Consider the following 46,466-nt stretch of genomic DNA (forward strand, 5'->3'; position numbering starts at 1 on the left):
CCCGCGGTAGCGGGTGGAAGCGGTCACGGCTGCGCCTACCCCGTTTCCGGCTCCATGCACATCGCAGAGGCATCGGGTCCCCGATTCCCTGAAGTCCGCTCGCAGAACGGGTCCGTCCCCGAGGGTTGCCCCGGGGCCACGGGGTAGGCGCAGTCCAGTAGGGAATCCTGTCGGGCCGAGCGGTCCGGCCACGGATGAAGGGCAGGCCAGACCATGGCGAAGCAGCCGAAGCGAAACGGACAGGACGCGACCAGCAGGCACTCCGGGCCCCAGCACGGATGGTCACCGGACGTCGACGAGACGCGCCAGCAGAAGAATCCGAGCGCCGAGCGTTCCTTCCACCCCGACGAGCACGCGCCGGCGCCCGGGCCCGGTCGCAAGGTCTCCCGCGAGGAGACGAAGGGCTCCGGAGCGGACGTGGGCAAGAGCGAGGGCCGCCGGGGAGAGGATCAGGCCGCAGGTGGCGCGGAGGGCATGCACGACCTCGGACGCAAGGGTGCCTCCGGACGTCCCAGCGGGACGCGGGACGCCTCGGCCGTCACCGGGATCGACCCCCAGGACCCTCCCCGTTCGCGGAAGGGCCGCTGAGTCCGTCCCCCGTCCCGTGCACCCCGGCCGCTCCGGGGAGTCGGTACGGACCACCGGGCGCCCGCGCCCGGTGGCTGCGGCGCCCGGAGGTCCCGGAGCCGCCGCGTCCGGGGGACGACGGCCGGAAGAGGGGTAGGCGCACGGCATGAACACACACACGCGCGACGCGTTCGACAGGTCGGCGGAGCCGTGGCCGGGCCACTCGCCGGGGCATCCGTCGGCCCTCGACAAGGCCTCGGCCCGCTGGCTCGCAGCCGTGACGGGCATCGAGGCGTCGAGCGCCTTGGACCCGGCCGTCCGCGTGCTCCGGCGGGCCGTCCGGGCGCTGCCCCTCGGCCGCGCCCGCGGCCTGCTGCGCGGAGAGCCGCTGGGCCACCCCGCCCATCCCCTGCTGGTGGAGGTGCCGATGGGCTGCTGGCTGTCGGCCGGGGTGGCCGACGCCGTGCCCGGAGGGCAGCGGGCGGCCACCGTCCTCACGGCCGTCGGGCTGGCCGGCGTCGCCCCGGCGGCGGTCTCCGGCTGGGTGGACTGGGCCGATCTGCCGCCGCGGCAGGCGCGCGTGGGTCTCACCCACGTCGTGGCGAACCTCGCCGCCGTCAGCTGCTACAGCGCCTCGCTCGTCGCCCGGCTGCGGGGCCGCCCGGTCAAGGGCCGGCTGTGGTCGCTGGCCGGGATGACGGCGGTCGCGGCGAGCGGTGCCCTGGGCGGACACATCGCGTACCGCAGGTACCAGGAGGCCGACGGCGCGGGCGCGGCTGCCGTCACCGGCGGGAAGGCGGTGCGCACGGGTGTCACCCCGGACGCGCGCCCGCCGGGCCCCGACGGCGCACGAGGAACGTACGGATCGCACACATGACCAGGCCCAGGCGGGGCAGTCGTACGGATCCAGGATGCCGACAGCGTAGGACGGGGGAGTGGGGATGACTCTCCATCTGCGACAGCACCGCGATCTGTACGGGACCACGGCAGCCGCAGCCGCACGTGACCTGACCCGTCACTTCTTCGACGACGCCTCCCGCGTCGGCCGTTCGGTGGCGCCGGAGGTCAGGGACACCACGTTGCTCCTCGTCAGCGAACTCGTCACCAACGCCATCCGCCACACGGCGGACGGCTGCGCACTGGACCTCGAACTGGAACCCGACGGGATCGGCATCGACGTCACGGACTCCAGCAGCATCGAGCCGCAGCGCCGGCCGCCCGATCTCCAGGGCGGCGGAGGATGGGGCTGGGCCCTGGTCAACCAACTCGGCCGCGACGTCCGGATCCGGCACCTGCCGAGCGGAAAGACCATCCACACCCGGGTCCCGCTGCCTCCCGCGATCTGACGGCGGCCCCCGCACGGCGGTGCCGACGGCGTACCCGCGTGCATCCGTGCGGCGCGGCAGAACCGAAGACGCGGACAGGAGCCGGACTTACGGAACCGAACCCGGGCCGGGAACCGAACCCGGGCCGGGAACCGAACTCGGCCGGACGTGAACCCCGGGCGGGAAGCCGACCTGTACCGGAAGGCCGGTCCGGGAGAGCGGCCACGCCGGAGGGAGTCCCATGAACGCGTCGCCGGGCCGACGGCCCCCCGTCCTCGTGGTCGGTGCCGGACTGGCCGGGCTGGCCTGCGCCGCGGACCTGACGGCAGCAGGCGTGCCGGTGTCCCTCCTCGAAGCCGGTGACGAGGTCGGCGGCCGCATGCGGACGGACGTCCGGGACGGCTTCCGCCTCGACCGCGGCTTCCAGGTCCTCAACACCTCCTATCCGCAGCTGAAGCGCCGTCTGCGCCTGCGCGGACTGGGCCTGCGGCCGTTCACCCCGGGCGCGCTGGTGCACACGGCCGCGGGGCGCGTGCGGTACGGCGACCCCACCCGGCGCCCCGCCGACGCCCTCAGGCTCCTGACCGGCGGCCACCTCTCCCCGTCGGCCGCACTCTCGCTCGGGGCGCTCACGGCCCGGGACCTGCTGCTGCCCGCCTCCCTGCTCCGGCGGATGCCCGACACCAGCACGCGCTCCGCACTGCGCTCCTGGGGGCTGCCCGAGCAACTGGTGGAGGAGTTCCTGAGGCCCTTCCTCTCCGGGGTCTTCCTCGAAGACGGCCTGGAGACCTCCAGCCGGGTCTTCCACCTGGTCTGGCGCAGCTTCCTGCGCGGATCCCTCACCTTGCCCGCCGAAGGCATCGGGGCCGTACCCCGTCGCCTCGCGGAAGGGCTCCCGGCCGGCTGCCTGGAACTCGGCACCGCCGTCACCGCGCTCGTCGACGGCGGGGTGCTGCTGGCCGACGGGTCCCGGCGCGAGGCGGCGGCGGTCGTGGTGGCCACCGATCCGGGGGCGGCGGCCCGCCTCCTCCCGGGGCGCCCGGCGGCCCCCACCCGTACGGTGACCACCTACCACCATGCCTGCCCCCGCCCGCCCCTCCGGGAGCCGACCCTCCTCCTCGACGCCGCGGGACGGTTCCTGAACACGTGCGTACTGACGGAAGTGGCGCCGACCTACGCCTCCGACGGACGGTCCCTCATCTCCACCTCGGTTCTCGGGGAGGACTCCCCGGAGCGGCTCCGGACGCTGCTGGACGCCCTCTCGGAGGTGTACGGGACCGACGCGGGCGCGTGGGAGCCGGTGGCCTCGCTCACCGTGCGCGGCGCGCTGCCCGCCATGCCCGCCCCCTGGCCCCTGACCCGGGAGACCCGCATCGCCGACGGCGTCCACCTCTGCGGCGACCACCGGGCCACGGGCTCCGTGCAGGGCGCGCTGGCCTCCGGTGCCCGGGCCGCCCGCGAGGTCCTGCACGGGCTTCGGCCGGGCGACGGTCCCGTAGGTACACCGGGCGTGCCTGCCGGGACGGGGAACAGCCCGTCCACGTGACCACGGGACGGCCCTCGCACCCCCGCCGAGCGCGCCGGGGCGCGGCACGGCACGCCGGCCTGCCCGTCCGGTGCGGGCCCCTCCGCTCATCCCGGCCGTCGCCCCGCTCCGGGAACGGGGCGCGGGCGCATGGCCCACCGGATCCCTCCGGTGAGCGCCCGCCCCGCCGGGCGTACGCACAGCCGCTCCACCAGCGGTGGGCAGGGCAGCCCGAGCAGCTCCCGGGCCCACGGCGGCAGCAGCGCGACGGCGTTCGCCGCCAGTACGGCGTAGGGGCCTCGCACGGCCAGCGGCAACGGGGGCCGCAACAGCAGGAAGCGCGCGGCGTCCCGGGCCTCCCGCGTGACGCGCAGCTCGCTCCGGTACGCGTCCAGCCGCGCCGCCAGTGCCGCGAGGTCACGCGGCGGCTCCGGGACCCCGAGGGCGGCGGCCACCCGGGCGGCGTCGGCGAGGTAGCCGTCGCAGCCGGGACCGTCCAGCGGGGCGGAGCCGAATCGCTGGTGGGCGCGGAGGAACGAGTCGACCTCGGCCACGTGCACCCAGCCCAGCAGGTGCGGGTCCCCGGCCCGGTACGCAGCCCCCTCGGCGGTGAGCCCGGACACCTGCTCGTGGACGGCGCGCACCCGCGCGACCGCCCGCTCGGCGTCCTCGGCCGTGCCGTACGTGGTGACGGCGAGGAACGTGCTCGTGCGCTGCAGCCGCCCCCACGGGTCGCCGCGGTAGCCGGAATGAGCGGCCACGGCGGCCATGGCCAAGGGGTGCAGCGACTGGAGCAGCAGCGCGCTCAGGCCGCCGATGAACATCGAGGCGTCCCCGTGGACCTGACGGATCGGCCGCTCGGGACCGAACCAGCGGGGGCCGGGCGTGTCGTGGATGCGGGCACGGTTCTCGGGCCCCGACGGTCCGGCGACACGGCTGAACAGACCGCGGCCGATGTGCTCCCGCAGCCGGTCGAGGGCGGGCGCCCGTTCCTCCATGGCTCCATTGTCGCCGACCCCGGGCCGGGGGCCCGTGCCGCCCGGGCCGGGGCTGCCGCCCGGCCGGCGTGGGGGTGCGCACCGCCCGGACTCACCGCACCATGACCGTGTACCGGATACGAGTACCTGAACCCGTATCCGCACGCGTACCTGCACCCGCACCCGTATCTGCGGCGAAGGAGAGGGCCATGACCTCGGCTTCCGCGCCCCACACGGCGTCCTCGGCCTCCGGAGAGGCCGCCGGGTGCCGCCTGCTGCTGGTGCGGCACGCCAAGGCCGTGCCGAAGGACGTGGCCCCGGACTTCGACCGCGGACTGAGCGAGCGCGGACGGCGTGACGCGCCCGAGACGGGACGCTGGCTGGCGGAGTCGGGCTTCACGCCCCGCCTGGCCCTGTGCTCCCCGGCCCTCAGGACGCGGGAGACCTGGCAGCTGATGGCTCCCGCCGTGGCGTACCCCCCGCCCGCCGTGTACGACGACAGGCTCTACAACGCCTTCCCCAACACCCTGGTCGCCGTCCTGACGGAGCGGGGAGCGGGGCTCGACTGCGTGCTGCTGGTCGGCCACAACACCGGCATCCACGAGCTCGCCTCGGCCCTGTGCGGCAGCGGCCCGCCGCAACTGCTGGACCGGCTGAGGGCGGGACTCCCCACGTCGGGCGTCGTGGCGGTGGACCTGCCGGGCGGGTGGGACGGGCTGACACCCGGCGAAGGGCGCCTGACGGACTTCTGGTCGCCGTCCCGCTGACGGCGGACCTCAGCAGGCACGCACCGGCTGGTGGTTGTGGACGAAGCGGGCCGAGACCCAGCCGTGGGAGCCCTGCAGGCGGTACCAGAGCGGATTGCCGTCGACCCACCCGCCGCGCTGCTGGCAGTTCAGGAGCACGCGCTGGCCCGGGCGGAGCACCTTCACGGTGCCGGAGTACACCGTCGGACGCTGGCGCACGTTGAGGGGCGCGTCCGAGACCACTTCACCCACCGGGTGGGCGGCCCGCGGCGCGGACACGGCAGCGTGCTGCTGCGCGGCCCACCCCGTCGCGGCCACCGGGCCCAGCGCCAGGCCCGTCGCCATCGTGCACACCAGTACGAACCTGTTCATCTCGGCACCGTTCTCCCGCGCGTCACACCGTACGGGCGCGCACGGCCGAGGTCCCACGGACCACGGCGCTCGGTGAGCACCCGCCACGACTATCCGCGCGGTGTGCGGGGCGTCCGGAGCGGACACGCCGGTCGATCCACCGGATGGCCGAACCGGGCGGGCCGGGTACGGGACCGCCGTGCGGGCCCGCGGAACGTGCGGCGGGCGGGGATGCGTGCCTCAGATCCCCGGCTCCGGCCGTGAGGCGCAGGCGATGCACTCCGCGTCGATCTGATCGGCGAGCTGGGTGAGCGCCTCGGTCATCGCCAGGACCGTCCCGGGATCGGCCTCCGGAGTGCCGAGGTCCGCCGCGGACGCCCAGTCGGCAGCCACGCTGCGCAGGAGCCCGGTGACCTGTTCGGCGGGGATGAGCAGCCCGCCCTCCTCGCTGGGGATCAACGGTATGGGGAACGAGTGCATGGCCGCCCTTCCTCTTGCGGGTGCGCACGCGAGGGGCGCCCCTCCTGGGACACCAGCGCGCGCGGCTTCGCTGCCTGGTCGTCGCTGTACAGGTCCAGGTGCGTCCGGTCGCCTGCCGTGACGGGGGTCAGGGCACGCTGCAACGAGATGCCGACGTGCTCGCCGCGCAGGACCCGCGCCTCGGTGCCGGCGCAGCTGATCGCCGTACTGCCGAGTCGGATGCCCACGTCCCCTCTTCCCCGGGCGCCGGGGAGAATCCACGCACCCTGGAGTTCTCGTGCGTGCGGCGCCACGCCGGGCGCGCTCATTCCCGGTCGTCCCCGCCGGAGCCGGTTGCGGAATCCTCGGAGCCGGGCGTGATGACGTGCATCGCCGCCTCCTCGGCGCCGGCCGCACCCCCGTCGATGCCCAGGTCCCGGGCGGTCAGGCCCGTGGTGTCGGGGTGCGCCCCTTCGCCCGGGGCCACGAGCCGTCCGGCACGGGCGCCGCCGGCCTCGGCGTCGACCGGCTCGCCCTCCCCGCCCGGCAGGTCCCCGATCCCGTCGCCCTCGACCTCCCCCACCTCGGGAACCTCCTGCGAAAGCCTCGCGCCGAGCCCTTCGCCCTCGCGCTGCTCCGCAGCCGTCGTCCCGTGCTTGGTGACGCCCAGGGGCTTCTCGGGTGGCGAGTACCCCTCGTCCATCATGTCGTCGTAGGTGCGCTCGTCGACGGCGTTCTGGAGGTCCGGTGAAGCTCCGTCGGACCCCTCGTCCGTGCCGTCCGGCTGGTACGCGTCGTTCGCCAGCGGGGTGTCGTCGCTCATGGTGTGCTCCTTGTGCCGTGGACCGTCCCGTGCCCCCGGAGGGGACGGTGCACGGCCCGCCCGGCGCCCGGGAAGGCATCGGGTCGCAGCCTCGTCGGTGGGCCGAGTGGCGCCTCCTCGGATGCGGAGCCCGGCCGGGCGTACGAGTCTGGGACGCATGGTCGTCCCTCGTGTCATCGTCTACCCGCCGGATCCCGAAGACCACTCCCGGATGGTCCGCTACGACGGCGTCATCCTCGGTCGCGCCTTCAAGGTGAGCGACCTGAGGGAGTTCATCCGCGCGGCGGGCGGGGACCCGGACGACTTCGACCTCACCGATCCCACCCTCTTCGACTGGCGCGGCGGCGGGCCGCAGACCTGGGCCGAGTCGCCGCCGTAGGCCCGCCCGCACCGGCTCGGGTCACGCTCCGGACCGGCTCGGATCACGCTCGCGCACCGGCGGCAAGGAGCCGGACGGCCCGCACCGCAGGGCCGGTGGTCCCCGGTTCCCGGGCACAAGGACCCGGCAGCCGGTGCGGCGGGTGTGCGGGCCGCGGGAGGGGGCAGGCGCAGGCACGCAGTACGCACATGGACGGACGACGGAAGGACGGCATCGTGCCTGGCTCTGCCGCAGGGATCGACGCAGTCAACGCCACCCCCGGCTCCCTCGGGCCGGTCGACAGCGGAACGGGCAGCTCCGGGGCCGGGGTGCCCACCGGTGAGAACCCGCTGCCGGTGATCACCCAGGCGCACCAGGTGACGCCCGCCGACGCGCGGGAGCTGTCGACGCTGTTCTTCGCGCGGCTGCGCGAGCTGCCGGAGGGGTCGGCCGGGCACCAGTACGCCCGCAACACCCTCATCGAGCTGAACATGGCGCTGGTCCGCTTCGCCGCGCGGGGATTCCGCAGCCGCACCGGCTCCGCGTCCGGCGCGGGTGCCGAGATGGAGGACGTGCTCCAGGCCGGCACGATCGGTCTGATCAAGGCCATCGACCGGTTCGACCCGGACCGCGGGGTCGAGTTCTCCACGCTCGCCCTCCCCTACATCACCGGTGAGATCAAGCGTCACTTCCGCGACACCACCTGGGCCGTCCGTGTCCCCCGCCGTCTCCAGGAACTGCGCATCGAACTGGCCAAGGCCCGCGACGACCTCTCCGCCACCCTCGGCCGCGCGCCCACCGTCAAGGAGACCGCACAGCACCTGCGCCTCGCCGAGGAGGTCGTCATCGAAGGACTCGTGGCGGCGAACGGCTACTCCACCGAAACCCTCGACGCCCCGCTCCAGGCGGAGGAACGGCCCGGGCCGGGGAACCGCACCCACGCGCTGAGCGAGGTCACGGGGGAGACCGACCGTGCCATGGAACTCTTCGAGGACCTGCACGCGCTCGGCCCGCTGCTGAAGCAGCTGCCCGCCCGGGACCGCACGATCCTGTACCTCCGCTTCGGCCAGGAACTGACCCAGGCCCAGATAGGGGCAGAACTCGGCATCAGCCAGATGCAGGTGTCACGGATCCTGACGCGCATCCTGACCGGACTGCGGGCCGGCATGCTGGCCGCGTAGTCCCCGGAGCCGCCCGCGGGCAGCCGACGCTTGCCACCCGAGCCGGTGAGGACCATGACACCCCTGATTCCGCAGGATCCCGACACGCTCAAGCAGATGATCACGCGCGAGGTGACGGCCCTGCGCACCGCCGCACGCCGGGACGCAGGGGTACGCCTGGACGACGACGGTCCCGCGGCCGGCCCGTCGTCGGGCGACGGAACGGACGCCTGCGCATGCGGCGCCGGTGACGGGCCCGGGCACGCGTGCACGGACGCCGCGGAGGTCCACGACCCGTGGGCGTGCGTCTGTGCGACCCTGCCGGCCATCCCCGTCTCGGCCGCGCTGCTGGTACCCGTACGGGACGCGGACGGCCTCACCGTGGACTTCACGGTCAGGGCCGGCAACCACGTCCGCTCGGCCCAGTGGCTCGACGCCCCCGACCGGCACATCGGACGCCGGCTGCTGGACGTCCAGCCCGGGGCGGCGGCCGGCGGGCTGATCGACGCCCTCGCCGGCGTACTGAGCAGCGGCCGCGCCCTGCGGGCACACGCCGTGGACTACACCGAACAGCGCAGCGACGGACTGCACCGCACCCAGCTGCTGTACGAGGCGGCGTCCTGCGGCGACAAGGTACTGGCCACGTGGCGGCCCGCCCGCAACCGCATGGAGCTGCTGTCGCTGGACGCCCAGTACATCGCCTCCATGGGCTGGGGCACCTGGGACCTGCTGTCCGGAGGCACCACCTGGTCCGAAGGGCTGCACGCCATCTTCCGCACCGACACGGGGCGGCCGCTGTCGCTGGTGGAGCTGTGCGACGACGTGCTCCTCGACGACGTCCCCCGTTTCTCCCGGCTGCTCACCGCGCTACTCGACGGGGAGGAACCGCCCGGCGCCGAGATCCGCTTCAGCGTGCTCGGCGAGATCCGCACCCTCCACCTGGTGGGCCACCCCGTCATCGCCAGGGACGGGATCCCCTGGGCACTGCACCTCATCGCCCGCGACCTGACCGCCCAGGTGCGCAGCCGCCAGAAGCTCGCGGCGACCCGGCGCCAGACGGAGCAGCTGCGCGAGGAGGCGGCGGCCGAACGCCGGGTGGCCACGGCGCTGCGCGAGGCCCTGCTGCCCACGCACTCGGCGGAACTGGCCCAGCTCGGACTCTCCGTGGAGGCCGCCTACCTGCCCGCGGAATCGGAGGCCGTCGGCGGTGACTGGTACAAGTGCCGCCTGCTCCCGGACGGGCGGATCCTCCTCGCCATCGGAGACGCCTGCGGCCACGGCCTGAGCGCCGTCGCCCGCATGGCGCAGCAACGACACGCCCTGGCGGGCCTCGCACACGCGCCGGGCACCGACGCCGGGCAGCTCACCACCTGGCTCAACGAACTCCTGTGCGGCGACCCGGCTGCCGAGACGGCCACCGGGATCATCGGCCACATCGACGACGAGCGCACCTTCCGGTGGGCCTGCGCGGGCCATCCGGCGCCGCTCCTGCTGCGCGAGGGACAGGTGTCGGCGCTCGACACCGCCCACCGGGGGCCCTTGTTCGGCCTGCTGCCCGGCCACGCGTACGGGACCAGCGCGACCCCCCTCCTCCCGGACGACCTCCTGCTGCTGTACACCGACGGCATGGTCGAGCGGCGCGGGGAGGACATCACCCAGGGCATCGACGCCCTCCGTACGGTGCTCCTGTCCTGCGCGGGGCTCTCCGCGCGGGAGGCCCTGGACCACATCATGGCCGAGTACACGCCGGAGGAGCACGAGGACGACACCTGCCTGCTGGCGATCCGGCTCGGCTGAACGAGCCGGACGGACGCATGATCGGGCCGCGAACCCGTTTTCTTCCGGAAGTCACGGGTAGGCGGTGTTTCGTCCAAGAACTACGTCGTCACTCGCTGACGACCCCGTGGAATGGAGACGTTGTGTCCGTCGTCAAGAACGCCCTCCCGGAAGCCGACCTCAAGGTCGTCGGTGAAGCGCTGCAGGGCGCTCTGGTGGACCTGGTGGACCTGTCGCTCGTCGCCAAGCAGGTCCACTGGAACGTGGTGGGCCCGCGCTTCCGCTCCGTCCACCTCCAGCTCGACGAGGTCGTCACCTCGGCCCGCACCCACTCCGACGTGGTCGCCGAGCGCGCCGCGGCCCTGGGCATCACCCCGGACGGCCGGGCGCGGACTGTCGCGTCGGCCGGCGCGATCACCGGCGTGCCGGAGGGATGGATCAAGGACACGGATGCCGTCCGCATCCTCGTCGACGCCCTGAGCACCGTCATCGCCCGCATGCGCGAGCGGATCCAGGCCACGGGTGACCCCGACCCGGTCACCGAGGACATCCTGATCGGCCTGACCGGCGAATTCGAGAAGCACCACTGGATGTTCGCGGCCGAGAACGCCTGAGCTGGTGCCCCGGCCGGCGGGGCGTCAGGTCAGCGCGTGGCGACGAAGCCCCGCGCGGGCTTCCGCACGCGGCCCCCGGCGACCTCGGCGAGGACCTGAGCCGGGATGTCCTGGCGGGCATCGGGCGCGGGCCGGTCGTACATGCGCCCGCGCCGCCCTCAGGGCCGCCGAGCGGAAGGCGCCTGGCCCCGCACCCGACCCGCACCTGGGCGAGGGCTCGGACGGGTCGTCGAGCTGCCACCGCCCGGTCGGCTCGCTCATCGGGGTACCTCGCTCAGCCGCTCCGCGCCCGCCGGATGAGGAGTCGGCCGACCCGAGCCGACTTCGACCTCGCGCACCGGAATGACGCCATCGTGGCCGCGCACCAGGCGCTCCCCCTGGACTGAGCCTGACGCACCACAGCGCCCCCCTCCTGCCCGAGGGTCGGAGGGGGGCGCTGCGGTGCGTCAGGTGGTGCGGGTGAGCGTGCGCCCCGTCTCGACGGCTTGAGGGCGGTGGCCGTACCTGCCCGCGGTCAGTGGGACGGGCCGCCCGTGCGGGCGTGGACCAGTTGTTCGGCCTCTTCCGAGAGCTTCGCCCTGCGGTCCGGGCCGCCGCTTCGTTCGAGTTCCATGCGCAGGGCCAGCTCGGTGCGCAGGACCGTCGACCGCGGTACGGATACGCGCTGGCCCGGCATCTCCGTGAACGGCTGGAGCTCCGCCGCGGCGCAGTGCGCCTCCTGGGACGAGCCGCGACGCAGGGAGAGGAAGACGCGTCCGAGCCAGAGGGCCGGGATCTTCACCATGAAATCAGTCATTACCGGGCAACGACGAACACGCCTCCCGGTGTCGGCGTCCCGCTGCTCCCGTACTCCCCGGGAGCTCCTCACGTACGGGGCATCCGCATCCGCAGGGTTTCGTAGACCGGTGGGCCGCCCATCCGGTCGGCCGTCAGCGTCGCGGCGAAGCACGCGGTGAGCAGGGGGACGAGCAGGGACGCGGCGCCCGTCATCTCGACGATGAGGACGAGCCCGGTGACCGGTGCCCGGACGACGGCTGCGAACAGCGCCGCCGTGCCGACGATCGCGAAGGACACGGCGCCCGGACTCCCGCCCGGGAGCACCGGTGATGCCAGACCGTGGACGAGGGCCCCCCACACCGCCCCGAGCGCGAGCAGCGGGGCGAAGAGCCCGCCCGGCGTGCCCGCCGCGTAACTGAGCGGCCCCGCCACGAACCGCACCGCGAGATAGGCCGCGAGGACGGGGACGACGGGCGGGCCGTCGAGCAGCAGACGCCCGGTCAGCTGGTCCCCGCCGCCGGCCAGCAGCGGGTCGATGCCGAGCAGCAGTCCCACGACCGCCCCGATCACCCCGGCCCGGGCCACGGGGCCGATCCGTTCGACACGGTCGCAGAACTCCAGCAGCCCCAGCAGGACACGGTTGTACGCGACGCCCAGGACTCCCGTCGCGGCGCCGAGGAGCAGGAAGACGGGCAGGAGGGCGATCGACGGTACGGGTACCTCCGGAACCCGGAAGTCGGGCCCGCGGCCGAGCAGGAGCTGGGCGATGCCGACGGCCGTGGCGGTGCCGATCAGGGTGGTGAGGACCAGCCGCGTCCGGACCGTCCGGGCCACTTCCTCGCAGACGAACAGGATTCCGGCGAGCGGGGCGGTGAAGGCCACGGCCAGGCCGGCTCCGCCGAGCGAGGTGTGCAGCAGGGTGACGTCACCGTCGCCCATCCGGGAGCGGCGTCCCGCAGCCGCCCCGATCGCCGCGCCCATGTGGACCGTCGGACCCTCCCGCCCGAGCAGCAGCCCCGACCCCATGGCGATCAGACCGCCCGCGAACTTGGCCGGCAGGATCCACAGCGACCGCGGAGCCCGCTCGCCGCGCCACACGGCCTCGACGTCCTGGATCCCGCTGCCCGCCGCCAGCGGCACCCGCTGGGCGATCGCGCACGCCACCGCCGCGCCCGTCGCCGTCAGGGCCACCGGGATCAGCCAGTCGGGGCCGCCCGTTTCCGCCGAGTGCGCCAGGAGCGAGCCGCGCAGTTCCTCGGCCCGGGCCAGGCACCACCGGAACCCGCCGCCGACCAGCCCGACGAGACCTCCTGCGACCGCCGCCACGACGTAGACGGCCGCCCCGCCGCGGCGAGCACCGGGCATGCGCAGACCTCCGCTGGACCGTGTACCGGGTCGGTCAGAGCCTGACGCGGCCCGGGGCCGCCGCGCCCCACCCCGTCCCCGGCCACGCCGCAACTGTCCCCGACTGGGTCAACGGCTCGCAGGAGCGGCCCGTCGGCCCATGGCTGAGCGCGGCACGTGCCGGGGGGCGCTCCAGCGGGCATAAGTCTTCTACGGCCATCACGTCCTGAGGCCTTTGGATTGAAGGGATCTCCATGTCCATACCTGGAAACCGTTCCCCATCCGCCCCTCCTGTCGCGGTTCAGGCCGATCTGCCCCGGCCGGCCTCCCGGGCGGCATCGCAGGCGGTGGGGACGGTGATGGCCGCGACCCCCTGCTCGGCCCGTGACGCCGAACGGATCCTCGCCGCGGCCGCGGCACTCGCCGGCGTCACCACCGGGGAACTCGAAGCCGCGATGACCGCCGCGGCCGGGGGCACACCCCTGCCCGCACCCATCGAGCGGGCCCTGCGCCACGCGGTCGAGGCGGCCCGGACGCCCGCCCCGCCCACCCTCCGGCGCATCGGCCTCACGCCCAGCCGGGCCCGGACCGAGGAAGTGCTGACGCGCCTGCGCGCATGCCGGGCCCGCCTCGCGGCCGCGCCCGCAGACCCCGACGCCCTGCGGGACATGGACGACGCGTCCTACACCCTGTGCGTGCTCATGGGCCGCCCCAGCACCCACGAGGCCGTGCTGGCGGCGGAAGCGCACCTCGCCGTCCCGGACCGGCCGCAGGCCTCCCGGGCGCTCTGATCCGCGGGTCAGGTCCGCCTGACCCGCGCGGAACGCCGGCGCGTGCGGCAGCGCCGGCCGCCCGGCCCTGGACCCCCTGCCGCGGTTTCCGTCGCCCGTGAGAGTGGTCCGGCTGCACGCCGTCCCGGTGCGCGCTCGCCCGCGTGGCAGCCTCGGACGCCCTTGATCCGTATCGAAGGAGGACGAGCCGTGTCCGAGGACCTCGTGAGGGACAGCATCCGGAGGCTGGAAGAGGTGGTGGCGTCGACGGACCTGCCGGAGCACACCAGAGAACTGCTGCGCGTGGCCCTCCGGCAGGCCCAGACCGCCGAGGCGGCCGGGCAGGACCAGGAAGCCCTGACCATCGCAGGGCAGGCACTGCAGACGGCCCAGGACGCCGCCGCCGACAGCTGAGCCCTCCGGTCCGCTCAGGCGGGCGGCGTGGCGGCGGTGCGCAGCAGGAGCACGGCGATGTCGTCCGTGTAGTGGGCGGTGGGCCGGGCCTCGCGCAGGAGGGCGTCGATGAGCTGGTCCAGGCCCCGCCCGCCGTACTCGGACAGGAGGTGGGCCAGGCCGTCGGCGGTCGCCTCGGCGTCGGTGCCGGGGCTCTCGACGAGGCCGTCGGTGTACAGGGCGAGGGTCGTCCCGCCGCCGAAGGGCAGGACGGTGACGGGGTACGAGAGGTCGGGGGAGACCCCGAGCAAGGGGCCGGGGTCGAGGGTCACGGCCGCGGGCGGCCGGTCGCGGTGGTGCAGGAGCGGTGGCGGGTGGCCCGCGCTGGCCAGGAACGCCTGCTGGCCGGCGAGGTCGATGTGCGCGTAGAGACAGGAGACGATGAGGTCGGTCTCCAGATCGGCCAGGACGTGGTTGGTACGGGCGAGCACCTGGTCGGGCGGGGCGCCGGCGGTGGCGTGGATGGCGGTGCGGACCTGGCCCATCAGCGCGGCGGCGGCGACGTTGTGGCCCTGGACGTCACCGATGACGGCCGCGGCGGTGGTGGCGTCGATGCGGATGACGTCGTAGAAGTCGCCGCCGATGTCCATGCCGTGGCTGGCGGGCAGGTAGCGCGCGGCGGTCTCCAGGCCCGGCAGGACCGGCAGGCTGCGCGGCAGGAGGGCCTGCTGGAGGCCGTGGGCGAGCTCGCGCGTGGCGTCGTACAGGCGGGCGCGGTCCAGGGCCTGGGCGATCAGCCCCGCCAGGGAGGTGAGGACGGCGCGTTCATCGGCGCTGAAGTCGCGGGGCCGGTCGTACGAGAGGATGCAGCATCCGACGGGGCGGCCCGAGATGACCAGCGGGAGGAAGGCCCAGGCTGCCTTGCCGCTGATCTGGGGGGCCCGGGGATAGCGGCGGGCCAACTCGTCGGGGCTGGCGAAGAAGGACGGGGTGCCCTCGGCGAGCGCCGCTCCGGCGGGCGTGAGGTCGGTGTCCAGCGGCAGTCCGTCGAGGCGGTCGATCGTCTCCTGGTCGTAGCCGTGATGTCCGGTGATCCTCAGACGGCCGGCATCCGCGGCGGAAAGGACCAGACCGTCGGCGCCGAAGGCGGGCAGGATCTGGTCGGCGACGAGCTCGACCACGTCGCGGACGCCGACGGTCTCGGTCAGGGCGGCCGCCAGGTGCACCAGCTGGTACAGCCGTCCGGCCTGGGCGGTTCCCGCGGGGGAGTGGCGCGCGGACCGCGGAGTCCGCCCCGTACGGGGTCGGCCGTGACCGGGGGCCGGGGAGCGGGTGATGCGCATGCTGATGCCGCTGGCGTCCGGGTAGAGCTGGAAGCGCAGCCACGTGTCCGGGGGGCGCAGGGCAGTGAACGCGACCGGATCACGGCTGATGACGGCGGTGCGGTAGTGGTCCTCGACGACCGCGTCGTCGAGCCATGGCAGGGACTGCCACGGGCGGGTCCCCTGCAGCCGGCCGGCATCGAGCCCGAGGAGCGACGCCGCCGCGGAGCTCAGGTAGGTGATCCGGCCCTCCAGGTCCAGGCCGAGGGCACCTTCGGGCAGGCGTTCCACATAGTCCGTGGCGGCCTCGGCGGAGGCGCCGTGCGCACGGGCGGCCGCGCCGGCGGGGAGGAGACGAGGCTGCTCGGGCAGGGCGGGCACGGCAGCGCTCTCGTCCAGGACGTGGGCGACGCGCCGGGCGGCGGAGCTGATGTGGCCCCGCTCGCGGGCGGTGGCCTCGGCGGGGTGACTCGCGGGCCACATCAGTAGCAGCGCCCCCCAGCAGCGGGAACCGCCCCGCAGCGGAGCCGCCGCGAGCGCGAACCGGTAGGGCAGGCTCGCGGCGGCACGCGGATAGACACAGGCCATGTCGTCATGGGATCCCACCCACACCAGACGGTCCTCGCGGACCGCGTCGCTCACCGGCACCGACGTGCTCAGCGGTACCCGCCGCCACGGCCACGCCACCTCCACCGGCACCCCGGACAGCACCACGAGGCCCAGCACCTGCGAGGCCTCGTCCAGCAGGTAGACGGCTCCGGCTGAGGCCCCCGTGCGGCGCACGGTGCCGGCCAGCACCTCGTCCAGCGGCCCGGCGCCGCCGGGCCCGTCACCGCGCCCGGCCACCACGCGTCACGATCCGGTGGCAGGAGCGCCGGCCACGAGCCACCCCCCCGGCAACGACCGGCGGGTACACGGGAGCACGCCGCCCGCCGTTCGCCGCTGTGCGGGGCGGGCGAGCGGGGGCGGTCCGCTGCCCCGCACGACACCCGTCGGTCATACTCGAACAATACGCCCGATACCCGACGTCCATGCGCCGACCGGATGCATGCGCCGACCGGATACCCGGGCGGCCGGCTGCGCGGCCGCATGCGCGGCGGGTCGGTCGCGGGGCGCACCGGGGGTCCGTATCGCCGTCCGCGCAGAGGGCCGAGCGCCATGTCGCGGCATCCCGGCCTGTCCGTCCGGGACTCCGCGGGTCCGGGAACGCCCGGTTCGCTCCGGGACTCCGCCGCTCCGGCACCCGGCCGCAGCGGCACCGCGCCACTCCGGCACCCGGCCGCGTGGGTCCGCCGACGGTGCCGCACGGCCGACTTGCCGTCCTTCGCGGTGATTTCGAGGTGTGGTACGGGGGTGCCGGCGGCAGGGCGGACCTGGCGGAGCCAGGCCGATGCGGAGCCTTCGCGCGTCGTCCGCCACGGGTGACGCGCCGTTCAGCGGCGGCGGGCGCAGGTCCAGGCGCCCATGCCCTGGATCGCTGCCAGCCGCCTGGCCGTGGCGATCTGCTGCGACTTCGTCGCCAGGTCGGCGCGCCGTGCGTAGCGCAGGCCACCCGCGGCCTTCCAGCTCGACTGCGTGAACTGCAGTCCGCCGTAATGCCCGTTACCCGTATTGGCGCGCCAGTTGCCCCCCGATTCGCATCTGGCGATGGCGTCCCAGTCGACGCGGGGTCTGGAAGAGACGGTAGCCGCGTAGCTGTTGGGAATGCCGAGCAGAACTGCCTGACACAGGAACACGGCACAGACCAGTGACCTGACGGTGCTTCGGGTTCGTTGGCTGTCCACGGAACGAGACATCAGACCTCCTCCTTGCTGTCCGGCAGACCGAGTCCCCTCCCGGAGAGGCCGGCCCGCCGACGACTGTCGGGCTGTGTACGCAGCACAGCACGCCGCGCGCCGCCTCCGGCACTTCTCGACGGCTGCAGGAGGCGACGCCACCCGTTCGGCTGTCTCTTCGGGTGAAGGGGCGGCGGGGCTCCTTGCATTCCCTGGATCGCGCCCCCGGGCGCTCCGACCCCACCGCCGTCCCCGAACTCCCGGGGCGCACGGAGCGTTGACGAAGTCGTCATCTGAGAGAAATCCGAGTCGCTGCACGCGCACAGCAGATGCGCAACTCCCTCCCGGACGCAGCGAACGGCACGGCGGCCAGGACGCCACCATCGCCCCCTACGTCAACGGGAGTTCCACCCGGAGGCCCACCCTGTCCTCCCGGCGCAGCTGGCTGTACGGCAGTACGGACAGTCCGGAGGGTCTGATTGACACCCCCGGCGGGGACGCCCGTCGGCTACAGGGCCGGCACGTACCGCTCACGGCGCGAGGAGGCTGCCGGACACCCGACCGGGGTGCCCGGACAGCCTCCCGGGTCAGTCGCCGTCCTCCCCGCCGGGGTGGACCGCCGCCACGAGCGTGGCCAGCATGTCCCCCGCGGTGCCGTCGTGGTCACTGCCCGCGCTGCCGCTGCCGCTCTGGACGTTGGCGGCGCGGTCGACCTCGACGACGGAGTCCGCGTGCGAGTTGTCGATGACCGTGATCAGGCTGCCGCCGGCGGCGGCAGCGGGGGCGGCGCCACCGCCCAGCAGGGTCACCGCGAGATACGCGGCGGTCCGGATCCGCCCCCGGGTCACACGCCCACGCTCTCGCGCGCTGCCGGCAGGTTGTGGTGGCGCGCGATGTTCTTCGCGAGCAGCCTCGTCGACTCGCCGATACCGATGCCGTCGGCCCCGTCCGTAGCGGGAAGCCGTCCGTCGGCGAGCTGCAGTTCGGTGAGGGCCGTGTCCATCGCCTGGTGGGCGGCGAACAGGCAGGGCGTGCTGTAGATGGCGACGTCGATGCCGAGGTCGGACAGTTCGCTGAGCGAGAGCCGCGGCGACTTGCCCCCGGCGATCTGGTTGAACAGCAGCGGCTTGCTCCCGACCACCTCGCGGATCCGCCGGATCCACTCCACGCTGCGGACCCCGTCGACGAGGACGACATCGGCGTCCGTGCCCGCCAGGGCCTCGGCCCGCCGGAGGATGTCGTCCTCCTCGGTCGCGTCCGTGCGGGCGACGACGACGAGGTCCTTGCGGGTCGCCAGCACCATGTCCAGCTTCTCCAGGTACTCGTCGAGCGGGAGCACCAACTTGCCGTCGGCGTGCCCGCAGCGACGCGGACGCTTCTGGTCCTCCAGGATGACGCCGGACGCCCCGATCCGTTCGAGCCCTTCGACGACGTGGCAGGCCACCTCCGGGTCGACGTAGCCGTCGTCGATGTCGACGAGCAGGTGGTGGCGGGGGAACGCGCCGCGCAGCCGCTGTACGAAGGCCATCATGTCGGGCCAGGCGATGAACCCGATGTCGGGCAGCCCGTAGTGGGAGGCGGCGAACCCGAAGCCGGAGACGAACATCCCGTCGTAGTGTCCGGCGGTGACGGAAGCCGAGTACATGTCGTACACGCCGATGAGGGGGGTCGTACCCGGCTCGGCGATCTGTTTCCGCAACTTGTTCCCGTAGGTCATCGTCAGGCTCCTCCGAAGGCTGCGTGTGGCACAGGGACAGGGCAGGGGCCGCCGCGACACGGCAACTCTTTACCCAAAACAGATCCTTTCGGGAGTTTCCCTAGAAGTACGCACTACGAAGGCTTTACTCACCCCAACGGCGCAGCCCGTTCACCACAGAAACGTCACTGGTCCGCGCGCTCGGCCGAGCGGTCGCGGCCGCTCGCAGGCCCCGGTCCCGCGGCCCTCCGTCAGGGGCCCTCGACCGCAGGGCCTTCCATCCGGCGGCGTTCGTCCTTGCTCCAGGCGCGCGTGTCGCGCGGCTCGACGTACGGCTCCTCGTCCTTGGGCATCCCGCCCGCGATCGCGCGCTGGCGGGACAGCTCCGCGTCGAACTCCAGCCCGAGGAGGACGGCGAGGTTGGTGATCCACAGCCACACCAGGAAGACGATCACACCCGCGACCGTGCCGTACGTCTTGTTGTAGGAGGCGAAGTTGGCGACGTAGAACGCGAATCCCGCCGAGGCCGCCAGCCAGATCGCCAGCGCCAGGAAGCTGCCGGGCGTCACCCACTTGAAGCCGCGGCCCTTGGCGTTCGGCGCGGCCCAGTACAGGAGCGCGATCATGATCGTGACGAGGAGGACCAGTACCGGCCATTTCGCGATCGACCACACCGTCAGTGCACTGTCGCCGATGCCCACGGCGTTGCCCACTGCCCGCGCCAGGCCTCCGGTGAACACGACGATCAGCGCGCTGGCGCAGGCGAGGAGCATCAGGGTCACGGTGAGTGCCACGCGGAGCGGGAGCACCTTCCACACCGGCCGGCCCTCCGGCACGTCGTAGACGGCGTTCGAGGCGCGGATGAAGGCGGCGATGTAACCGGAGGCGGACCAGAGCGCCACGATCAGACCGACGACGGCCAGCAGCGAACCGACGCCACCGCGGCCCTGCAACTGCTCCACCGCGTCTCGGATCAGGTCCCGGGCGGAGCCGGGGGCCAGCTTCTGCAGGCTGTCCAGGACCTGCCGGGTCGCGGACTCGCCGGCGACGCCCAGCAGGGACACGAGGACCAGAAGGGCGGGGAACAGCGCCAGCACTCCGTAGTAGGTCAGGGCGGCGGCCCGGTCGGCCAGCTCGTCGTTCGTGAACTCCTTGACCGTCCCGCGGAACACGGCCCGCCACGAACGTTTCCCGAGCGCGCTGGGCTGGTCGGGCGCCCGCTCCTCGACCTCCTCGCCGGGGCCCGCGGCGCGGCGCCCACCGGCGTCCGGACGTTCCTGTTCGCCGCTGCGGCCTCGCTTCGGGATGCGTGTCATACCCAGCAGGTGTCCAGATCGGCGCCACTCATGTCCGTACGCCCGTGCCCGGGCGCGGAGCGCGGGGCGCGGCTGCTACGCGGCCTGGCTCAGGGCGGCGCGTCCGGGGTTCGCGGCCGGGGCGGGCGCCTGGTCCAGCCAGGAGAGCAGGCTGCCGTCCGGGTTCAGCACGATGTGCAGGCCGTTGTCCTCCCCGGCCGCGGGCCGGCCGGCGGTGTCGAGGGTGCCGAGCTTCGTGCCGCCGGGCCGCGGGCCGCCGTAGACGTCCGCCTGGTAGCGGTCGGCGCCGAGCCGGTAGACCCGGGCCGTGGAACCGTCGGCCAGCTGCTCGACGCGGACCAGTACGCGCTTGTCCGCGGGCTCCGGCCGGGGCCGGGCGCGCTCCACCCAGGACGAGACCTGCCCCTGGGAGGTCAGCTGGACGTTCAGGCCGTCCAGGTTCGTCGCCGAGGCGCTGCCGTCCTGCGCCGTGAGTACGGCTGTCTTGCGGCCGTTGAAGAGGATGTCGGCCCGGTAGGCGTGCGGGCCGGTCCTCACCACCTTCGCGGTGTGACCGGGCACGGCCAGCTGCACGGTCCCGACGGGGACGGGCTGTGCCCCGGGGAGGGCGGTGGCCGTGACGGCACCGGCGGCGGCCGGGCCTGCGGGGGTGGCGAGCGCGCCGGAGGCGGCGCCGAGGGACAGCGCGGCGGTCGCGGTCGCGACGACCAGGCTCGTACGCAGGGTGCGGGGGGAGATGCGCATGGTGAACAGGGCCCCATCGGGTCGGCTTCGGGGGAGCGGCCGCTCCGTCGCGGCACCCTCGCAAACCTACGCATCGATGATTAAAAGGACCCATAGGGAATGTAACGGTGTCCCGGCGGTCTGCCGCAGCCATGCCGGGCAGCCGGTCGGGCAGCCGGTCGGTCGGTCGGTCGGTCGGTCGGTCGGCCGGTCGGTCGGCCGGTCGGCCGGGCGTCGCGCCGGCGCCGGACCGCCAGCCGTCCCGGGGCGGTCACTCCGTACGCCCGCCCCCACCCGTCCGTGCGCGCCGCGGCGCCGGCATCAGCAGCAGCCACAGCGGGACCGCGGCAAGGGAGAGCACGCCGAGCCAGAACGTCACGCCGGCGAAGCCGTGGGCGAGGCGCGCGGCCGTGGCCGGTGGAGGGCCTCGCGGAGCATCGCCCCGGCCGCCTGCTCGGCGGGGAGCGCCGCCCCCGACAGCAGCCGGTCCGCCGCTGTCCTGCCGGGCGCCGCCGCCGGTGCGTACGGACGCCGACGGCGGCAGGGACGGGCCCCGGCCGGTGCGGACACCGGCCGGCGTGCGCGTCAACGCCGGTCCATGCGGTCCCGGTTCGGGCGGAGCAGCGGAGGCCGGGCGCGTGTCCGAGGACTTGGGGTGGTCATGCCTGCTACACCGGTCTCCACCCGGCCCGTCCGTCCGGGACGTCCCCGAGGGAGGGCCATGACCAGTACGTATCCCGAGCATCCGGGCCCGGCGGAGCACCCGGCGCAACCGGAGGAGGACCCCGCCGCCGCGACGGAGGCGGCCGACGCACAGCCGGACGCGGACGCACAGCCGGACGCGGACGCCGGCCGTGCGGCGGGAATCCTGATGGCCCTGCTCCCCTGCAGCATCCAGACCGCGCAGCAGATCCTCGTCCTGACGGCCCGTCTCGCCGGGGTCGGGGACGCCGAAGCCGCCCGGGCGGCCTCGGCCCTGCGCGGCGACCTGGCACCCGCACCGGTCGCCGTCGAAGAGGCGCTGCGGACCGCGATCGAAGGGGCCCTGGCCGCACAGCTGCCCACCAGCCCCGCCCTCCTGCCCGACCCCCACACCCTGCGCCACCACCTCGCGCGCTTCCGCGATCTGCGCAGACGGCTCTTCACCGCCCCCGGCGACCCCGGTCTGCGGGCCCGCTTCGAAGACGCCGGCTACACCCTGTGCGTGCTGCTCGGACAGCGTGCGGTCCACCACGCCCTGGCCGCCGCCGACCACCTCGTCGCCACCTACCGGTTCGCCGGAATGCGCCCGGCCGCCGTCCCGGAGGCCTGACGGCCGCGGGGCCGCGCTCCGCCGCCGGGGTCCTCACCCGATCGGCGGAGCACCGTCCGGCGGTCCCCCGCGCCACGCGGCCGCACCTCCGACCTGCTCACCGGCTGCTTCGGATGCGGATCGGCGGGCGTCGGATGATCCTGACAGTGCCGGAAACCCGACCCGAAGGAGAGCAGTCATGTCCATGATGGACAAGCTCAGGCAGATGCTGAAGGGCCACGAGGACAAGGCAGGCCAGGGCATCGACAAGACCGGCGACTACGTCGACGGGCGGACCCAGGGCAAGTACCAGTCCCAGGTCGACACGGGGCAGCAGAAGATGAAGGACCAGCTGGGCCGGGAGGACCGCCCGCCGCAGACCTGACACCGGCAGGCGCGGGAGCAGTCGGACGTCCGCACGACCCCTGAGGTGGCCATGCACAGCACGCCGCGCACGACGACAGCGCCCGCCGCCGGCAGTTCCTCCGTCCGCCTCCAGGACGGGACCGAGATCGCGTGGGTGGGCTTCGGTACGGGCCCGCTCGTCCGCGAGGGCCACCTCTCGGGATACAGCACCCGCCTCCTGGGCCTGACGCCCGGCCTGGCCGCCGAACAGGCGGCCAGGCTGCTGCGCCCCTACCGGGCCTCGGCGGCCGCCGTTCCCGCGCTGGTGCTGCAGGGCGCCACCCCGGCGACCCGCCTCTTCGAAGGGGACGTCAGTGATCTGGCGGCCGGCCGGCCGCCCTACGACTGCGCCACCTACCTGGAGACGCGCGCCGTGTTCACGGCACGCCGGGGCGACCTGGTCGTGGGAAGGACCGGGCCCTGGCGGGAGGCCGCCGAGGTGTTCGGCATCGACACGGTGGACCTTGGAGACCTGGAGCACTACTACCTCTGCCAGGCCCTCCTCGCCGCGGCCGACCGCCACCGGGACGAGGACACCCGCAGTCCGACGGGCCGGCTCGTCGCCTGGCTGCGCTCGCATCCCCATGCGGTGGCACGGCCCTACGCGCTCGACCAGGAGACGCAGATCTTCCTGCTCTGGCTCCTGCGCCGGGCGGGGCTGAGCAGCTTGCGGGTCGAGGCCAACAACCCTGTGGTGTCGACACGGTGGAACAGCAAACGGCACATCCACCCCTTCGTCGGGGACGCCGGGGCGCTGTCCCCCTCCGGTCTCGACCCGGATCAACTGCTGGCGGCCGAACAGCGCCTCAGCGAGGCCTACCGGCGCCTGCGGCTGGTGATGCCGGTACTGCCCGGATACACCCTCGCGCGGAGCAGCGGGGAGCCCGGACGCTTCGCCGACGACGCGGTCCGCGCGGCGGACCTGCTCCGCGACCGCTACCGGATCCGGAGCGCCTTCCTCAAGCCGAGCGAGGCCGGCGACGGCGCCCGCATCGTCGGTCCCCTGGACCTGCGCGACACCGCCACGCTCCGCGCCGCCGCGGCGGACGCCCACCAGTACGGGGACGACTACCTGCTGGAGGCAGCCGTCGACTACCTCACCCTCCGCTCCAACGGCACCGACCACCCCGTAGGGCCCTCCGGCCACATCCGAGGTGGAGCAGTGGCCCCCGGCCTCACGCTGCAGATCCTCAACGGCTGCGCATGGGAAGGCAACGCCTACCTCGACGCCGCGGAATGGGAGAGCTGCGGTCTCCCACGCCCCTTGTACGACACGATGCGCCGGGCCATGACCGCACTGCATGCCGCGTTCCTCGGCGAAGCCAGCATCATGGACGCCAGTTACGGCGGCCTGGTGACGGGAGGGTCGACTTCGCCGTCGGCCGGATCGGCGGCGTGTTCCACGACCGGGTCGTCGCCGCGGCGATCGACTTCAACCTCTCCTCGAACGGCGCCGAATACCTGCGCACCTTCCACGAGAAGGCGGGGACGGGCCGCGGCGGCGAACCGTACGCCGCCACCCGCCTGTTCAGGCCCACCGCCACCGCGACGCTCCAGACCACCCGCGCGGCCGTGCTCGCGGCGCTTCCCGGGGGAGCGGTGGCCGATCTGGTGGCCTGCGTGCCCGACCGGTGGGGCATGGTGGCCGCCACCGGCACCGGGGTGCGCCACGCCATGACGCAGACCGAGCGACTCATCGGTGTCCTCGGCGACGCCGACCTGGCCCACCCGCTCCCGTAACGGACCCCCGCAGGCGCTGTGCCGGCCGTCCGGCAGGAGCGCCGCCGGGACCCCCGTCGTCGCCGCGCCCACCGATCCGCTCGCCGCACCGGGCTCCCATAGGCCGGCTGTCGACATGTGTCGGCTACCGACCTATCGGAAGCGCGTGAACGATCAAGCTCTGCGTGAACCGACCCTGCCCAACCCCACCGCGATCGCCGACGCCCCACGGCACGGATACGCGATCGCCCAAGAGGTCGAGAAGAGTCCCGAAGGCCGCATGAAGAGGCGCACCGGAACCCTCTACGGGGCCCTGGAGCGCCTCCTCGAACAGGAACTCATCGCCGTCCACGAGGAGGAAGTGGTCGACGGGCGCCGTCGGCGCAGCTACGCCCCCGCACCCCGCGGCCGCGAGGTCCTCGCAGCCGAGGCGGCCAGGACCGCCCGCACCGCCCAGGAGGCCACGCGTCCCCTGGACCTCGGTGCGAAGGGCGACGCCGGCCGCACCCGCGTCCTTCGCCGCGGCCGCCCTGCCCGGCCTCCACGGCGGGACGGGGACCGCAGGCCCTCCCCGGCTTCGGCGAGACCGACCGAACGGTCTCGGCTTCACCTCCTCGCGGTGACCCACCTCGTCGCACTGCTGGGCGCCGCCCTCGCGCTCACGGGCCGCTGGGCAGCCGGCACCTGGGCCGCACTGGCGGCGGTCACGGCGGGCATCCTGGCGGGCGCCGCCCGCCCGGCCGCCTTCGACCTCGGATCCGCGGCCCTCTTCACCGGACTGCCGCTCCTCCCGGCCCTGGTGATGCTGCTCTGTCCGTCCGACCTCCGCCCGACGCCGCGCATCCGTACGACGGCCGGGGTGACCGCCGTCGTCACGTGGACGAGGGTCCTGACCGCAGCGCTCGTGCTGCGCCCCCTGCCGTACCCGCTCGGCGGACTGCGGTTCGCCCTGCCGGTCGCCGGCGGCCCGCTCCTCGCCGGACGGCAGGCGTTCAGCCGCCTGGACACGGCGCCCGGAGTCCTCGTCGCCGGCCTGCCGCTCCTCGTCCTCGGGCCGCTCAGCGGGGCACTGGACGCCCTCGCCCTCCTTGCGCTGACCGTCTTCGTCCTCATCTCCGCGGTGGCGGTGGGCATCCGCCGCCGACGCACCCGGCAAGATCCGAAGGAGACGGCCTGGACGGCACCTCCCCACCCCGCCTCCCCGGTGCGGCCGGTCCGTGGTGCGTGGTGCGTGGTGCGCGGTCCGGGGGCGCCGTCGCGGTCACGGGCCGTGGCTGCCCGCGCGCACCATGCACCCGGAACCAGCCCATCCGGATCTTGCCGCCGCCGTGCGTTTGACCGCCCCGGCCGGGCAGTTGGGGAGGTGGGCCGGTGGGTAGGGGGTCCGCGCGGAGCAGCGAGGCGTACGGGGTTCGGCCACGCGCCCCCGCGCGCCTCCCGCAGGGACGTTCCGGCCAGGCGGTAGCTGGGCACCCGCTTGGTGCTGATCGATCGCCACCTGCCCGAGGAGAACCACGATGACCAAAGTCCTCGTCCTGCACAGCACGAGCCTCGTCCGCTCGGCGCTGGCGGCCCTGTTGAGATCGGAAGGGGACTTCGAGGTCACCTCCGCAGGCTGGCGGACCGCCGCTCGCCAGGCGGAGTTCTTACGACCGGACGTGGCGGTGGTCGACATCGACTGTCCCGGGGCGTCGGCCCTGCTCGCCCCGAGCGGCCGGGCGGGCCGCCTCGCCCTCACCCCGTCCACCCCGCTGCTGGTCCTCGCCCGGTCGGGTACCCCCGGCCCGCTGCGCCGGGCCTTCCAGGCGCAGGCCCTGGGGTACGTGGACAAGGACGGCTCGCCGGGCCGGCTCGTCCGGGCCATCCGCAAGCTCGCGGCGGGGGAGCGCTTCGTCGACGCCTCGCTGGCCTCGGCCCTCATGGAGGCCGAACCCATGCCGCTGAGCCCGCGGGAACTGAGCGTGCTGGCCCGCGCCGCCGAGGGGGACTCGATCGCCGAGATCGCCCATGCCCTGCACCTCGCCAGCGGAACCGTACGGAACTACATGGCCGCGGCGACCCGCAAGACCGGCGCCCGCAACCGGATCGACGCCATCCGGATATCCCGGCGGGCCGGCTGGGTCTGAGCCGCCCGGGCCCCGCGCCGCCGACCCGGCCCCTCGCCCGTCCCCTCCCGCCTCCTCAGGCATCCACGCCCCACATCCCCACGAGATCCCGGTACAGGGCCGACCGTGCCGGGAGTTCCGCATGCGAGCCGCACACCGCCCGGGTTCCGTCGAGCACGAGGACCCGGTCGGCCCGGATCGCGGAGGAGACCCGGTGGGCCACCACGACGAGCGTGCCCGGCCGGGCGGCCAGCGCCCGTTCGGCGCGTGCCTCGGCGTGCGGGTCGAGGTGGCAGGTGGCTTCGTCGAGCAGGAGCAGCGGCGCCGGCGAGAGGTGGGCGGCCGTGAGGGCCAGCAACTGCCGTTCGCCCTGCGAGAGCCGGGCCGGGTCGACGGGTGCGTCCAGGCCGCCCAGCCGGGCCACGAGCCCGGCCGCGCCGAGGGCTTCGGCGGCGGCACCCGCCCGGGCCGCGCTCACCGGCCCGGGACACAGGTGGGTCAGGTTCTCCCGGACCGTGCCGGTGAAGACGTAGGCCTGCTGGGGCAGCAGGGTCCGGCGCACGTCGGGGCCCCCGCCGGAGCCTCCGCCGGGGGAGCGCCGGGCCGGGGCCCCGGCCAGCAGGACCGTGCCCCGGTCGGGCGGCAGCTGACCGGCGAGCAGGGCGAGGAGGGTGGACTTGCCGATGCCGCTGGGGCCCACCACGGCCAGGTGCTCGCCGGGCTGGAGCACCAGGTCGAGGCCGTCGATCACCGGGTGCGCGCGAGCGCCGTACGCGAAGCGGACCTGCCGCAGCTCGACGGCGGCCCCGGCCTTCACCGCGGTTCCGGCCGAGGCACCCGTCTCGGCCGCGGTCCCGGTCCCGCAGGCCGGCGGCGAGGGCGCCCGGAGCCGGTCGGCGGCTTCCGGGGCGGTCGTCCCCGGATCCGTGAAGCGGTCCAGTACCACCATCAGCCGGGTACCCGCCGAACCCACCGCCGTCATCAGGGCGTCGAGGGCCGGAAGCAGCGACTGGACGAGGTAGGTGAGCGCACCGGCCAGGGCACCCGCGCTGACCCCCCTGCCGAGCAGCCAGGGCGTCCCGGCGAGCAGGGCGACGACCGGGAGGCGTCCCGCCACGCCCAGCGTCAGCGTGCGCAGGGCGGCCCACCGTGCGAGGCGCCGCGTCAACCGCTCCTGCCGGGCCACGAGCTCCTCCAGCGGAGCCCCGGCAGCGGCCCCGCCGCCGCAGGCGACCACGTCACGCAGCCCCGCCGCGAGCGCGCCCGTACGCGCGGACAGCGCCTCGTCGGTGTCGAGGACCCGCCGCTGCACACGGGCCATCGGACGCAGCGTCGCCAGGAAGCCCGCCGTGCCCAGCACCAGCGGGGGCACCACGAGCAGCAGCATGACGGGCGCCAGCGCGGCCAGCCCGGCCAGCGCGCCCACCGCGGTGAAGACGAAGGACCGGGCGACCAGCACCAGGCCCGCGAAGGAGTCGCGCGCCATCTCCGTCTGCTGAGCGAGCCGGGAGACCGCACCGAGGTCACCGGCGCGCCCCGGCTCGGCGACCGCCCGCCGCACGGCCTGACGCACGGCCCGCCTGACCAGGCCGTCGCGCAGCGGCTCGACCATGTCCGCGAGGCCGCCGAACACCCCGCGCAGCGCGAACGCGCCGAGCAGTGACCCGACCGCGGCCACGGCGAGCCAGCCGGTGCCGGCCGTGGTCCGCCCGGCGAGGAAGCCGTCGTCGAGGGCGCGGGCCACCGCGTACCCGCCGAGGAAGGTGTGCGCGGACTCCAGCAGGGACCACAGGGTGAGCCGGCCGAGCGTACGGGCGCGGGAGCGCAGGAACCGGCGGCCGTCGGGAGCGAGCCGTCGCCAGGTGCCGTACTCGCTCACCGGACCACCTCCCGGGGGGCCGGCCCGCCACCAGCAGGCCCTCCGCCGTGCGATCCGACCTGGCCTCCGGCCGCCCCTTCGGCCTCGGGTGCGGACCCCGTCGCGGGCTCCTCCCCGCCACCGGCCGCGAACACCGCCCGGTAGCCGGGGTCCCGCCACAGCTCCGTGTGCGTCCCCGCGGCTCGGATCCGCCCCGCGTCCAGCCATACGACGAGGTCCGCGCGGGCCGCCGAGGAGATCCGGTGGGCGACGACGAGACGGGTGGCCCGCACCTCGCGGGCCAGGGCCCGTTCGACTTCGCGCGCGGTGACCGTGTCCAGGCTGGAGGTGGCGTCGTCCAGCAGCAGCAGCCGCCCCGCGTGGCAGAACGCCCGTGCGAGGCCGAGGCGTTGCAGCTCGCCGCCGGACAGCGGCGCGTCGGCGAGAGCCGTGGCGTAGGCCTCGGGCAGCCGCCGTACGAACGGTTCCGCCCCCGCCGCCCGCGCCGCACCCCGCACGGCCTCCGGGCCGGGCTCCGGGCCCGCCCCGAAGGCGATGGCCGCGCCGACGCTCTCCCCGAAGAGCGCGGGCCGGTCGAAGGCGTGGCCGACCTCCTGGCGCAGTACGCCGGCGGACAGCTCCTCCAGCGGCACCCCGTCGAGCCGTACGGTGCCCGCGTCGCACGCGGTGAGCCGCCCGGCCACGGCGGCCAGCAGCGTCTTGCCGGACCCCGAGCGGCCCACGACGGCGACGGTGGCTCCTCCGGGGACGTCCAAGTCGATGTCGTGCAGGACGACGCGGCCCGCCCGCACCACACGGACCCCGCGCAGCTCCAGCCGCCCCCGCCCGCCCTCCGGCAACCCGCGCTCCCCTTGCGCCAGTTCGGGCAGGACGAGGAGGGCGGCCACCCGGCGGGCCGCGGCCCTGCCGCGGACGACCGCGGCCAGCCGCCCGGTCACGGCGCCGACCCCGGCGGCCAGCCCCGCGTACCGGACCGCGGCGAGCAGCCCGCCCACCCCGAGGGCACCGTCCGCGAGCCGCATGCCGGCCACGCCGAGCACCACGTACAGCAGCAGGGGCATCAGGGCACCGGTGCGGGCCGTCGCGGATCCGTAGACCCGCCACATCTTCCTTCCCTCACGGCCCAGTTCGGGCAGTCCGGCCAGGATCCGGGACACCTCGCGCTGCTCGGTGCCGGCGGCGGCGACGGTTCGGGCACCGGCCAGGGTCTCGACGAGGCGCCCGGCCATGGCGAGCTGCACCTGCTGGTAGCGGCCGACGCTGGCGCCGGAGTCGCGGGCGAAGGCCCGAAGCAGTACAACCAGCAGCGGGAGTCCGGCGAGGAACGCCAGAGCGGTCCACACGTCGATGAGGAAGAGCGCGACGAGTCCGCCCACTGGCGGCAGGAGGGCAGCGGTCGCGCCGGCCACGGCACCCGGCACGGTACCGGCCTCGGTGGCGTGCGCGGTCAGCCGGGCGGACACCTCGCCGGGCGCGTGGCGGGCCGCGTGGTGCGGTGCCGTGCGCAGCAGCCGGGCGATCCCGAGCCTGCGCAGCCAGGCGGTCGAGCGGGCGTCGACGCTTCCGGTGAGCCGCGCGGCGGCGGCGTCCAGGAGCACCTCGGCGGTGATCACCAGGGCGCACCACAGGATCCAGACGCTGCCGCCGGGATCCCGGCGCAGCAGCAGGTCCAGGGTGTGGCCGAGGACGGCCGGCTCGGCCAGTGCCGCGGCCGCGGCAGCCACCGAGCAGCCGAACACGGCCGCGGTGCGGCCGGGGCTGTGGCGCGCGGCCGCCTTCAGCGCCCGGTCGGCGGCGCGTGCGGCCGCGGCCTCGTCGGCCGCGGCGTCGGACGGGCTCATGTGCGGCGGCTCCAGGGAGTGGGAACGGGCCCGGGCGACGAACGCCCGGGCCCGGCAGCGACCCGGTCAGTTACAGGTCGTGATGCTCAGGCTGCTGTCACCGCACAGGAGCAGGCTCGCGCGGCTGCCGCCGCCGGTGAGGTGCGCGGCCTCGGTGGTCTCTTCCTTCACGGTGTCCATCGACTGCAGGTCAAGAAGGGTCATGACTGATTCCTCTTCACTGGTGGTGTTCCGATGGGTCACGGCCCCCGGTGGGGGACCGGCTCTGGGGCCGCCGCGGTGGACCGCAGCGGCGGAAGGAACGGCAGGTGCGCGCGCCCGCCGGGCGCGGCGCTGCCGAGGGCGAGGAGCGCGCCGGCCGTGCCCGTGGACAGGTCCATGGACAGGCGCATCAACTGCTCGCCGGGGAAGGCCAGACGGCCTCGGTACGGGACGGCGTGCCGGGCCAGGGCGTCGATCTGGCGGTCGATGTCCTCGGCGCGGGTGCCGGGACCCGGGGTGGTGGTCCGGGCCAGGTGCAGGACCATTCCGGCGGCGCCGCGGAACAGCCCCGGCTGCGCGTAGAAGGTCGCCTGGGCGGCGCGCACGATCTGGGCCCGCGCCTTCTCGAAGCGTTCCTCCGCCGCGTGCTCCAGCCAGTCGTCCAGCACCATGCCGATGCCGACGCTGCCGGCTCCGAGGTAGGGCATCGTGCGCCACCCCTCGTCGACCTGGAGGGTTCCGAAGGCACTGGTCACGCAGCGGTCCAGGTCGCGGTGCAGCGCCAGGCCCGCGCGCGTCAGCAACTCCTCGTCGCCGGTGCGCTCGTACAGCCGCAGGTACAGCAGCGCGGGTCCGCTGCTGCCGTGGAGCAGCCCCGCCCGTTCGAGGGCGGGCGTCGCCCGGGACACCAGGTCGGCGCAGCGCAGTGCCGCGGCGTGCAGTCCGCTCTCGCCGGTGGCCGCGCCCAGGGCGTCCAGGGCCAGGCCGATGCCGGCGAGTCCGCTGTGCAGGTCGGGGCCGGCGGACTGCCAGGGCTGCTGCAGGAGTTGTTCGGCGAGGGCCAGGGCGCGGTCGCGGTGGCCGAGCCGTTCCAGGGTCCAGGCGAGTCCGGCGAGGCCGTCGTAGAAGCCGAGCGGGGTGCCGGAGACCGGTTCCTTCGTACGGGCCAGCAGCCATTCCTCGGCTTCCGGCCATGGTTCGGCTCCGGTCTCGGCGAGCGCGTACAGGACGCCGGCGGCTCCGTACCCGAAGGCGGTCCCGCCGCCCGCGGTGGCGAACTGGGCGATGTCGCCGGGGAAGATCCGGTCGTCGCGGTCGGGTGTCGCGGCGGCGTGCAGGGCGGCCGTCATCGAGTCGCGGGCGGCCTCCCAGTCCCCCGGCTCGACCGGCAGGTACGGGCCGGACGGGGCCGCGATCCTCCCGGTGGGAGCGCCCGCCGTGGGGCCGGCGAGGATCTCCTCGACCGCCTCGTCGAGGAACCGGCGCGGTACGGGGAACTGCGCGGCGGCTATGTCCGCGAGGTGGCACGCCTTCGCCCGGTCCATGATCAGCAGGCTGGTCAGGGGCAGGAAGAGGGCCAGGCGCAGGCAGGCCAGCGCGTACCGGTCGACGGAGGCGCCGTGCCGGTCGGCCGGGGCGACGAACGCCGGGTTGGCGACCGTCTGCCGCAGCCCGTCGCCGACGCGCGAGGCGGCCTCGAAGTCGAGCAGCGCGACCGAGGGTTCGCCGGTCCGCTCGTCCTCCGCGACCATGATGTTGAAGAGGTGCAGGTCGTTGAAGACGACGCCGCGCGCGTGCACCGCCTCCACCGCCTCGGTCACCCGCCGGTGCACCGTCAGCGCCCACTCGGTGTAGGAGGCGAGCTCGGCCGGATCGGGGTCCGCCTCGATCAGCGGGTGCCGGCGGGCGAAGTAGGTGTTGAGGGGCTTGCCTTCGAGGTACTGCATGACGAGGAAGTGGTGGTCCCCGACGGTGAAGGCGCCGTGCACCGAGGGCACGCAGTCCAGTCCGGCGAGCTGCTCCAGCGCCTCCCGCTCGCGGTGCAGCCGGGTCACGGCGTCCGCGCCGTCGGCGGCGAGCCCGGCGAACGGACGGCCCTCCTTGAGGATCACCGCCTCGCCGGTACGGGTGTCCCTGCCCGCATACACGCCGCCGCCGTTGGAGAAGTGCAGGGCGCGCTCGACGGTGTAGGGGATCCCTTCGAGGGTGACGGCCGCGCGCCGCTCCAGATGGGGCCGGAGGAACTCCGGCACCTCGACCCACTCGGGCAGGTGGAACGCCGGGCCGCGCACGTCCGGCACCAGCCGGCCGTCCGGGGTCTCGACGGCCGGGACCAGCTCGCCCCGCTCGTCGTAGCAGTGCCGCAGGGTGAAGCTGCCGTAGCGCAGGTGGACCGGACCGTCGTTCCAGCGCAGGTCGCTGAGGACGTAGGGGCCGGGCTCCCCGGCCAGCAGGGCGTCGAGGTCCCCGGCGATCCGCCCGCACCGCTCCTCGTCCGCCGGGTAGACGGTGATGAACTTCCCGCTCGCCGCACGGTCCGCGTACTTGGCGTTGCGCAGGTGCAGCAGGTAGCGGCCGGGGACGAACTTGAAGGCGATCCGCCGCTCCACGCAGTAGTCGTACACCCGCTGCAGGACGGACTCGGCGTTGTCGAGGCAGGCCGATATGTGGATCTTCCAGCCCTGCGCGGGCAGTTCGGCGTCGACCGGCCGCAGTGCGAGCCAGTCACCGCTGCGGTGCGAGCGCCAGCCCGCCGGTACGGGGGCGAGAGCCGACGGGTACTCGACCTCGGCGCGCCGGTACGGCGCGTCGTAGAACCAGCGGTCGGCGTCGCAGAAGGCTGCGTACCCCTTGTTCACGCCTGCTCCCTCGGTCGGTGGCGTGCTCAACGGTGTCACCCGGACCGTGCGCCGCGACAGTCACGACTGTCACCGACGTGGTGTGCAATCCGCACACGGCCCCGAGGGCCGCTGTGGTGCACTGGGGACGACGATCAGCCGCTGACTGGGGGACAACCATGCGCATAGGCGTCTATCTCGCACATCCGCGGCCGGGGAGTTTCAACCACGCCGTGTTCGAGGCCGTGGTGGGGGAGCTGCGCGCCCGCGGGTGCCAGGTACGGGCGCACGACCTGTGCGCCGAGGGGTTCGCACCGCACCTGTCGGCCGACGAGACGGGGACGGTCGGCTCGGCGGCACCGGCCGTCGACGCGCAGGTCGCGCTGCACCGGACCGAGGTGGCGGCCCTGGACGCCCTCGTGTTCGTCCACCCGAACTGGTGGGGCATGCCGCCGGCAGTCCTCACCGGCTGGCTGCAGCGCGTCCTCGTACCCGGAGTCGCCTACAAGCTGGGTACCGCGGACGGAGAGCCCGTAGGGCTCCTCAAGGCCGGCAAGGCGCTCGTCCTGAACACGTCCGACACTCCTGCCGAGCGGGAGGAGTCCGAGTTCGGCGATCCGCTGCAGCGCATCTGGTCGGCCTGCGTCCTGCCGTACGTGGGAGTGGCCGACGTACGCCGGGTCGTCTTCCGCACCGTCACCGACTCCGCCGACGAGGAACGCGCGGAGTGGCTCGACGAGGCTCGCCGGCAGGCCGCCTCGCTGCTCGCCTGAACCGTGACGCACGCGGCCGGGGGGCACGTCCGCGCGCATCGGGCCGTACGCCGCCCCGCCGGGTCGCCGAGGGGCGCGAGGGTGCGAATAGGGTGACCCCATGTCTGTGACCTTGAGTTCGAGGAAGTCCGCCGCCGCGCTGCGCACTTCGGCGCGTGTCTCCGCCGAGTTGCTGCTGGTCCTGGTGATGACAGGGGTGGCCCTGTGGCTCCTGGGGCGGATGTGGTCGGTCGTCTGGCCGCTGATAGTGGGGCTGCTCCTCACCACGCTGACCTGGCCCCTGGCGTCCCGCCTGCGTCGGTGGGGCTGGCGGCCCGCACTGGCCGCGGCGACGGTGACCGTGCTCTTCCTCCTGGTCGCCGCGGGCATCGTGGCACTGATCGCCGTCCCGGTGGCATCCCAGTCCGGTGAGCTGGTCGACGGCGTGGTCGAAGGCATCCAGAAACTGCGCGGCTGGGCCGCCGGGCCGCCGCTGAACATCGGCGACGACCAGATCAGCGGCGCCTTCGACGCCGCCGTCGCCCGCCTCCAGAACAGCGTCGGCAGCACGGTCAGCACCGTCGCCACCGGCGTCAGCACCGTGTTCAACGGTCTGATCACCGCCGTCCTGGCGCTCTTCCTGATGTTCTTCTTCCTCAAGGACGGACCGCGGTTCCTGCCGTGGATCACCCGCCAGCTCCCCGGCCGGCTCGCCACCGACGTCCCCGTCGTCGCCGCACGCAGCTGGGACACCCTCGGCTCGTTCGTCCGCTCCCAGGCCTTCGTCGGCCTGCTCGACGCCGTCTTCATCGGCCTCGGCCTGTGGATCGTGGGCGTCCCCCTCGTCCTCCCGCTGGCCGTGCTCACCTTCGTCTCCGCGTTCGTGCCGATCGTGGGAGCCCTGTTCGCCGGATTCATCGCCGTGCTCATCGCGCTGGTGTCGAACGGCCTGACCGACGCGCTGATCGTGCTCGCCATCATCGTCGGGGTGCAGCAGCTCGAAGGAAACGTCTTCCAGCCCATGATCCAGAGCCGCGGCCTGGGCCTCCACGCGGCGGTGGTCCTGCTGGCCGTGACGCTGGGCGGCAGCCTGGCCGGGGTCGTCGGCAGCCTCCTCGCGGTCCCGGTGGCCGCGCTGATCGGAGTGGTCTGGAACTACCTGCGCGAGCAGCTCAGCGAGCCGTCGCAGGAGCCGGGAGCGCCCGAGCCGCAGCCCGGCGGCGTCCCCTCGTAACGCCTCCGTCCCGGCGATGACCGCCCGCGGCGGCGGGGTCATCGTCAACGTCGCCTCGGAGCGCGGTGTGGTGGGGGACGCGGGCGTGGCGGCGTACTTCGCCTCGAAGGGGGCGGCCATCCAGCTGACGAAGGCCACGGCCGTCGACCACGCGAAGGCGGGCATCTGCAGCAACGCCCTCTGTCCCGGGCCGGTCGACACCCAGCTCCTCGACGAGGTCTTCCGCGCCGCACCCGACCCCGGGGCCATGCGGCGCGACGTGGAGGCCCGCACGCTCCTGGGCCGCCTGGGCCGCCTGGGACGAGATCGCGGCCGCGGCCGTTTTCCTCGCCTCGGACATGTCCTCGCACATGACCGGGGCCTCCCTCGTCGTCGACGGTGGCTGGACGACCCGCTGAGGATCCCGGGGCCGCACGACCGCCCCGGCCGGGCGGGCTGGTCTACCGTGCTGCCATGGAACAGCGCATCACCCTGGTCACCCTGGGCGTCTCCGATCTCGCCCGCGCCAAGGAGTTCTACGAGGCCCTGGGCTGGCGGGGCCAGGAGGTCGCGGAGACGGTCTTCTTCCAGGCCGGAGGGCTGGGACTGGTCCTGTGGGACCGGGACGCGCTGGCGGTGGACTGCGGCCTGAGCCCCGGCCCCGCGAGCGGGTTCGCAGGGATCGCCCTGGCCCACAACGTCCGGTCCGAAGCCGAGGTGGACGCACTCCTCGACCGCGTACGGAGGGCCGGCGGCACCGTCACCAAGCCCGCGGCCGTCCATGCGATCGGCTTCTACTCCAGCGCCTTCACCGATCCCGACGGCCACGCCTGGGAGGTCGCGTACAACCCGGGATTCCCCCTGTCGGAGGACGGTTCGCTCACCCTGCCCGATTTCGGCGCCGCCCAGGACTGACCGGGGCGGAGCCGTCGCCTCCGAGCCCGGGCCGAGCCGGATGCGGAGGTGCCTGATCGGGGGAATCCGGGGCAGGCGAGGAGCCAGACGGAAGGAGGTTCCGGATGCCCGGAATCGGTACGTGGCTCGGCCGCGTCAAAGAGGGCGCCGCCGCGCTCGGGGAGCGCCGCGCACAGGCGGTGGCACGCCGCGACACCGAGGCGGCAGCCGAGCGGCTGCGCGCGGCCGAGGCCCGCCGGGCCCGTCCCCGCAACCCGGACCCCGGGCTGATGGTGCCCTGGGGCGTACGGGTGGCCGCCGAGGCGGGCTGGCGGTTCCTGGTCCTCGCCGCGGCCCTGTGGGTCGTGATGCGGGTGATCGGGTCCGTACGGCTCGTCGTCCTCGCCTTCGCCGCCTCGCTGCTGATCACCGCGCTGCTGGAGCCGACGGTCTCCCGGCTGCACCGCGCCGGCCTGTCCCGGGGCCTCGCCACCGCCTTCACCGCGATCTGCGGGTTCCTCGTGCTCGGTCTGGTCGGCTGGTTCGTCGTCTGGCAGGTGCTCGACAACGTCGGCAACCTGTCGGGCCGCCTCCAGGAGGGCATCGAGGAACTGAAACGGTGGCTCCTCGAAAGCCCCTTCCACGTGACCGAGCAGCAGATCAACGACGTCGCCGAGAGCCTCAGCAACGCCATCGGCACCAGTACCAGCGAAATCACCTCGACCGGTCTCCAAGGGGTGACCGTCCTCGTCGAGGTGCTCACCGGGATGCTCCTGGCGATGTTCTCCACGCTGTTCCTGCTGTACGACGGCAAGCGCATCTGGCAGTGGACGCTCAAGCTGGTGCCGGCCGGCGCTCGGCCGGACGTGGCGGACGCCGGCCCGCCGGCCTGGCAGACGCTCACCGCGTACGTCCGCGGCACGCTGATCGTCGCCTTCATCGACGCCCTGTTCATCGGACTGGGCATCTACTTCCTCGGCGTGCCGCTGGCCGTCCCCATCGGCGTGGTGATCTTCCTGGCGTCGTTCGTGCCCCTCGTCGGCGCCGTCGCGTCCGGGGCCCTCGCGGTGGTCGTCGCACTGGTCACCCAGGGCGTGTTCACCGCGCTGATGGCCCTGCTGGTGGTGCTCGTCGTCCAGCAGATCGAGGGCCACGTACTGCAGCCGTTCATCCTGGGGCGGGCCGTGCGCGTCCACCCCCTGGCCGTCGTGCTGTCCGTCGCCACCGGCGGAGTCGTGGCCGGCATCGGCGGAGCGGTCGTCGCCGTTCCTCTGGTCGCCGTGGCCAATACGGTGGTCGGGCACCTGCGCGCCCACGCCGGAGACGAGGACGAGGCGGTGGAGCCCGCACCTCCCGCGGCCGGGGCCGCCCCGGCAGACGGGCCCGCGGCACCGGGCCAGGATCCCGGCTAGGGACACCTGCCGCCCCGCCGTCCGCGACGGGGCGGCAGCTCAGCCGGCCCATGACCGGACCCACGGCCTCAGAGGTTGTCCCACAGCCTCCTCCAGAAGTTGTCGCGGACGTCGCGCAGCCAGTGCCTGGTGTTGCAATGGAGCTTGCGCACGATCGGGAACGGCTGCGGGACGGGGCGCCCGCACCACTGGCACGGCTTCGTGCCCGGCGGAGCCGGGCTCGGGCGACTGGTCATCGGGTCTCCTCCCCCTCGGCGATCCGCCCCGCGCCAGGGTCCCTCCGGGCGGCTTCTCGCTCATGACCCCAGTGCAACAGACCCGCGGGAGGGGCACACCGGCCGGGGTACTCAGACCACCCGGTGCCTCCTACTCATCCCGGCATCACTCCTTGAGGGCCGCGATCAGGTCCCCCGTGTCCGTGATCAGCGCCGCCTGGACCGCGGGGACGTCCATGGCGACGGGGTAGCCGGTCGGCCCGGATTTGCTGTGTTCCACCTGGACCGTGAACACCGCACCGCCGTCCAGCACCTTGAGCGCGATCATCTGCCCGGTGACGGACACGGACATCACGGCCCGCTCACCGAGGCCCGGCACCGCTTCCGTGCGCGCGGGCCCCAGCGAGGCGACGGCGAGGACCGGCGGCACGTCGAACTCGGCCGCGGGGTCCGTCTTCTTGTGCAGGGCGACGTGCGCGCGCACGAGGTACTCCGGCGAATCCCCGCCGTCCGCCATGACGCATACGGCCGCATCCACCGCGGGGTGGCCCTCTTCGTGGTTCACCGGCCTGCTCTTGCGCAGGTCCCCCGTGATCCGGTCGAGTGCCTGTGTCCTGAAGTCCTCGCAGAGGTTCTTGCTGGCCCGGTACGAGAGTGCCGGCCCGGCCTGCCGGTCCCCGACCGCGTGCAGGCCCCCCGCCCACACCGCCGAAGCCGCCACGGCACCGCCCAGCGCCCACAGCCACGGCCGCGAACGGCCCGCCACCTGCTCGCGCGGGGCGAGCTCCTGCGCAGTCCCCGCCGAAGGCGAAGCCCCCCATTCCCCGTCGAGCTCAGGCTCGGTGATCAATTCCGCCCCCCAGTGGTCCTGTCCGGCCGGCGCGGCCTCGTCGGAAGCCCGCACCCGTTCGTGATTATCGCAGCCGTGACCGTCCCGGACCGGACACGGGTGGCACGCACCGGCCGGCTCACGGTGCGACGGCGAGGAGTGCGAGAACCGGCCCGAAGGCGCCGCCGAGTTGGTAGCACAGGTTGACCAGCCCGATGGCCGCCGGCCGCCGGGCGGTCGTCGTGGAATCGGCGGCCATCACCCCCAGCGCCGCGTTGCCCAGCGTGGCCGCGGCGGTCGCCGCCGCCGTCACGAGGAGCAGCGGCGGGGCCCCGGAAGCGAGGACGGCGGCGAGGGGCGCGGCGGCACCGAGGACCAGTGCGACGGTCAGGGTGGTGCGGCGGCCCGTCCTGGCCGACAGGGAGGCCATGGTCCACGACGTCGCGGCGCCGGCGAGCAGGGCGGCCATCTGAAGGATCCCGATCCGGTCCGTGCTCCAGTCGGTCCTGTCGGCGAGCAGGCGCGGGACGGCGAACAGCATCGCGAAGTACGAGGTCGCCAGTGCCCCCGCGAGGGGGGCAGCGATCAGGAACGCCGGGGTGCGCAGCAGGTGCGCCGGGAGGAACCCCTCCGGACGGGTGCGCACATGGGCCACGAGGGCCGCGATCCCGATTCCGGCAGCGGTCGCGGCGAGGCCCGGGTGGTGGGGGAGCACGACGAGCGCGGTGACCACGAAGGTGAGCAGGAGCGCGCCCCGGGCGTCGAACGGGGTTCCGTCGGCGTCGCTGTGGGCCGGGAGGCGGCGGGCGACGACGGGTACGGCGATCAGGCTCAGCAGAGTGGCCAGCAGGGCCGCCCGCCAGGACAGCGTGTCACTGAGCAGCGACCCGGCGAGCGGGCCGACGGCGCCGAAGACTCCGAAGCCGGCCGAGATGGCCCCCATGCGGCGGACCGACCCCGCGAGGTTCATCGCGACCGCCACCAGGCCTGCGCCTCCCAGGGCCTGCGCGGCGCGCCCGACGATCAGCAGCGGCAGCCAGGGAGCCAGGGCGAGGGTGGCGGACCCGGCGACGAGCAGGGCCGTGGAGGCGCGGAGTGCGACGCGCAGGCCCCGGCGGCGCACCAGCGCGGCCGTGAGCGGGGTGCCGACCGCGACGGCCCAGGCGAAGACGGTGACGAGGAGCGACGCGGTCGTGGGGGAGACGCCGAGGCTGCGCCCGATGTCGGGGAGGATCAGCACCGGCCCGTTGGCGGAGGCCGCGAGCGGAGCCGCGAGCAGGACGAGCCAGGGGGCGGCGACGCCCGCTCCGGGGGCGGCCTTCGGGCCTGCCGGGGGTGCGGGTGACGTGGCGTCGGGGAGGGGGTTACGGGTGGTCATGACGGTCTCCGTGCCTGGGGCGGGATGTTCGGGCTGGCATGGGCGGGGCCCGCGCACGCGGCGGACCGGGCCGTGGCCGGTCAGCGCTGCGCGCGGTCCTGGCCGAAGAGGGCACGCGTCCGTCCGAACAGGAAGGCCGAAGGTCTCCGCCCGGCGTCGTCCCCGCACTCGTACCGGACTCCCGTATCGCGGACGGAGGCTGAGAGCACGCCGAAGCACCACCTGAGCTCGTTGGTCGAACAGTCATCAGACGAACACCAATGTATGCAGCACCCATCTGAGGTTCCATCAGCTGCCCGGAATCCGTCACCTCGGAGGCGGGCGACGGCAGTCAGCGCCGTGAGGCCAAGGGGCTGGTGGACTCCGTGACCGTCCACCCGTAGTCGGTTCCGGCGGTGACGGGGATGCGCCTCGACGAAGGGACAGGTCCGGCGCGTACGACAGCCTGCCTTCGCCGCCGACCGGCAGCAGGCATCGGTGGAGAGCCCGGACCGCTCCGCCGTCGCAGGGATGTCCGACGCCGTCGAGGAGGTACGGAGCGGAGGGTCGGACCGGAGGTTCGGACGCGCGACAAAACGAAAGGCAAGGAGGTAACCCACTCCTTGCCACTCTCAACTTATAGCGCACCGGGGGGCTTGTGGCAAGACCCGGGTCATGCCACACAATCGGCGGCCGAAGCCACAACCTGGGAAGAGGGATCCTTGTGACGGACGTGATCATCGCCGGCGGTGGACCGACGGGATTGATGCTGGCCGCCGAGTTGCGGCTGCACGGTGTGCAGGTGGCCGTGCTGGAGAAGCTGACCGAACCGAGCGGGCAGTCCCGCGGGCAGGGCCTGCACGTACGCAGCGTCGAGCTGATGGATCAGCGAGGCCTGCTCGACCGGTTCCTCGCGGTCAGCGAGCAGTTCCGTGTCGGAGGTCTCTTCGGCGGCATCGTCAAGCCGTGGCCGGACCTGCTGGACACCGCGCCCCCGTACGGCCTCGCCACCCCGCAGCCGGTCACCGAACGGCTGCTGAACGAGCGTGCCCTCGAGCTGGGTGCCGAGATCCGGCGCGGCTGCGAAGTGGTCGGGCTGAGCCAGGACGCGGACGGGGTGACGGTGGACCTCGCGGACGGTACGCAACTGCGCTCGCGCTACCTCGTCGGGTGCGACGGCGGACGCAGCACGGTGCGCAAGCTGATCGGCGTCGGTTTCCCGGGTGAGCCCGCCACGGTCGAGACGCTGCTGGGCGAAATGGAGGTGACCGCGGATCCGCAGACGATCGCCGCCGTCGTCGAGGAGGTCCGCAAGACCGAGCTGCGGTTCGGAGTCGCTCCCGGCGAGTCCGGGGTGTGCCGCGTCATCGTGCCCGCCGACGGCGTGGCCGAGGACCGTACGACCCCACCGACCCTCGAGGAGTTCACCCAGCAGCTGAGGGCCTACGCGGGCACCGACTTCGGCGCGCACTCGCCGCGCTGGCTGTCCCGGTTCGGCGACGCCACCCGGCAGGCCGAGCGCTACCGCGTCGGCCGGGTGCTGCTGGCCGGGGACGCGGCGCACATCCACCCGCCGACCGGCGGGCAGGGGCTGAACCTCGGCGTGCAGGACGCGTTCAACCTCGGCTGGAAACTGGCCGCCGCGGTCGACGGCTGGGCACCGGAGGGGCTGCTGGACAGTTACCACGCCGAACGGCATCCGGTGGGCGCCGCCGTACTGGCCAACACCCGCGCGCAGATCACGCTGCTGGGGGCCGGTGCGGGTGCGACCGCGCTGCGGGAGCTGTTCTCGAAGCTGATGGACTTCGAGGAGGTGAACCGGTACGTGACCGGGATGATCACCGCGGTCGGGGTCCGCTACGACTTCGGCGAGGGCCACGACCTGCTCGGCCGGCGGCTGCGGGACGTGCAGCTGAAGCGGGGCCGCCTCTACGAGCTGATGCACGGCGGCCGCGGACTGCTGCTCGACCAGACCGGCCGGCTCTCCGCCGAGGGCTGGACGGACCGGGTCGACCACGTCGTCGACGTCAGCGAGGAATTCGACGTACCCGCCGTACTCCTGCGCCCGGACGGGCACGTGGCCTGGGCCGGCGAGGACCAGCAGGACCTGCTCACCCACCTGACCAAGTGGTTCGGCACGGCCGTCAGCTGACGGCGGCCCCGAAGGTCACGGGCGGGCGGCGGGACCGCCGACCGGTCACCGCTGGCGCTGCGAAGCCATGTGAGGCTCACGCGCCCGAACCCGCACGACAGGGGCGTCCGGACGGCTGCCCCGCCGGTGTCGGCCTCAGCCCTGTCTGCGAGGGAACAACGGCTTCGGAGTCGCTGGAACGGGCACCTCGTGGCCCAGGGTGCTCGGTGTCCAGGTCGCCGAAGACGAAGGCCCCGCCGTGCAGCACATGACGGCGCCTCGGGCCTCCCGCGGGCGCGGGCCTGCCGGCGATCACATCGGCGTCTGCCCTTCCGGTGTACGGGTCGCGCCGGACCGGTCCGCCCGGGCCGGGGAAGGGCCCACCTCCAGACGGGGCCAGTCCGCGAGGTCCCGCAGCAACTGCCGGTCGTGCGTGGCGACCACGACGGCGGCGCTCGTGGCACGGATCGCGTCGGTCAGCTCGTCGACCAGCACCGACGACAGGTGGTTGGTCGGCTCGTCGAGCAGGATCAGCCCGGGCCGCCCGGCCAGCGCCAGCGCCAGGTCGAGGCGCCGCCGCTGGCCCTGCGACATCCGGCCGACCGGCGTGCACAGCGCCTCCGGGTCCAGCAGCCCGAGCGCCACGAGAGGGACGGCGTCGGCGTCGCGAAGGGTCCCGCGGGCCACCAGCCGTCCCACGTGGCGGGCGTACACCTCGTGGGCGGTGAGCCCGGGGTCCTGTTCGGCGGTCTCCTGGGTGACCCGGACGACCCGTGCGCCCCGTGCGGTGCGGACGTGCCCGGCCGTGGGCTCGAGCGAACCGGCCAGCACCGCGAGCAGCGTGGACTTGCCGGCACCGTTCGGTCCGGTGACGAGCAGCCGGTCGCCGCCGTCAAGGGTGAGGTCGACCGGGCCGGCCAGCCGCCCGTCGACGGCGACGCCGTGCGCCCCCAGCTGCGGCGTACCCGGCCGGACACCGAGGTCCGGCCACCGCAGCGCGGGCGGCGGTTCCGGCACGTCGAGGAGGTGTGCCGCCAGCGCCTCCCGCTGCCGGTTGAAGGCCTGGACGACACCCGGCGCACGGGACTGGCGCTGGTGCTTCGCGGTCCCCTTGTCGGGCCGCCAGCCGGTGGAGAGCCGGTCCCGGGCCTTCGACACCGCGTCCTGCAGCCGCCGGTGCTCGGCCTGCTGTTCCTCGTGGTCCTGCTCCCAGTGCTCACGTTCGCGGCGCCGGCCCTCCTGCCAGGCGTCGTAGCCGCCGGAGTACAGGCGCGCCTTCCCGTCGCGGGTCGGGTCGAGGTCGAGGAACCGGTCCGCGACGTCGCGCAGCAGCGCCCGGTCGTGGCTGATGACGGCGAGGCCGCCGTCGTGTTCGCGCAGCCTGCGGGTCAGGAAGTCCAGCCCGCCGGCGTCGAGGTGGTTGGTCGGCTCGTCGAGCAGCAGGACTTCGTGCCGCGCGCCGAGCAGGCACGCCAGCCGGACGCGGTAGCGCTGCCCGACCGACAAGGTCGCCAGCGGACGGTCGCGGTCGGTGCACGCACCGAGGGACTCCAGGGCGACGTCGACACGGCGTTCGGCGTCCCACGCGTCGAGCCAGGTGGCGGCGTCCAGTGCGGCGGCGTACCGGTCGGCGGCGGCCGGATCGCCCTCGGCCATGGCGAGGGTCGCCTCGTCCAGCGCGGCGAGGGCGGCGAGCGAGGCGGCCAGTGCCTGCGCAGTCAGCGTGCCGACGGTCTCACCGTCGCGTGCGGACAGCTCCTGGCGGGCCAGGCCGATGGTGCCGGCCGGGTGCACGGTGCCCTCGTCGGGCGTGATCAGCCCGGCGAGGACGTGCAGCAGCGTCGTCTTGCCACGGCCGTTCTCGCCGACGACGGCGATGCGTGACCGGGTTGAGACGGTGACCGAGACGTCGTTCAGGATGCGCCGGGACCCGCGGGTGACGCTCACGCCTTCGGCGCGGACGTGTGCGCTGTCGCCCGCTGCGACGGGCAGGGACACGGCACGGGGGGTCGGGGTGGGGTTCAAGGGAAGCTCCGCAGCTCGCAGGGGAGCCGGGCAGCGGAAGGTGGCCGCCCGGCGGGACCGGGACGGCGAGCGCAGATTCAGCAAGGAGAGGGCGCCGCCGTCAGCGGGCGGTGCGCAGCCTCTGGGACCAGATACCTCGTGCCATGACGGCCATGGTAGCAACGGGTCCGCCCCTGTTCCTCCGGATTACGGCGGCTCCCCGTGGGCCCCCTCGGCCCTCCGACCTGCGAGGATCCGGTGCGTCCGGTGCGTCCGGTGCGTCCGTTCGGCCGGCGGCCCTGGACCCGGCTACGGGGGTGCCGGGGCCCCGGCTCCGCGCGAGCTCATGTACCCCGGGTACCCCGGGCCTTCCGGCTGCTCTCCTGCCGATGGAGGTCATCGCCAGGGGCGCCGTGTCCTCCGTTCCGGTCCTGCCGGACCCGACTCCCGCGTCGGTCCGGGGATCCGGCCCCGGCGTGGTGATGATGGGGTGGGCACATCCCGGGCGAGGGGCGCCGGGGGCTGCTCCGGTGAGTCGCTCCTCGCTCCTCGCTCCTCGCCACTCGCTCCTCGTTTCCCGTTCCCGCCGCTCCGCCGGAAGGTTTCCGCATGAGGCACACGGCCCGTTCCGCCGGGCAGCTGTTCGGTGTCGTGTCCCTGGTCGTTTCCTCGGTGCTGTTCTCGGCAGCGGTACCGTCGGCCGCCGTTCCGGGCGACGTCCGGTTCGCTGCGCGTACGGGCCTGTCCTGCCCGGGGACGCAGCTGTGCCCGCCCGAGGCCGGGCCGGGTGATCCGGGGGATCCGGTGGGGGAGGTCGTCTCCGTCACCCCCGACGCCGGCCCGCGCAGCGGCGGGTTCACTGTGACCCTGGCCGGAACCGGCCTGACCCCCTACACGCGCGTCCTGTTCGGAGTCCTGGACGACCAGGGCTGCTTCGTCGGACAGGAGGCACCGGACGCGGTCGTCCTCAGTGACACCACCGTCGTAGCCACCGCCCCCGCATGGCCCTCGGAGGCCGGGGTCAGCGTCGTCGCCGCGACCCCCGACGGCCGGTTCACCGCACCGCTCGCCTTCACCTACCTCGACTGAACGCGCCGGGCCCTCGCCCGCCGCGCCGCCGAGGCGGTACGGTCCCGGCCGGAGTCCTGCCGCCCCACACGCCGCAGGGGCAGCTGCCGACGACGTCGGCCGCTGCCCCTGCGCTGTCACCTGGTGTCAGTGCGCGCCGAGGTGGAAGTACTCCGCCCACTCCTTCTCGCCCTCGCTCGCGCAGGTCGAGGTGTACACGGGACCGAACGCCGCCGGAACGGCCGCGGCCGACGAGCAGTTGGACGCGAAGGCCGCGTGTCCGCCGGAGAAGGCGTTGCTCTCGCCGTCGTCGGCCAGTGCGGCTCCGGTGCCGCCCAGCAGGATGCCCGCGGCCAGGACGGAAGCGGTGAGGACAGAGCGCATGCGCATGACTAACTCCCAATATCGCTGGATGACGTGCAGGAATGCGTGCACGTCGACCGGCTCAACATCACGGGCAAGTCACGAGAAACGGCATGTCACTCCAATGGCCCGGGTGAACAGCCGGAACGCCGTCCTGCTCATCCCGGCGGGGCAGTTTCCAGGTCATGGTGGCCGACCCCGCATTCCTCGACCGGGTGCGCCGAGGTGCTCGCACGGGCCCGTACTCCGGGCCCGCACGTGTCCGGTCAGGAGTGTGCGGGCCGGAGTCAGCCGGGCAGGTCCAGCCGGGTGTCGGGGTCGGCCGGGGGGAGGGGCACGGGGCTGGTGCCCTGGTAGTCACGTGCGATGCCCTCCGAGGGGCGGGTGTGCTCGGCGGCTTCGGCCAGCCACCGCCAGATCCGTGCGGAAGCATCGGTCACGGGAGGTCCTCTTGCTCAGGAGATCCAGGTCGTGAGGGTGAAGCGGTGGTCGGAGAACCTGCCCGACGGGCAGGTCGACGGGACGACTTCGTGGAAGGCGCTCGACGGGAAGAACACCAGCGAATCGTGGTCGGGCTCGATCGTCCGCCAGGATTCGGCCCGTTCTGCCCGGCCGCCGCGCACGGCGGTGTCGTACAGGCGCAGTTGTCCGCCGCCGAAGCCGCGCGGGCGGCGGTGCAGGTAGTAGACCGCGGAGAGGGCCGTGGCGACGTCCGGGACGTGGGAGGCGTCCGTGTGGACGCCGAAATGGCCGCCCTCGCCGTGGGAGCTCAGCACCGTGAGCGAACGGGAGAGCGGTGTGCGGTGCCCGAGCACCTCCTGCACCAGCGGGAGGCAGTCCGCCAGATGACGGCTGAGCACGGGGCTGGACACCGGCAGGACCAGGGAGTCGCGGCCCTTGACGGAGAGCCGGCCGGTGAGCGGGTCCATCACGGTGCCCGCGGCGAAGTGCTCCTCACGGGAGATCGCGTAATCCAGCAGGGCGTCGGACCGTTCGGCGCCCAGGAAATTCTCGAATCGGCAGACCGGTGCCGGTACGACCAGCTCCGGAGACCAGCTCTTTGCGGACGACAGCACACCGGTGCCGATCTCGGTGCGCCCGGTCATTTCCCTCGTGTGACCACCCATGGAGGAGGACCGTACGTCGGGTGCGGATCCGGCCACAGGAGCATGCGGGGGCGCACCGTGGTACGTCGTACGAGGCTCCGTGCAGCCATTCGTCCGTGTCGGGCGACGGAAGCGGAGGCGGGGCCCCGACGAAACCTTTCGCCTCGGGAGCCGTGGTTCCCTGGGGTCACAGTCCCAGGCTGATGGCCAGGCGGGTGAGTTCGGCGGTGGTGTGGACGTTCAGCTTGGCGCGGATGCGGCGGAGG

At 74.1% G+C, this 46,466-nt stretch carries 44 protein-coding genes and 3 pseudogenes; 24 read left to right on the plus strand and 23 right to left on the minus strand.

Annotated elements, in window-relative coordinates; translation table 11 throughout:
• Positions 1–213: 213 nt before the first annotated feature.
• The 4 genes from ACFWUZ_RS19865 (at position 214) to ACFWUZ_RS19880 (ending at position 3,438) form a co-directional block, all read left to right on the plus strand.
• Positions 214–588, plus strand: coding sequence for a hypothetical protein (locus ACFWUZ_RS19865; protein WP_384374147.1), 375 nt, complete (start codon positions 214–216; stop codon positions 586–588).
• Positions 589–733: 145 nt separating this feature from the next.
• Entirely contained in the window at positions 734–1,444 is a 711-nt protein-coding gene (locus ACFWUZ_RS19870; protein WP_384374150.1) for a DUF2231 domain-containing protein, read from the plus strand.
• A gap of 64 nt (positions 1,445–1,508) precedes the next feature.
• Entirely contained in the window at positions 1,509–1,913 is a 405-nt protein-coding gene (locus ACFWUZ_RS19875; protein ID WP_384374153.1) for an ATP-binding protein, read from the plus strand.
• A gap of 220 nt (positions 1,914–2,133) precedes the next feature.
• Entirely contained in the window at positions 2,134–3,438 is a 1,305-nt protein-coding gene (locus ACFWUZ_RS19880; protein WP_384374156.1) for an NAD(P)/FAD-dependent oxidoreductase, read from the plus strand.
• 86 nt (positions 3,439–3,524) lie between these two features.
• Here ACFWUZ_RS19880 and ACFWUZ_RS19885 read toward each other — a convergent pair whose 3' ends face one another.
• On the minus strand, positions 3,525–4,415 hold the full coding sequence (locus tag ACFWUZ_RS19885; protein WP_384374158.1) for an oxygenase MpaB family protein: 891 nt from the start codon (positions 4,413–4,415) through the stop codon (positions 3,525–3,527).
• A gap of 188 nt (positions 4,416–4,603) precedes the next feature.
• Between ACFWUZ_RS19885 and ACFWUZ_RS19890 the strand changes: the two genes are divergently transcribed.
• On the plus strand, positions 4,604–5,161 hold the full coding sequence (locus tag ACFWUZ_RS19890; RefSeq protein ID WP_384374161.1) for a SixA phosphatase family protein: 558 nt from the start codon (positions 4,604–4,606) through the stop codon (positions 5,159–5,161).
• 9 nt (positions 5,162–5,170) lie between these two features.
• Here the strand turns inward: ACFWUZ_RS19890 and ACFWUZ_RS19895 are convergent, their stop codons facing one another.
• The 3 genes from ACFWUZ_RS19895 to ACFWUZ_RS19905 all read right to left on the minus strand — a co-directional run bounded on the left by ACFWUZ_RS19895 (position 5,171) and on the right by ACFWUZ_RS19905 (position 6,773).
• Positions 5,171–5,512, minus strand: coding sequence for an SH3 domain-containing protein (locus ACFWUZ_RS19895; protein ID WP_384374164.1), 342 nt, complete (start codon positions 5,510–5,512; stop codon positions 5,171–5,173).
• A 219-nt stretch (positions 5,513–5,731) separates the two neighbouring features.
• A complete protein-coding gene (locus tag ACFWUZ_RS19900; RefSeq protein WP_384374167.1) occupies positions 5,732–5,971 on the minus strand; it encodes a DUF6213 family protein in 240 nt (79 codons plus the stop codon).
• 304 nt (positions 5,972–6,275) lie between these two features.
• Positions 6,276–6,773, minus strand: a complete 498-nt coding sequence (locus tag ACFWUZ_RS19905) for a DUF5709 domain-containing protein (RefSeq protein ID WP_384374169.1) — start codon at positions 6,771–6,773, stop codon at positions 6,276–6,278.
• Between the two features lie 157 nt (positions 6,774–6,930).
• Between ACFWUZ_RS19905 and ACFWUZ_RS19910 the strand changes: the two genes are divergently transcribed.
• The 4 genes from ACFWUZ_RS19910 to ACFWUZ_RS19925 all read left to right on the plus strand — a co-directional run bounded on the left by ACFWUZ_RS19910 (position 6,931) and on the right by ACFWUZ_RS19925 (position 10,681).
• A complete protein-coding gene (locus ACFWUZ_RS19910) occupies positions 6,931–7,152 on the plus strand; it encodes a hypothetical protein (protein WP_384374172.1) in 222 nt (73 codons plus the stop codon).
• 215 nt (positions 7,153–7,367) lie between these two features.
• Positions 7,368–8,312, plus strand: coding sequence for a SigB/SigF/SigG family RNA polymerase sigma factor (locus tag ACFWUZ_RS19915; RefSeq protein ID WP_384374175.1), 945 nt, complete (start codon positions 7,368–7,370; stop codon positions 8,310–8,312).
• Between the two features lie 54 nt (positions 8,313–8,366).
• Positions 8,367–10,088 (plus strand): PP2C family protein-serine/threonine phosphatase, encoded by a 1,722-nt coding sequence (locus tag ACFWUZ_RS19920; RefSeq protein ID WP_384374178.1) that lies wholly within the window; start codon positions 8,367–8,369, stop codon positions 10,086–10,088.
• Between the two features lie 122 nt (positions 10,089–10,210).
• A complete protein-coding gene (locus tag ACFWUZ_RS19925; RefSeq protein ID WP_384374181.1) occupies positions 10,211–10,681 on the plus strand; it encodes a Dps family protein in 471 nt (156 codons plus the stop codon).
• Positions 10,682–11,195: 514 nt separating this feature from the next.
• Here the strand turns inward: ACFWUZ_RS19925 and ACFWUZ_RS19930 are convergent.
• The gene (locus ACFWUZ_RS19930; protein ID WP_384374184.1) at positions 11,196–11,465 is read right to left on the minus strand and encodes a hypothetical protein; all 270 of its coding nucleotides are present in this window, start codon (positions 11,463–11,465) and stop codon (positions 11,196–11,198) included.
• An 80-nt stretch (positions 11,466–11,545) separates the two neighbouring features.
• Positions 11,546–12,823, minus strand: a complete 1,278-nt coding sequence (locus tag ACFWUZ_RS19935) for a ClC family H(+)/Cl(-) exchange transporter (RefSeq protein ID WP_384374187.1) — start codon at positions 12,821–12,823, stop codon at positions 11,546–11,548.
• Between the two features lie 338 nt (positions 12,824–13,161).
• Here ACFWUZ_RS19935 and ACFWUZ_RS19940 point away from each other — a divergent pair, with 338 nt between their 5' ends.
• The gene (locus ACFWUZ_RS19940; protein ID WP_384374190.1) at positions 13,162–13,593 is read left to right on the plus strand and encodes a DUF5133 domain-containing protein; all 432 of its coding nucleotides are present in this window, start codon (positions 13,162–13,164) and stop codon (positions 13,591–13,593) included.
• A gap of 189 nt (positions 13,594–13,782) precedes the next feature.
• Positions 13,783–13,986: a hypothetical protein gene (locus tag ACFWUZ_RS19945; RefSeq protein WP_384374193.1), complete on the plus strand. Its 204-nt coding sequence runs from the start codon at positions 13,783–13,785 to the stop codon at positions 13,984–13,986.
• Positions 13,987–14,000: 14 nt separating this feature from the next.
• On the opposite strand, the gene ACFWUZ_RS19950 is transcribed toward ACFWUZ_RS19945, so the two are convergent.
• The 6 genes from ACFWUZ_RS19950 to ACFWUZ_RS19975 all read right to left on the minus strand — a co-directional run bounded on the left by ACFWUZ_RS19950 (position 14,001) and on the right by ACFWUZ_RS19975 (position 20,818).
• Positions 14,001–16,133, minus strand: coding sequence for a SpoIIE family protein phosphatase (locus ACFWUZ_RS19950; protein ID WP_384374280.1), 2,133 nt, complete (start codon positions 16,131–16,133; stop codon positions 14,001–14,003).
• Between the two features lie 587 nt (positions 16,134–16,720).
• Positions 16,721–17,083 (minus strand): transglycosylase family protein, encoded by a 363-nt coding sequence (locus tag ACFWUZ_RS19955; protein ID WP_384374197.1) that lies wholly within the window; start codon positions 17,081–17,083, stop codon positions 16,721–16,723.
• Positions 17,084–17,649: 566 nt separating this feature from the next.
• Positions 17,650–17,910 (minus strand): hypothetical protein, encoded by a 261-nt coding sequence (locus tag ACFWUZ_RS19960; RefSeq protein ID WP_384374200.1) that lies wholly within the window; start codon positions 17,908–17,910, stop codon positions 17,650–17,652.
• The gene (locus ACFWUZ_RS19965; protein ID WP_384374203.1) at positions 17,907–18,779 is read right to left on the minus strand and encodes an oxaloacetate decarboxylase; all 873 of its coding nucleotides are present in this window, start codon (positions 18,777–18,779) and stop codon (positions 17,907–17,909) included. Before ACFWUZ_RS19965 ends, ACFWUZ_RS19960 begins: the two co-directional genes overlap by 4 nt.
• A gap of 230 nt (positions 18,780–19,009) precedes the next feature.
• Entirely contained in the window at positions 19,010–20,074 is a 1,065-nt protein-coding gene (locus ACFWUZ_RS19970) for a YihY/virulence factor BrkB family protein (RefSeq protein WP_384374206.1), read from the minus strand.
• A gap of 75 nt (positions 20,075–20,149) precedes the next feature.
• On the minus strand, positions 20,150–20,818 hold the full coding sequence (locus ACFWUZ_RS19975; protein WP_384374209.1) for a hypothetical protein: 669 nt from the start codon (positions 20,816–20,818) through the stop codon (positions 20,150–20,152).
• A gap of 700 nt (positions 20,819–21,518) precedes the next feature.
• Here ACFWUZ_RS19975 and ACFWUZ_RS19980 point away from each other — a divergent pair.
• From ACFWUZ_RS19980 to ACFWUZ_RS20000, 5 genes and pseudogenes are all read left to right on the plus strand, one after another.
• Positions 21,519–22,109 (plus strand): DUF5133 domain-containing protein, encoded by a 591-nt coding sequence (locus ACFWUZ_RS19980; protein WP_384374212.1) that lies wholly within the window; start codon positions 21,519–21,521, stop codon positions 22,107–22,109.
• A gap of 178 nt (positions 22,110–22,287) precedes the next feature.
• Positions 22,288–22,473, plus strand: a complete 186-nt coding sequence (locus ACFWUZ_RS19985) for an antitoxin (RefSeq protein ID WP_384374215.1) — start codon at positions 22,288–22,290, stop codon at positions 22,471–22,473.
• A 51-nt stretch (positions 22,474–22,524) separates the two neighbouring features.
• Positions 22,525–24,171, plus strand: coding sequence for a hypothetical protein (locus ACFWUZ_RS19990; protein WP_384374218.1), 1,647 nt, complete (start codon positions 22,525–22,527; stop codon positions 24,169–24,171).
• A gap of 207 nt (positions 24,172–24,378) precedes the next feature.
• Positions 24,379–24,714, plus strand: a pseudogene (locus ACFWUZ_RS19995) (PadR family transcriptional regulator); the annotation flags it as partial.
• Positions 24,715–25,729: 1,015 nt separating this feature from the next.
• On the plus strand, positions 25,730–26,338 hold the full coding sequence (locus tag ACFWUZ_RS20000) for a response regulator transcription factor (RefSeq protein ID WP_384374221.1): 609 nt from the start codon (positions 25,730–25,732) through the stop codon (positions 26,336–26,338).
• A 55-nt stretch (positions 26,339–26,393) separates the two neighbouring features.
• Here ACFWUZ_RS20000 and ACFWUZ_RS20005 read toward each other — a convergent pair whose 3' ends face one another.
• From ACFWUZ_RS20005 to lanKC, 4 genes are all read right to left on the minus strand, one after another.
• On the minus strand, positions 26,394–28,196 hold the full coding sequence (locus ACFWUZ_RS20005) for an ATP-binding cassette domain-containing protein (protein ID WP_384374224.1): 1,803 nt from the start codon (positions 28,194–28,196) through the stop codon (positions 26,394–26,396).
• Complete coding sequence (locus ACFWUZ_RS20010; protein WP_384374227.1) at positions 28,193–30,037, minus strand: ATP-binding cassette domain-containing protein; 1,845 nt, start codon at positions 30,035–30,037, stop codon at positions 28,193–28,195. The genes ACFWUZ_RS20005 and ACFWUZ_RS20010 overlap by 4 nt, the downstream gene beginning before the upstream one ends.
• Positions 30,038–30,103: 66 nt before the next feature.
• On the minus strand, positions 30,104–30,241 hold the full coding sequence (locus tag ACFWUZ_RS20015; protein WP_031143925.1) for a SapB/AmfS family lanthipeptide: 138 nt from the start codon (positions 30,239–30,241) through the stop codon (positions 30,104–30,106).
• Between the two features lie 35 nt (positions 30,242–30,276).
• Positions 30,277–32,877: a class III lanthionine synthetase LanKC gene (lanKC, locus tag ACFWUZ_RS20020; protein ID WP_384374230.1), complete on the minus strand. Its 2,601-nt coding sequence runs from the start codon at positions 32,875–32,877 to the stop codon at positions 30,277–30,279.
• 158 nt (positions 32,878–33,035) lie between these two features.
• Between lanKC and ACFWUZ_RS20025 the strand changes: the two genes are divergently transcribed.
• The 6 genes and pseudogenes from ACFWUZ_RS20025 (at position 33,036) to ACFWUZ_RS20050 (ending at position 37,127) form a co-directional block, all read left to right on the plus strand.
• A complete protein-coding gene (locus tag ACFWUZ_RS20025; protein ID WP_384374233.1) occupies positions 33,036–33,629 on the plus strand; it encodes an NAD(P)H-dependent oxidoreductase in 594 nt (197 codons plus the stop codon).
• Between the two features lie 100 nt (positions 33,630–33,729).
• Entirely contained in the window at positions 33,730–34,842 is a 1,113-nt protein-coding gene (locus tag ACFWUZ_RS20030; RefSeq protein WP_384374236.1) for an AI-2E family transporter, read from the plus strand.
• 16 nt (positions 34,843–34,858) lie between these two features.
• Positions 34,859–35,059: pseudogene (locus ACFWUZ_RS20035) on the plus strand (SDR family NAD(P)-dependent oxidoreductase); the annotation flags it as partial.
• A 73-nt stretch (positions 35,060–35,132) separates the two neighbouring features.
• Positions 35,133–35,240, plus strand: a pseudogene (locus tag ACFWUZ_RS20040) (SDR family oxidoreductase); the annotation flags it as partial.
• A gap of 55 nt (positions 35,241–35,295) precedes the next feature.
• The gene (locus ACFWUZ_RS20045; RefSeq protein WP_384374239.1) at positions 35,296–35,736 is read left to right on the plus strand and encodes a VOC family protein; all 441 of its coding nucleotides are present in this window, start codon (positions 35,296–35,298) and stop codon (positions 35,734–35,736) included.
• A gap of 104 nt (positions 35,737–35,840) precedes the next feature.
• On the plus strand, positions 35,841–37,127 hold the full coding sequence (locus ACFWUZ_RS20050; RefSeq protein WP_384374242.1) for an AI-2E family transporter: 1,287 nt from the start codon (positions 35,841–35,843) through the stop codon (positions 37,125–37,127).
• Positions 37,128–37,195: 68 nt separating this feature from the next.
• On the opposite strand, the gene ACFWUZ_RS20055 is transcribed toward ACFWUZ_RS20050, so the two are convergent.
• The 3 genes from ACFWUZ_RS20055 to ACFWUZ_RS20065 form a co-directional block, all read right to left on the minus strand.
• Complete coding sequence (locus ACFWUZ_RS20055) at positions 37,196–37,363, minus strand: hypothetical protein (RefSeq protein ID WP_384374245.1); 168 nt, start codon at positions 37,361–37,363, stop codon at positions 37,196–37,198.
• Between the two features lie 145 nt (positions 37,364–37,508).
• Positions 37,509–38,246 carry a hypothetical protein gene (locus tag ACFWUZ_RS20060; protein WP_384374248.1) on the minus strand — a complete coding sequence of 246 codons (738 nt, stop codon included), beginning with the start codon at positions 38,244–38,246 and terminating at the stop codon, positions 37,509–37,511.
• A gap of 64 nt (positions 38,247–38,310) precedes the next feature.
• On the minus strand, positions 38,311–39,549 hold the full coding sequence (locus ACFWUZ_RS20065) for an MFS transporter (RefSeq protein ID WP_384374251.1): 1,239 nt from the start codon (positions 39,547–39,549) through the stop codon (positions 38,311–38,313).
• A gap of 703 nt (positions 39,550–40,252) precedes the next feature.
• Between ACFWUZ_RS20065 and rox the strand changes: the two genes are divergently transcribed.
• Positions 40,253–41,680, plus strand: coding sequence for a rifampin monooxygenase (gene rox, locus ACFWUZ_RS20070; RefSeq protein ID WP_384374254.1), 1,428 nt, complete (start codon positions 40,253–40,255; stop codon positions 41,678–41,680).
• A 291-nt stretch (positions 41,681–41,971) separates the two neighbouring features.
• On the opposite strand, the gene ACFWUZ_RS20075 is transcribed toward rox, so the two are convergent.
• The gene (locus ACFWUZ_RS20075; protein ID WP_384374257.1) at positions 41,972–43,684 is read right to left on the minus strand and encodes an ABC-F family ATP-binding cassette domain-containing protein; all 1,713 of its coding nucleotides are present in this window, start codon (positions 43,682–43,684) and stop codon (positions 41,972–41,974) included.
• A 588-nt stretch (positions 43,685–44,272) separates the two neighbouring features.
• On the opposite strand from ACFWUZ_RS20075, the gene ACFWUZ_RS20080 reads away from it, so the two are divergent.
• Entirely contained in the window at positions 44,273–44,752 is a 480-nt protein-coding gene (locus ACFWUZ_RS20080; RefSeq protein WP_384374260.1) for an IPT/TIG domain-containing protein, read from the plus strand.
• 126 nt (positions 44,753–44,878) lie between these two features.
• Here the strand turns inward: ACFWUZ_RS20080 and ACFWUZ_RS20085 are convergent, their stop codons facing one another.
• The 3 genes from ACFWUZ_RS20085 to ACFWUZ_RS20095 all read right to left on the minus strand — a co-directional run bounded on the left by ACFWUZ_RS20085 (position 44,879) and on the right by ACFWUZ_RS20095 (position 46,200).
• Positions 44,879–45,121, minus strand: coding sequence for a hypothetical protein (locus tag ACFWUZ_RS20085; protein ID WP_384374263.1), 243 nt, complete (start codon positions 45,119–45,121; stop codon positions 44,879–44,881).
• 260 nt (positions 45,122–45,381) lie between these two features.
• A complete protein-coding gene (locus ACFWUZ_RS20090) occupies positions 45,382–45,534 on the minus strand; it encodes a hypothetical protein (protein WP_384374266.1) in 153 nt (50 codons plus the stop codon).
• Between the two features lie 15 nt (positions 45,535–45,549).
• On the minus strand, positions 45,550–46,200 hold the full coding sequence (locus tag ACFWUZ_RS20095) for a 2OG-Fe(II) oxygenase (protein ID WP_384374269.1): 651 nt from the start codon (positions 46,198–46,200) through the stop codon (positions 45,550–45,552).
• Positions 46,201–46,466: the final 266 nt, after the last annotated feature.

The sequence above is a fragment of the Streptomyces sp. NPDC058646 genome, assembly GCF_042716875.1.
Lineage (GTDB): Bacteria > Actinomycetota > Actinomycetes > Streptomycetales > Streptomycetaceae > Streptomyces.

Coding starts and splice junctions, on each gene's coding strand:
- ACFWUZ_RS19865 (WP_384374147.1), top strand. CDS start 214: ATGGCGAAGCAGCCGAAGCGAAACGGACAGGACGCGACCAGCAGGCAC.
- ACFWUZ_RS19870 (WP_384374150.1), top strand. CDS start 734: ATGAACACACACACGCGCGACGCGTTCGACAGGTCGGCGGAGCCGTGG.
- ACFWUZ_RS19875 (WP_384374153.1), top strand. CDS start 1,509: ATGACTCTCCATCTGCGACAGCACCGCGATCTGTACGGGACCACGGCA.
- ACFWUZ_RS19880 (WP_384374156.1), top strand. CDS start 2,134: ATGAACGCGTCGCCGGGCCGACGGCCCCCCGTCCTCGTGGTCGGTGCC.
- ACFWUZ_RS19885 (WP_384374158.1), bottom strand. CDS start 4,415: ATGGAGGAACGGGCGCCCGCCCTCGACCGGCTGCGGGAGCACATCGGC.
- ACFWUZ_RS19890 (WP_384374161.1), top strand. CDS start 4,604: ATGACCTCGGCTTCCGCGCCCCACACGGCGTCCTCGGCCTCCGGAGAG.
- ACFWUZ_RS19895 (WP_384374164.1), bottom strand. CDS start 5,512: ATGAACAGGTTCGTACTGGTGTGCACGATGGCGACGGGCCTGGCGCTG.
- ACFWUZ_RS19900 (WP_384374167.1), bottom strand. CDS start 5,971: ATGCACTCGTTCCCCATACCGTTGATCCCCAGCGAGGAGGGCGGGCTG.
- ACFWUZ_RS19905 (WP_384374169.1), bottom strand. CDS start 6,773: ATGAGCGACGACACCCCGCTGGCGAACGACGCGTACCAGCCGGACGGC.
- ACFWUZ_RS19910 (WP_384374172.1), top strand. CDS start 6,931: ATGGTCGTCCCTCGTGTCATCGTCTACCCGCCGGATCCCGAAGACCAC.
- ACFWUZ_RS19920 (WP_384374178.1), top strand. CDS start 8,367: ATGACACCCCTGATTCCGCAGGATCCCGACACGCTCAAGCAGATGATC.
- ACFWUZ_RS19930 (WP_384374184.1), bottom strand. CDS start 11,465: ATGGTGAAGATCCCGGCCCTCTGGCTCGGACGCGTCTTCCTCTCCCTG.
- ACFWUZ_RS19935 (WP_384374187.1), bottom strand. CDS start 12,823: ATGCCCGGTGCTCGCCGCGGCGGGGCGGCCGTCTACGTCGTGGCGGCG.
- ACFWUZ_RS19940 (WP_384374190.1), top strand. CDS start 13,162: ATGGCCGCGACCCCCTGCTCGGCCCGTGACGCCGAACGGATCCTCGCC.
- ACFWUZ_RS19955 (WP_384374197.1), bottom strand. CDS start 17,083: ATGTCTCGTTCCGTGGACAGCCAACGAACCCGAAGCACCGTCAGGTCA.
- ACFWUZ_RS19965 (WP_384374203.1), bottom strand. CDS start 18,779: ATGACCTACGGGAACAAGTTGCGGAAACAGATCGCCGAGCCGGGTACG.
- ACFWUZ_RS19970 (WP_384374206.1), bottom strand. CDS start 20,074: ATGACACGCATCCCGAAGCGAGGCCGCAGCGGCGAACAGGAACGTCCG.
- ACFWUZ_RS19975 (WP_384374209.1), bottom strand. CDS start 20,818: ATGCGCATCTCCCCCCGCACCCTGCGTACGAGCCTGGTCGTCGCGACC.
- ACFWUZ_RS19980 (WP_384374212.1), top strand. CDS start 21,519: ATGACCAGTACGTATCCCGAGCATCCGGGCCCGGCGGAGCACCCGGCG.
- ACFWUZ_RS19985 (WP_384374215.1), top strand. CDS start 22,288: ATGTCCATGATGGACAAGCTCAGGCAGATGCTGAAGGGCCACGAGGAC.
- ACFWUZ_RS19990 (WP_384374218.1), top strand. CDS start 22,525: ATGCACAGCACGCCGCGCACGACGACAGCGCCCGCCGCCGGCAGTTCC.
- ACFWUZ_RS20000 (WP_384374221.1), top strand. CDS start 25,730: ATGACCAAAGTCCTCGTCCTGCACAGCACGAGCCTCGTCCGCTCGGCG.
- ACFWUZ_RS20010 (WP_384374227.1), bottom strand. CDS start 30,037: ATGAGCCCGTCCGACGCCGCGGCCGACGAGGCCGCGGCCGCACGCGCC.
- ACFWUZ_RS20015 (WP_031143925.1), bottom strand. CDS start 30,241: ATGACCCTTCTTGACCTGCAGTCGATGGACACCGTGAAGGAAGAGACC.
- ACFWUZ_RS20025 (WP_384374233.1), top strand. CDS start 33,036: ATGCGCATAGGCGTCTATCTCGCACATCCGCGGCCGGGGAGTTTCAAC.
- ACFWUZ_RS20030 (WP_384374236.1), top strand. CDS start 33,730: ATGTCTGTGACCTTGAGTTCGAGGAAGTCCGCCGCCGCGCTGCGCACT.
- ACFWUZ_RS20045 (WP_384374239.1), top strand. CDS start 35,296: ATGGAACAGCGCATCACCCTGGTCACCCTGGGCGTCTCCGATCTCGCC.
- ACFWUZ_RS20050 (WP_384374242.1), top strand. CDS start 35,841: ATGCCCGGAATCGGTACGTGGCTCGGCCGCGTCAAAGAGGGCGCCGCC.
- ACFWUZ_RS20055 (WP_384374245.1), bottom strand. CDS start 37,363: ATGACCAGTCGCCCGAGCCCGGCTCCGCCGGGCACGAAGCCGTGCCAG.
- ACFWUZ_RS20065 (WP_384374251.1), bottom strand. CDS start 39,549: ATGACCACCCGTAACCCCCTCCCCGACGCCACGTCACCCGCACCCCCG.
- ACFWUZ_RS20080 (WP_384374260.1), top strand. CDS start 44,273: ATGAGGCACACGGCCCGTTCCGCCGGGCAGCTGTTCGGTGTCGTGTCC.
- ACFWUZ_RS20085 (WP_384374263.1), bottom strand. CDS start 45,121: ATGCGCATGCGCTCTGTCCTCACCGCTTCCGTCCTGGCCGCGGGCATC.
- ACFWUZ_RS20095 (WP_384374269.1), bottom strand. CDS start 46,200: ATGACCGGGCGCACCGAGATCGGCACCGGTGTGCTGTCGTCCGCAAAG.